We start from the raw sequence: 57,671 nt of genomic DNA on the forward strand, positions 1-57,671 counted from the left end.
GAGTATATCTATAAGGATGTAGTAGAACATATTAATGTATTGACCGAAGTATCCCTTCGTGTCCAGATCCTCCCGATGGTGAAGGAAATGAAAGCCTTCGTCCCCGAGTTCAAGAGCCAGAACTCCCGGTTTGAGGAGCTGGATTGAGAAAGGTACCTTTTGTATGAAAAATCTTTAATAGGTGTTGTGACTATGTTAATATGGTACCCGATAGGATTCATTTGATGACGAGCCAATGTTAAAATCAAATTAAATATTTAACAAAACTCGGTTAGGGCACTGGAAAGGTGCCCTTTAAAAGGGGTGTGCCCTAATTTGAGTGTTTACCGCCATCCGCAGTGTTCCTTGGCTCGAGTCACAATCATAAAGGTAATTTGTTGAAGCGGAATGGCTTCTTAAAATGTGAAATGACGCACGGAAATAATGACTATGCAGACTCTTTTTAAGAGCATACCGTGCATAAAAAGAAGGAAAATCATTTAAGATAAAAACTGATTGTGTGTCCTGCTGGAAATAAGCGGGATAGAAGTACTTGCGCATTTACAAGAAAAAACAATTTTAAAGGATATGAATAAGAGAGAGGATCAAGATGGAATAGTACCATTTGCATCTAAGATATGGCTGAGTTCTCCTACCATGCATGGAGATGAAATCAAATATATAATAGAAGCATACGAGAGTAATTGGATGTCTACCGTGGGCAAGAATATCAATGAGGTAGAACATCTGGCTTGCGAGAAGATCGGTTGCCGATATGCGGTTGCCTTGTCCGCAGGGACAGCCGCTTTGCACATGGCAGTTCGATTAGCCGGGGTAAAGCCCGTTGATAAGATCTTTTGTTCGGATATGACTTTTGACGCTACGGTAAACCCTGTTGTCTACGAGGGAGGGGTACCCGTGTTTATCGACACGGAATATGATACTTGGAATATGGATCCGGTTGCGTTAGAGAAAGCCTTCGAGATGTATCCGGAAGTGAAGGTCGTTGTAGTCGCTCACCTATACGGAACATCGGGTAAAATCGATGAGATCCGAGCTATTTGTCGGGAGCATCACGCGATTATCATAGAGGATGCAGCGGAATCGTTGGGAGCCTCTTATAAAGGGGTACAAATCGGGACTTTCGGTAGTTATAATGCCATTTCATTTAATGGCAATAAAATTATCACGGGCTCTTCCGGGGGAATGTTATTGACGGATGATTTGGAGGCAGCGAACAAAGTACGTAAATGGTCTACCCAATCTCGTGAGAACGCTCCTTGGTATCAACATGAGGAACTGGGATATAATTATCGGATGAATGGGGTCGTGACCCGGGAGGGCGATGGAAGAGGTAAGATGAATGCCTACTACATAGCCGGTGGCGTGAAAGGTAAGGACGGCAAGCCACTGGATGTAGGAATGGACATCTTCCAGAGAGGACTGTGCCTACCGAGCGATAATAAGATGACGGTGGAAGAGCAGGACACGGTGATTGAGATTGTTAGGGCTTGTTTTGAGTGAGAGGTGTGGAGATGTACGTAAAGTTTTTTAAGAGATTCTTTGACTTCATTTTTTCACTGATTGCTGTGGTTGTTCTATCCCCGGTGCTGCTGGCTCTAATTATTGTTGGTGCGGTTGCAATGAGAGGCAACCCGTTCTTCGTTCAACCTCGTCCTGGTAAAAAAGGCAAGGACGGGCAGGAGAAGATCTTCAAGCTCGTCAAATTCCGAACGATGGATAACCGAAAAGATAAGGATGGAAATCTTCTGCCGGATGATGTGAGACTTAATAAGTATGGAAAGATTATGAGAATCACCAGCTTAGATGAATTACCAGAACTATTCAATATACTGAAAGGCGATATGAGTATTGTTGGACCAAGACCATTACTGGTGTCGTACCTACCTTGGTACACAGAAGAAGAACATCACCGTCATGATGTGCGTCCGGGTTTAACAGGTTTGGCACAGGTGAACGGAAGAAACGCAATTAAATTGTGGGAAAGTGTATTTGCATACGATTTGAAATATGTCAGTAACATTACTTGGATTGGAGACCTAAAGATTATCCTTTCGACCATAAGTAAGGTTTTCAAACGGTCTGATGTAGTGGTTCCAACAGGCGAGGGTGGCTCTGGACGGTTGGATGTAGAGAGAAGAAATAGGCAGAATAATGTAACTACTAGATGAGATACATAATAAATGCACAGAACATCTAATTTCAGCAAATAGCGTTTACTGTTGAATATTCAATTTTTCGAAGAATTTGTTCCGATAAATGGGAGGTTATTGATATGAAAAGTGTATATCGTGAAGCACGCTGGGCAAAGCTTCAGGAGAAAAAAGAAGCCGGAGAACTTGTTTCCTATGATTTTATAGGAAAACAAGGAGAGGTCAGTTACCGTTTTATAAAAAAACAAGCAGGCTTTATAGATGATGTTCAATATTATGATATTTCCTCATATAGAGGTACAGGTGGACCTTGTATTGAATGGTGCAATGACGGACAGGAATTGGAATTAATGAAGTCATTTACCCAAGATTTTCAGCAATATTGTAAAAACAATAATATTATCGCTGAATTTGCGAAATTGGATCCATGGGCTGCAAATGCTTCTGTGATTTCAGAGGTTTTAGGTGCGGAGTTTTATGGATATTTTTACTGCAATGATTTGACTGAAAATTTTTATGAGAAAGCGTATAACAGGAGAAGCAAACGCGCTATAAAGAAAGCAATTGACGCAAATGTATCTGTAAAGTTTGATTTTGACGGGGTAACAATCCCTAAGTTTTTGGAACTGTACCAAAATACGGTAGATAAGTTTCAGGTCTCTGCTTACTATAAATTCACAGCAGAAGAGTTAGAGGAATATTTTGAAGTTTTCAAAGGCGTGTGTTTCTTCTCCAATGCGGTTAAGGATGGTGAAATTATTACATCTGTTTTATCTGTTATGAGCGAAGACATAGTGCACTACCTTTATCTTGGATCAAATCCGGAATTTGCTCATTGCCAAGCCAATAGTTTATTAACATATCAGACTTCCTTGTTAGGAAAACAATATGGAAGAAAACTCATTGACATGGGAGGAGGGAAAAAAGGCGGAAATATTGAACAGTTTAAATTGAATTTTGTGGCGGAAAATGGAGTTATACCATATTACGCAATTAAAAAGATTCATAATCAGACGATTTATGACACGATGGTTCAAAAAGCAGGTGCGATTATAAATCCGGTTTTTTTCCCATTATACAGAGGATGATTATGAGGACATATATATGTGAAATAAGAACGGAACAAAATAATATATATATCAAACGTGATGATCTGTTCCCGTTCTCTTTTGGTGGCAACAAGGCAAGAAAAGCAGTGAATTTCTTCAAAGAGATTGACAACGGAGATTTCGACACGGTTGTCACCTATGGTAGCAGTAGTTCCAATCACTGCCGTGTGATTTCCAATATGGCGACAGTGCGGAACATTCCTTGCTATATCATCAGTCCGGAGGAAGCATCTGAACCGACTTATAACAGCAAGATGATGCAGTTGTTCGGTGCGGAGATCACAACCGTACCTGTGGATGAGGTCAGCAGAACAATTGATGAAAAGTTGGCTGAACTTAGAGAGTGTGGTCGAAAGCCGTACTTTATCCCCGGTGGTGGTCATGGCAATCTCGGAACACAGGCCTATGTTGACTGCTATAACGAGATATGTGCATACGAAAAAGAGAACGAACTCCACTTCGATTACATCTTCTTCGCATCAGGGACAGGCACTACACAGGCGGGTCTTGTGTGCGGTCAGATTATGCATGGAGACGAGAGAGAAATCGTGGGTGTCAGCATTGCCAGAAAGAATCCAAGAGGTCGGCAGGTGGTGCTTGACAGCGTGAAAGAATATTTGTGTGGTGATGTAGCCGATGAACTGATAGAATCCGCAACTATTTTCATTGATGATTACATCGGAGATGGCTACGGCAAACAAAATGAAGCTATAAAAACCACCATAAAGAATATGCTCAGTAACCACGGAATCCCGATGGATTCCACATACACGGCCAAAGCATATACCGGCATGATGGACTATATAGAAAAACAAGAGATAAAAAACAAGAACATATTGTTCATCCACACAGGTGGAACACCGTTGTTCTTTGATGATTTTGGGAGACTTTGAAATGACGAACATATTACTTCTAAGCGTGGGAACGCGCAATAAGGTAATTCAATATTTTAAGAAGGAATTCGCTGGCGTGGGCAATGTGGTTGTTACTGATTTAACCGAGATTGCGCCAGCAATCTATGAGGCGGATAAGCATTATCAAGTGCCTCGTATTATAGAGGATGGCTATATAGATCTGATCCTTAATATCTGTAAGAAAGAACAAATTTCCGGTGTGTTGTCACTGATTGACCCGGAGTTAAGTCTAATTGCAAAAAATAAGGAGAGGTTTGCAGAGATTGGCGTGACAATCATCGGCTCGTCCTACGACCTGTGCGAGATGGCACTGGACAAGATGCAGATGTTTACATGGCTTAAGGAGCATGGGTACAATTGCGCCAAGAGCTATGTGGATAAGGAAGCGTTTTATAAGGATTTGGATGCTGGGGAGATCAGCTTTCCGGTATTTGTAAAGCCTGTCCGTGGCAGTGCATCGATTGCTATCAATAAGGTTAAGGATAAAGAGACGATGGATCTTCTTTGGGCGCATGATGACAATCTGATGATTCAGGAATTTTTGAACGGTCAGGAGATAGGCGGAGACTGCTATATTGATATGATTTCCAGCGAACTCGTTTCAGTGTTCACCAAAAAGAAAATCTTGATGAGAGCCGGAGAGACGGACAAAGCTGTGTCATTCAAAGACGAAAAACTGTTTGCGCTGATCGAGAAGTTTGTAAAGGAATGCGGATGGAGCGGTCAGATTGATATTGATATCTTTGATATAGATGGAGAATATTACATCTCGGAAGTGAATCCAAGGTTCGGAGGTGGGTATCCGCATGCCTATGAATGCGGCTGTAACCACATGAAGCTGATAAAGAATAACCTGATAGGTGTAGCAAACGAGAAGAACATAGGAGCCTATGAAGAAGGCATCTATATGATGAAATATAATGAAGTGATGATTCGGAGGAAGGAGTCATGAGGCTGCGGATGCTGTGGTATCAATTTCGGATGCTGACCATACGGGATGGAGTGAAACGTACCGCATATTTAAAAAAACGGAATGTATATGCAGGTATTGGAGAGAATGTGATGATTCAGTCTCGTAAGATTCCGTTATATCCAGAGTTAATCAGAATCGGAAATAATGTACGCATGGCTTCTAATGTTTTGTTCGTGACGCATGATGTAGTACACAATATGTTGAATAGGATATCTCCAAAAACCGAAAAAATTCTGGTGGGGGGAGTATTCCATGAGAAGGTTGGCTGTATAGAAATAGGAAATAATGTATTTATTGGTACCGGAAGTATTATTTTATATGATACAAAGATAGGCTCAAATGTTATTGTGGCAGCAGGCAGTATAATCACAAAGGATGTTCCGGATAACGTGGTTGTCGCTGGTATTCCGGCGAAAGTAATAGGTACATTTGATACATTTTTGGATAAAAGAATCCAAGAAACGTATTTACAGTATGTCGATGTTTCCCCGACATATTATTGTATGGTAGATGCAAATGCTGAGTGGGAGAAATTTTATTTAAAAAGAGGCAATTTAGATGACTAAACATTGGTTTCGCAGACTAACGGTAAGAAGATGGGTGTTATGTTATTAGGATTGACAATTACATGCTTGCTTTTCCCTGCCTTGACTGTTCCCTTTTCTTTACTTGGTTATATTTCGAAAAATAAGGTACAAAGGGTTTTGGGATTGTTTTTTTTAGCTTTGTTTATGGGGTTGATGGCAATGTGTTTCCGAGATCCCAAAACTGATCCGGATATTGTACGATATATTGCCGCAGTAAAAGATTATGCAAACGTATCTTTCTTTCGAGCATTTAATCATGGCTCATATGAAAATTTATATGTCATTGACATTTGGTTCTGGATCATTGCCAAGACGGGGAATTATCAGTTGATTGCAGGTACGTCAGTATTCTTCACTTATTTAATTAGTTTATATGTATTGCAAGATTATGCGCACAGTAAAAGCTTTAATTTGAGGCAAAGAGTATATACTCTATTTCTTCTTATGGGGCTTATGAATTTCTGTTTTTCTGTTAATGCACTGAGAAGTGACTTGGCATTTGCGATGATTTTGTTGGCGGTTTACAGAGAACTGTATCAAAAAAGGAGAAGTGTATGGACATATTTTCTTTATGTTCTTCCGATTTTTATGCATTTTGCGGCGATATTGCTGGTGTTGATACGATTTATTGTTAGTACAAAAAAACGATATGTTAAAATAATCCTAATGATGTTATTGCTCGCACCGTTGGTTGTTGAAACTCTTGTTGGCATAGTGGATATGCTCCTATCACAGTTAGCAGTGATTTCTTATACACAGGCTTTTTTGAAGCGAACACTTATGTATTTTAATTGGGATACTGGTGGTTGGGCTACGGTCGTGAAAGATAGTGGGTATTACTTGCTAAATAAGGTTTTTTCTTACTCTGTGCTCGTGATGATGGCACTTGCCTTTTGGAACATAAAAAGAAGCAAAAAAAAACTTTGGGATGAAAAGCTCGAAAACTATTTTGCAATTTATTTCTTTGTTATAATAGCTTGCTTTTTTATGCAAACGCCATCATATCAAAGGTTTACTTTTGTGTTCTTTCCGTATGGAGCTGCTTTATTCGGTCAATATGTAAGAGAGAATGCTTCACATAAAGTAACTGCATGGGCATTCAATACGGTTGTATGTTGCTTGGCAATGGTTGGATATTTTTTGAGTTTTTATATGCTTAATACGATGATTCCTGTGGAAAAGTTTGTGATTGATGTATTGACATACAGTCCATTGTTTTCATAAAGAGGAAGCGGAAATGAGGAGTTGAAATGGCAAAAGTATCTGTTATTGTACCGGTTTATAATGTAGAGAAGTATTTGAAACAATGCCTTGATAGTATTGTCGATCAAACATTAGAGGATTTAGAGATTGTTCTGGTGGATGATGGTAGTGTGGATTCTAGTGGGACAATTTGTGATGAATATGCAAAAAAAGATACACGAATACGGGTTATTCATAAGGAGAATGGTGGCCTTTCGGATGCGCGAAATGCCGGGCTAAAATATGTAACATCTCCGTATGTGGGATTTATTGATTCGGATGATTATATTGATTTGGATTTTTATTGTGGTTTATTAAAACAGATGGAAGCCGACAACACTTCTATTGGTGTGGCCGCAATAGCCCATGTCTATCCAAACGGGTCGATGCGTGTTCGTAAACTGGAGAAAAATCAACGGCTGGATCGAAAAGCGGCAATGGGGGAATTGATATATTCACAGAACATCTCCAATTCAGTATGTAATAAGCTTTTTGAAACAGCTCTTTTTGAAGGAGTTGAGTTTCCGAAAGGAAAGCTTTATGAAGATGAGTATGTGACATACATATTGTTTCATCGTTGCAAGGCGGTATCTGTAAGAACAGATGTCTTGTATTATTATCGCTCAAATCCAGATAGTATAACACATGCAAAGTTTTCAGACAGAGAGCTGGATCGGATTTATGCCTCTCTGGAAAAAATTGAGTTTTGCAAAACCGAGTACCCTGAATATTGGAATAGTGCGGTTTGTTACTTGGTTTACGATTGCATTTGTGCACTCGAAAAGATGGAGAGCTATGACAAGCGGTATGATGGTGTGATCCGTAGCAATATTAGAAAAAATATTTTGATATATCTCAAAGGAAAAAATTCATTGAAATCTAGGATTTTTGCACTGCTTGCGGCCATTTCTCCAACTATGGCTGTTACGGCGGCAAATATACGGAAAGAGAAAAACAAAGAAGTATGAAACGGATAGGAATCGTAACTTTTTTTCAATCCTATAACTATGGTGTATGGTTTCAAGCCTACGCTACACAAGCTTTTCTGAGGGGTAGAGGATATGATGCCCAAATCGTAAATTATTCTAATTTGCATGACGATGAAAAGCTGAAGATGGCATTCAAAGGTAAGAATTCGTATATGGGATATTTAATTTCATTTGCGAAGAACATACTATTTGGAGGAATGCACTACTATAGAAAAGGATTCAAGAAACATTTGAATACATTTTATTCTTTATCTAGTGAACATTGCACACAAATAGAGAACCTGTCAGATTTACATTATGATGTATTGGTGGCGGGAAGTGACCAGATATGGAATCCGGAGACCACGGGGGGAACCTTGGATCCTGTATTTTTGCTGCAATTTGGCATCGCTGATAAAAGAATATCTTATGCATCGAGTATAGGGAGTACAGAAATAAGAGAGCAGGACAAAGCTTTAATGAAGAAGGCACTGGAAGAATTTTCATATATCAGCGTTAGGGAAACTTTTGCCAAGCAGCAGTTAGAAAAGATTATGAATCGAAATATTAATGTGGTTTGCGACCCTACATTCCTTTTAACAGGAGAAGAGTGGAGGCTTTTTGCCAAGCAGTATTCAGATTATTTGGAGAATGATCAAAAATACATTCTGACCTATTTTGTATCCTTGGAAAAATACAGCGAACATTGTATAAATCTGGTAAAAACATATTCTGAATCTTTAGGTCTGCCGGTTTGGGCTGTTCAATTCACCAGATACTATAGCAAAAACTGCGACAAGAAAATCTTGGGTGCATCTATTGCAGATATGATACGGCTTATAGAACACGCAGAACTGATTATTACGGATTCCTTTCATGGAGTAGCATTGTCTGTTAATTTAGGAAAGAATTTTGTTGCTGTAGAAAATAGAGGTAATCCATACAGAACGAGGAATCTGTTATCACGATTGAACCTGTTGGATAGAATCGATATGGATATTGAAAATTATTCTAAAGTTGATTATTCTAACGTGACAGTTTTACTGAATGACTTTCGGAAGGAATCAGTAGATTGGTTTTGTGAAGCGATAGAAAACTAAGGAGTATTGATCAAAATGAAGAATCAAGCGAATAGAAAGTTGATCAGTAACACCGTTTTCTTATATTTAATGACAACCTCGATACAGATTTTGAATTTGTTGACAGTTCCGTATTTAAGCAGAGTGTTGGGACCAACTGAATATGGACAGATAGGCTTGGCTTTGGGATATATGGCTTATGTCCAGATTATTTTGGATTTTGGATTTACGTTGTATGCAACAAAGAAAATCAGCGAAAATAAAACCGACAAATGTAAAATTGAGTACATTATTACTGCTGTCACTTTCATAAAGGTAATACTGGCTGTCTGCCTCGGTGTGGTATTTTTGCTATTCCTATATATAAATGTCTTTGATGTCACGTTGATGACGATTTTGCAGGTTTACTTGCTGGGATATTTGATTACTGCATTGTTGCCTGATTTTTATTACAGGGGTATGGAAAATATGAAATCTATAGCCCTACGTACATTAATTGTCCGAGTTCTTTTTACGCTCTTGATTTTTCTTTGTGTAAGGAAGAAGGAAGATATTATGTTTGTCCCAGTGTGTTTTCTGGTTGGTAGCATATTGGCTTTCATTATCACCGCGGCTGATATTCGCTGGAAAAAACAGATCACCTTTAGATGGCCGGGGAGAAAATATGTTATGTCAATGGTACGATCTGCATTTCCGTATTTCACATCCCGTTTTGCATCAACCTTTTATCAGGCCTTGAATGTCATAATTATTGGAAAGATATATGGTACAGCACCCGAGGTGGGTTATTATACATCAAGCGATAAGTGTCTTTCGCTGGTCAAAATGGGATCGTCACCAATTGCGGATAGCTTATATCCGTATATGTTAAATCATAAGAACTACAGGCTTATAAAAAGGCTTCTTGGGTTTGTGATGCCAATTATTACGGTTGGTGTAATTATTATAGGAATTTACGCTGAACCGATTTGTGAGTTTGTTTTTGGAGATGGATATGCTGAATCAGGAGCAATTCTTCGCTTACTTCTTCCTGCGGCCTGGGTTATATTGCCCACATATGTTGTTGCATTTCCGGTCATGAGCCCAATGGGCTTGGCAAAATATGCTAATTATTCTAATGTTATAGGTGTATTTATTCAATTACTCGGATTATTGCTGCTTTTTTTGAGCCACAGAATGAATATATATACCATTTGTGGATTGACGAGTTTTACAGAGGTATCCGTGTTTATGTATCGCTTGAGTGTTGTTTTATTATCAGTTTGTCATGAAAGGAATAAAAACCATGTTAAATAATATTGGGGAAGCGTGTACGGCTTGTCGTGCGTGCGAACAGATTTGTCCGAATTCTGCAATTATATTTGAAAAAGACGAGTATGGCAATATTTACCCGCAGGTTCTCGAGGATAAATGTACTTGGTGTGGATTGTGTAATTCTGTTTGCCATGTGCAAAATACAGTTTCATTACATACGATAACAAAATATTATGCTGGATTTTCCAATGATGAGGATCGTAAAAATAGTGCATCCGGCGGAATTTGCGCAGCAATTTATCAGATGGGACTCAAAGAAGGGTATAAGGTCTTTGGAGTTATACAGGAAGAAAATTTTCAAGCAAAATATATTGAAATTCGGAGTAGTTTGGACATAGTAAATTCCCGCAATTCAAAGTACACCTATAGCGATATGAGAGATTGCTTTTATGCGGTGCTAAAATATTTAAAACAGAACGAAAAGGTAATTTTTATCGGATTACCATGTCAGCTGGCAGCACTAAAGTGCCATGTTAATCGCATCCTTTCAAATTCGAAAAAACTGTTCTTGGTTGAGCTCATGTGTCATGGAATTGCATCGCATCAATATCTTTTGGATCATATGAGGCAGATTGAGAAGCGTACACGCAAACAAGCAAAGACAATTTCTTTCCGGGATCCGGCCTATGGAACAGAAAAGCATATAATTTCTTGCAGAGATGAGAGGAAAAAGCTTATTTACCACAGTTCTGAGAAACAGGGTGATGAGTACCAGATAGGCTATCATAACGGAGTTATATATAGAGAAAATTGCTATTCGTGCCGATATACAGGTATGCATAGGAACGGAGATCTTCTGCTGGCAGACTGGTATAGAGATCGAAGCGCTCCGGAGATAAAATTTCAAGATCACAGCGTGAATAGTATTTTTGTATGCTCTGACTCCGGAGAAGCCTTCTTGGAACATTTGGTTAAGAATGGATATATTCAAGTGTTTGAACGTCCTTTAAGTGAGGCTTTAAAAATACAACGAACCTTACATAAGCCAACAGAAAGGAGCCCATTGAGAGATCAGTTCTTAAGCATATACAAGGAAACAAAGGATTTTGATAAAAGCATCAGACGAGCTTGTCGTGGATTGATAAGGAAAAAGAAAATAAATCATTATCTTAAAGTGAGTTATATTAAGTGTATAGCAGTTAAATTGTTTAATCTGGGAGAATAGAAAAGAAAAAGTTTCTTCCAAAAGGAATGTTGATCTTTCTTTCAAAAATGAGAGCTTTTCGATGGTTTTTATTTTATATGACTATAATTGCACTTGCTTGTTGACTATACCAAGCCTCTTTATGATTTGACTTGCAAATTTATGTTCCAAGAGATTTGCGATTTGCCGGAATCAATGGATGCTTTCTTTGAAAATTTCAATCGTGATGAGGATGCGGTATAATAAAGCCTTGATTTTTTATGGGGAGTAATTGATTGTGCCCTCGTCTTTCTTTCCTTTAGGGAGGAAGAGAAACTCGATTAAAAGAAACTCCTGATTTTTATTCTAACATAAAGTCATCTTGCGAAGCCTCGTGAGATGACTCGTTATATCTGTTTTTTTAATTATGGATCAACGTATTTATTTGTGCCTGGCTCACATGAGTGAGACGGGCAAAGAACAAATGTATATCAAAGAGGCCTTTGATACGAACTGGGTCGTGCCTCTAGGTCCGAACGTGAATGGATTTGAGAAAGATCTGGAGGAATTCGTGGGTGAAGGTAAACATGTGGTGGCTCTGTCTGCCGGTACTGCCGCTGTGCATCTGGCGTTGCTTGCCTGTGGCGTGAAGCCGGGGGATGAGGTGCTGGTACAGAGCTTTACCTTCTGTGCTTCCTCGCATCCGATCACTTATTTGGGGGCTACGCCTGTGTTCGTGGACTCGGAGGTGGATACTTGGAATATGGATCCTGTGTTGTTGGAAGAGGCTATTAAAGATCGTATCGAGAAGACGGGAAAAACACCGAAAGCGATTGTACCGGTGGCCTTATATGGGATGCCTTATAAGGTGGATGAGATTATGGCGGTCGCTGATCGGTATGGGATTCCGGTCATAGAGGATGCGGCGGAGGGTTTTGGTTCTCGCTATGATGGACGTATGTTGGGTACGTTTGGAAAATATGGGGTGCTGTCGTTCAATGGGAATAAGATGATTACGACCAGTGGTGGTGGTGCGTTGATTTGTCCGGACGGGGAGGCTAAGCGGGAGATCATGTTCTACGCTACGCAGGCTCGGGAGGCTTATCCGTATTACCAGCATGAGCGGATCGGGTATAATTACCGGATGTCGAATATTTGTGCGGGTATCGGGCGTGGTCAGATGACGGTGGCTGACGCTCATGTGGCTCATCATAAGCATACGTGTGATTTATATCGGGAGCTGTTGAAGGATGTGAGAGGGATCACCTTGCATGAGAATCCTTCCGGTCGTTTTGATAGTAACTATTGGTTGAATACGATTGTCTTGGATCCTTTATTGAGGGTGAAAGGGCAGGAGAATGCTTATCAAGCAACGGTACAAGGTGCTGTTGGTGGTGCGGGCGGTGTGACTCACGCAGCGGTTAACGCACATACGGATTGCGAGCCGAATGCCAATGTTGAGGCGATGCGTGTGGGACTTGATGCGATGGGTATAGAATCCCGCCCTTTGTGGAAGCCGATGCATAAGCAACCTGTCTATAAAGATTGCCCGGCTTACGTGAATGGGGTGAGCGAATCTTTGTTTAAGGTCGGGTTGTGCTTGCCTTCCGGCCCCTATGTGACGGATGAGGATGTGGCTTATATTGTGGATTGTATAAAGAAGAATATTTGTTACAATTGAGAGCAAATGTACTCTAATATTTTTATCGGAAAAGTTAGTGTTAAGATGATAAATGATTATTTTTATTTTCAGTAAAATAATCATTATGGATATATCTCGTAACTATCATCTGGAAGACAAAGTTGAGTACATCATTGCTTTGGTAAATGAAGAGCGTATGATCCGTCTGAGCGGGGTGAAGGGAATCGAGATCCGGTTCACGGGATTGCGAGACGGGGAGAAGTTGTATGAGGAGGTACTCAATGAGGAGGAGACCTCCAAGCCTACTTTTCATCCGAAGATCAAGATCGCCCAAGTCCGTGCGTATGATTATGCGGACGCCAATCTGCGGATTGATGCCTTGGTACATGCTTGTGCCGTGGAGGGGGATATGCAGATCGTGAAGCGGATGAAGGAGATCGTTCCCGAGTTCAAGAGCCAGCATTCTAAATATGAGGTTCTGGATAAATGAATTGTAGAAAAATAAATAAGATGTAGAAAGAAGGTCTCTCATTGCGGGGGGCCTTTTTTTATGAGATAAGCGTTGTCTTTGGGATAGTATTTCGTATTTTTGCTCATACAATTTAATTAGTGTTGTTTGTGATAAGATGAAGGAATGAGTATGGTACGAATAAGAAAGATATTGCTGGTTGTTGTGTCTGTGTTGGTCGGGATCTTTTTCATACTTCCCTTGATCGGGGTTGGTATACTGAAATGGGCGGTCTTACCTCCGGAGAAGCTGACACCGCTGGTCGTAGAAAAAACAAACGAATTCATAGAGGCGCACTTGGAATGTGAGCGGGTGGAGTTGACTTATTTTGAGACGTATCCTTATCTGGGAGTGAAGTTGACGAATGGGCGTTTGATCTCAAATCTGGCTGAGGATTCTATAGGCTATCAGGAGGATTTGATGATTCCTTCGGATTCCTTGTTGTCTTTCAAAAAAGCGATCGTCGTATTTAACCCTACGGATTATCTGTTTAGCGGGAAGGTGACGATTCCTCGGGTTATCATGGATAGTATCCGTTTTTATGGTTATGTGAATGAGGAGGGAAAGGCGAATTGGGAGATTTATCAAAGTGAGATGGATTCGGTAGATGAATCATCGTCATCTCCATTGCCTAAAATAGATTTGCAGCAAGTGCATATTACGAATGGACACTTTGTCTATGATGACCGCCAGCAGGATTTATATACGGCGATCGATGGTTTCTTTTTACATATAGACGGCCTTTTGACCCAACGAGGAAATAAGTTGGATGTGGAGACCGGTTCTTCCTCGATCGTATTCCGTAGCCCGTCTTATTCTTTGGCGAATAAGTTAGCGTTACGCTTCAAGGGACGTTTGTTGTTGGCTGACGGACTTCGCCGGATTGGGTTGAGGGACGCGGAGTTGCTGGTGAATAACCTGCCTTTTACGGCGGATGGCTTTATGGTACCGGCTACCGAGGATAATCCGTCACGGATCGATATGACTTTCGGGTTGAAGGTTTCCGATATGAATGATCTCTTACATTTTATTCCGGATGAATATTTTAAGGATCGGGATAAAACACTTGCTGAGGGACGTATTATTTTGGAAGGGGATATCCGTGGAGAATTAGGGGATAGTATTGTTCCGACCGTGAACTTATGCTGCAAGATAGAGGATGGTTCTTATCATGTAAAAGGTCTTGAACAGGGGATCGATACATTGCGCATGGACGTGGATTTACATTTGAATGGCGCTTACCCGGATTCTTCTTATGTCTCTTTGGAGGAGTTGACATTGATCGGGTTGAATACCTCGTTGACCATGAGTGGCGAGGTTAGGGATATCTGGAGGAATCCCGCGATTCGGGCGGAGATGAAAGGGCAGGTCGATTTTACCCGTTTGGCTAAAGAGTTCTTGAATCCCGACACACTGCTGCTGGAGGGTACCATGATGGCTGATTTATCTACGGTGTTTAAGGTGGATGATATCGTGAATAGCCGCTTCGCCAAGGTCAAATCATCCGGCAATTTGACGGTTGATCGCTTCAAGGCGTTTAGTAAGCCGTTAGGCGTGGATATGTATATCGCTGGGGCGAATCTGTTTGTAGGATCTACGGAAAATGAAAGTAAATATCTGAATGCGAAAGGATTGTTGAGCGCTAATCTATCGGTGGATACCTTGAATATAAAGTATAAGGATGAGATCAGTACGAATATCGGTGGATTGAAGATGGTAGCCAATACGACGCCGGTTATTGATACAACGGCTGTTATCCCTATGACCGCAGGGTTGGAATTTGATCATTTACGCACCAAGTTGCCGGATTCTACCTGGATGGTGGCCGGTAAGACCGTGTTGAAAGGGGGCATCAAGGCTTCTTCTACAGATAAGCGGATCCCTATGGCGGGAGCTACGATCTCGGTGGACACCTTAAAATATATTCTTATCCCTTTACGGACGGGTATGGTTCTGACGGAAAGCCAGTTCTCTTTGGAAGCATTACCTTATCGGCAAGCGATCCGTCAACAACGTGAACGCCGTATTGCCGCCGGTGATACCTTGCGCAGGCGCACGCAGACCACCCGAAGGGCGAATAGACAGCGGTCGCAAGTGGATTCGGTCGCTTCCTCAAACAGTGTCTTACGCCAATGGGAGGCTCGGGGACAAGTGAGGTTTAAGCAATTGAGGGGCTTTAGCCGCTTATTCCCCATTCCGATGTATATTGATGAGACAAGCGTGAAATTCAATACTAACAATATGACGTTGAGTGGTGCCCGCCTGCATTTAGGAAAGAGCGATCTTACTTTGAGCGGAGAGCTTAGCGACATCCGGCGGGCCATGCTACGGGGAGGAAAGCTGAAAGCGAATTTCGAGTTGGAATCCGATCTGATCGATTGTAACCAGTTGATGCTAGCTATAGGTAAAGGTTTGCAGTTTTCTGATCAATTGGCATCCAATTCGGTTGGGGCCTTCTCGGAAGATAGTATCTCCGTACTGGAGACAGATCATCTATTAGCGAATACCGTGGATAGTGTCGCTACGGATTCGATCTCTCAACTATTTGTCGTTCCGAAATTCTTGGATCTGACGCTTCATACAAATGCTAAAAAAATAGATTTTAAGGATCTGAAGTTGGAGGATGTGAAAGGTGAGGTTGTAATCCGGGATCAAAGTATCAATCTGAGCGATTTATGTATGAGTTCGAATATCGGCTCCGGAGATTTGACGATGGTTTATACGACTAAGACGGATCAAGAGGCTACGATGGGATTTGAGTTGTCTTTAGATGATATTTTAGTGGAACGGTTAATCAGTCTATTCCCGGATATCGACACATTGGTCCCTATGCTTCGTTCCTTCGAAGGCATGGTAGATTGCCAGATGACGGCGACTTGCAAGGCGGATTCTACGATGTCCGTGTTGCTGCCGTCTGTAAATGCCTCTTGCTACCTGAGCGGAAAGAATATGGTGCTGCTGGATGGTGAGACATTTACCGAGATATCGAAGACGCTGATGTTTAAGAATAAGAAGCGGAATATGATCGATAGCATAGCGGTAGATTTAGCGATCCATGATAACAAGATCGAGGTATTCCCATTCTTGGTGGAGATGGACCGATATAAAGTAGCCGTAGGAGGAACGCATAATTTGGATATGACGTTCGATTACCACCTCTCGGTTTTAAAATCGCCGGTACCGTTTAAGCTGGGTATCGATATAAAAGGGAATTTGGATGATTTCAAGTTCAAGATAGTGAAATGTAAATATAAAGATTTCTTGAAACCTGCCAAGCAAGCGGAACTGGATAGTACCCGCAGGAATGTGCGTGAGGAGATACGCGAGACGATCCGGAAACAAATAAGAGAGGCCGCTCCCGAATTAGGAAACAGCCTCTCTGAGATTCATCCACATACACACGGTCACGTTGAGGAATCAACGTGATCCATACATTTGCTCGTAATATTTCATGTAATCTCCACCGGTGATATCCTCTACCCATTTTTGGTTCTCAAGATACCAACGGATGGTTTTTACGATACCGACCTCGAAGCAGGTCTCTGGTGTCCAGCCTAATTCGTTGGTAATCTTCGTCGGGTCGATGGCGTATCGTTGATCATGGCCCAGACGGTCTTTTACGAATGTAATCAAGCTGTCGTTGATCCAGTCGATAGAGATTTGTCCATCGGCACCGATCTCTTTTTTCTTTAATACTTGGCGATATTCCGGTTGTTCGGTCATTAGTTGATGGATCGTCCGGATCGTGAGTTTCACGATCTCGATGTTCTGCTTCTCGTTATGACCGCCTACGTTGTAAACCTCTCCCACACGCCCGTGGTGGATTACGGCGTCGATCGCCTTGCAATGATCCTCTACATATAACCAGTCGCGTACGTTTGTGCCGTCACCATATACAGGTAGGGATTTACCTTCCAATATGTTCTTTATGATTAAGGGAATCAATTTTTCCGGGAAATGGTAAGGTCCGTAGTTGTTGGAACAACGGGTAATAGATACCGGCATCTTATACGTCTCGTGATAAGCCTTTACGAATAAGTCTGCGCTTGTCTTGGAGGCGCTGTACGGGCTACGGGGATCTAAAGGCGTGGTCTCGTGGAAATACCCTTCGGCACCAAGGCTTCCATAGACCTCATCGGTAGAGACTTGATGGAAACGTACACCTTCACGCCATACCGGATAACCTGTCTCGGCCTTACCGGTAACCCATGCTTTTCGTGCGGCGTCCAATAGGTTTTGTGTACCAAGGATGTTGGTTTGCAGGAATAGCTGGGGATTTTCGATGCTTCGGTCTACATGACTTTCAGCGGCGAAGTTCACGACATAATCGAAGTTGTATTTCTCGAATAGCTGGTCGGCCAAGGCACGGTCGCAAATATCGCCTTTCACGAACTCGCAACGTACTCCATCGATATTCTCGGCGATGGTGCCTAAATTACCTGCGTAAGTCAGCAAGTCTAGGACAACGATCTTGATATCGTCATATTTCGCCAGCATGTGTTTGATGAAATTGGCACCGATAAAACCGGCGGCGCCGGTAACTAGGTAAGTTTTCATATCTGTACAGTGTTTAGTATTTGAAATTAAGCTCAGCGTCTTTCAGCAATGGAGCCTTGGTGTCTTTCTCGGATAGGTTGATCGATTCCGGATCTGTGATGCTCCAATCTACATGGACCGTGGGATCGTCATAGCGGATTCCCCGTTCATGCGTTGGAGTATATGGATTATCTACTTTATAGGTGAAGATAGCCTCGTCACTTAATACATGGAATCCGTGGGCGAATCCCTGTGGAATAAATAACTGGCGTTTATTCTCGTCCGATAACTCTACAGCTACATATTTGCCGAATGTGGGCGAGCCTTCACGTACGTCTACGGCTACATCCAATACCCGTCCTTTGATCACCCTGACTAATTTAGATTGAGAATAGGGCGCTAGCTGATAGTGTAATCCTCGTAGTACGCCTTTAGAGGAGCAAGATTCGTTGTCTTGCACGAACTGGATTTTTCCGATATGCTCCTCGAATTCCGCTTGCTTAAAAGCTTCCATAAAGTATCCGCGCGCATCTTTCAATACCTTTGGCTCAATGATCCATACGCCCGGTATTACAGTTTCTGTATAAGTCATTTTTTCGTTATTTATCTATTTGATAGGCAAAGGTAAGCTCATTTTCTCTACTTCTATAATATTCGGAGGGAAAAATAAAAAAGAAAGGAAAAGTTTGGTAATTCCAATATTATTCTCTTTCTTTGCACTCGCAAAACAAAAGTAGTTGTTTTGTGTTGAAGTTATGGTTCCTTGGATGAGTGGCTTAGTCAGCGGTCTGCAAAACCGTGTACGGCGGTTCGAATCCGCCAGGAACCTCTTGGTAATTGAAAATTCAGTATTAAGAATTGAAAATTACTTTTATTTTTGATTGATTCGGTTCCTTGGATGAGTGGTTTAGTCAGTGGTCTGCAAAACCATGTACGGCGGTTCGAATCCGCCAGGAACCTCGGAGGAAAGCCTCGAAGTTGTTTGTAATGAACGCTTCGAGGCTTTTTTTGTTTTGTCCGTCCGTAACTCTCGTCGGGTTGTCGGGCGGTTCGCTGTTTTCATGGCTTCCCTTGGCCGGATCCTTAGGGGGATTTGTGGTTTTCCTCTTGAGGTATTCATCTTCTAATGGCTGTTGCATGATCGTCCACCATCCGTTGCATGATCATGCAACAGTTGGTGGACGATCATGCAACAGATGGTGGATAATGAATGTCTCAGGAGGAAAGGCGTAATAGGACAAGGGAAGATCTTTTAAAAGTATCGTGATAAGGAAGAATATTTGCCCAGTGTGTTTATGCTTCCCGAATTTATTACTACCTTTGCGCCACTCAATTAAATAATCATAATTGCATGCACGAGAAACTTATTATTCTTGATTTCGGCTCGCAAACAACCCAGCTTATCGGCCGTAGGGTCAGAGAGTTGAATATGTATTGTGAGATCGTTCCTTATAACAAATTCCCGCATGACGCTACCGACGTGAAAGGTGTGATCCTTTCCGGAAGTCCTTATTCCGTATACGACGAGAATGCCTTTAAGGCTGATTTGACCGAGATACGGGGGAAGTATCCCGTCTTAGGTATTTGTTATGGAGCGCAGTTTCTAGCTTATACATCCGGAGGTAATGTTGAACCGGCTAATTCACGTGAGTATGGACGTGCTAATTTGTCGCACATTGATGGTGAGGATGAATTACTGAAAGGGATCCATGTGGGTTCGCAGATATGGATGTCTCATGGAGATACGATTACCGTATTGCCGGATAAATTCAAGGTGATCGCCAGCACGGACGACGTGAGGGCTGCCGCTTACCATGTGGAAGGTGAGCAAACGTGGGGCGTTCAGTTTCATCCGGAAGTATTCCATTCGACAGACGGTACGAAGTTGCTGGATAACTTCTTGAATATTTGCGGATGCGCCAAGGATTGGACACCGGCTTCCTTTATCGAATCTACCGTAGCTGAGTTGAAGGAGCAATTGGGAGATGACAAGGTGATCTTGGCTCTTTCCGGCGGTGTGGATTCATCTGTTACGGCCGTATTGCTGAATAAGGCGATCGGTAAGAACTTGACTTGCATTTTCGTGGATCATGGTCTGCTGCGCAAGAATGAGTTCGAGAACGTAATGAGGGATTATGAGCATTTAGGATTGAACGTGATCGGCGTAAACGCAAAAGATAAGTTCTATAAAGAACTAGCGGGCGTTACGGAACCGGAGAAGAAACGTAAGATCATCGGCAAAGGATTTATCGATGTCTTCGATGAGGAGGCGCATAAGCTGAAAGATATCAAGTGGCTGGGGCAAGGTACGATTTATCCGGATGTGATCGAGTCGCTTTCTATCACAGGTACGGTTATCAAGAGCCATCATAATGTGGGCGGACTTCCGGATACGATGAACTTGAAACTCGTCGAGCCGCTTCGTCTTCTTTTCAAGGATGAGGTTCGCCGTGTCGGTATGGAGTTGGGTATGCAACCGCATTTGATCAAGCGCCATCCGTTCCCGGGACCGGGATTGGGTATCCGTATCTTGGGTGATATCACGCCGGAAAAGGTACGTATCCTGCAAGACGCTGACGATATCTATATGTCATTGATGCGTGAGTGGGGACTTTACGATAAGATTTGGCAAGCTGGGGTAATCTTACTTCCGATTCAATCCGTAGGTGTAATGGGCGATGAGCGTACCTATGAGAATACGGTAGCTTTACGTGCGGTAACTTCCACGGACGCTATGACCGCCGATTGGGCGCAGCTTCCGTACGAGTTCCTCGCCAAAGTTTCCAACGAGATTATCAATAAGGTGAAAGGCGTAAATAGAGTCGTGTACGACATCAGCTCGAAGCCGCCTGCAACCATCGAGTGGGAGTGACATTTGTCTTAGGTATAACAAAGTGTAAAATCAATAAAATTTAAAAGTCACATGAAGCAAGATATGATTGTTATCTTGGATTTAGGTAGTCATGAGAATACGGTGTTGGCTCGTGCTATTCGTGCGTTAGGCGTTTATAGTGAGATTTATCCGCATGACATCACGGTTGAGGAATTAAAAGCCTTGCCAAACGTGAAAGGTATCATTATCAATGGTGGCCCAAACAATGTTATCGACGGTGTAGCTATCGACGTGAATCCGGGTATTTACGAGATGGGCACTCCTGTAATGGCCGCAGGTCACGATAAGGCGTTGTGCGAGGTTAAATTGCCGGAGTTTACGGATGATGTCGAGGCGATCAAGGGCGCTGTCAAGTCTTTCGTGTTCGATACTTGCAAGGCTGAGGCAAACTGGAATATGACGAATTTTGTCAATGACCAGATTGAATTGGTAAAGCGTCAGGTAGGGGATAAGAAAGTTCTGCTGGCCTTGTCTGGAGGTGTCGATAGCTCTGTAGTAGCCGCTTTACTTTTGAAAGCGATCGGCGATAAATTGGTTTGCGTGCATGTGAACCATGGTTTGATGCGTAAGGGCGAGTCCGAGGATGTCGTTGAGGTCTTCAAGAACCAGTTGAATGCCAATTTGGTGTATGTAGACGCTACAGATCGTTTCTTGAACAAGCTAGCTGACGTGGAAGATCCGGAGCAAAAGCGTAAGATTATCGGTGGTGAGTTTATCCGTGTATTTGAGGAAGAAGCTCGCAAATTAGATGGAATCGATTTCTTGGCTCAAGGAACGATCTATCCGGATATCGTGGAGAGTGGAACGAAGACGGCTAAGATGGTGAAATCCCATCATAACGTAGGCGGTCTGCCGGAAGATTTGCAATTTGAGTTGGTTGAGCCTTTGCGTCAATTATTCAAGGACGAGGTTCGTGCTTGTGGCGTAGAGTTAGGTTTGCCTTATGACATGGTTTATCGCCAGCCGTTCCCCGGACCGGGTTTGGGCGTACGTTGCTTGGGCGCTATCACTCGTGATAGACTGGAAGCGGTACGTGAGTCGGATGCGATCTTACGGGAGGAGTTCAAGAACGCCGGATTGGATAAAAAGGTATGGCAATACTTTACGGTAGTACCCGACTTTAAGTCGGTTGGCGTACGTGATAACGCCCGTTCTTTCGAATGGCCCGTGATTATCCGTGCCGTCAATACGGTAGATGCCATGACCGCTACGATCGAGCCGGTTGATTGGCCTATCTTGATGAAGATTACGGATCGTATTTTGAAAGAGGTGAAGAACGTGAACCGTGTATGCTACGATATGTCTCCGAAACCGAATGCGACAATTGAGTGGGAGTAATTAGGCTTACTTATTAAACAGATATAAAAAGGCCCGGTGATTTATCTGAATCCCGGGCTTTTTATTTATATACGATAGATTCGAAGAACTATTTTAGTTCACGGATCTTGATATTACGGAACCAGATCGGATAGCCATGATCTTGCAGACCGATATAACCTTCTTTAGAAATACCTTCGGTAAAGCCCGGGAAGTTCTTGAATTTACTGTTAGCTACCAAATCATCCCACTCTTTGCTCCATAAAGTATACTCAACAACTTTCTTACCATTTTGGGTATGCGTTACTTTTCCATCTTTTACACGGATTACGATCGTATTCCACTCGCCGGCAGGATTAACTGTTTTCGGATCTGCGGGAAGCATGTCATATAGAGAACCTGCTAAGTGGTTCGCTAATTTGTTGTCGGTTGCGTCCACGTTATCTAGTACCTGTACTTCGGGAGCCGCATAATAAATAGGTTTACCGGGTACTTCGCGTACATAATAGAAGATACCGGAGTTTCCCATCTTGCTCGCTTTCCAGTCTACCGAGAGCTCGAAGTTTTTGAATTTCTTGTTCTGGTAAAGGATATCGCCATTAGCGCCTTGTCCCGGTTTCTTACCTTCGCCGGTAAATACTTTCATGGCATTGTCTTCTATAACCCAGTTTGCGGGCATAGCGGTACCGTTACATTGGCGCCATCCAGAGAAGTCTTTTCCGTTGAATAATAATTCCCAGCCAGCTTTTTTTTCCTTCTTAGTCAATGTATTCGGAGTTTGAGCGAAACAGGGGATAGCCATAGCTATGGCCGAAAGAATCAAGAATGATTTGAACAACTTTTTCATGTTACTTAAATTGTTATTAGATTAGATTTGTTAATATCATTACAAATGTAGCAATTTGCTTAATAACCCTTATGAGGATTAACGTATTTTTAATGGAAATAGGATTATTCTATTGATTTAACACATGAATCGTATGGCAAGCCACTAGCGCAGCCGTTTCCGTACGCAGCCGGCTCTCTCCTAAAGAGATCGGCTCGAAGCCATTCTCTTGAGCCAGCTTGATTTCTTCCGGGCTAAAATCACCTTCCGGTCCGATGAGGATTAAGGCATTCTCTCCCGGCTGATACGTATGTTTTAATAGTGGCTTCTCGCCTTCCTCGCAATGGGCGATAAACTTACGCCCGTCAAAGGGAGTGGCGACAAACTTCTTGAAATCTGTCATTCCTTCTAACGCCGGCAAAGTCGCTTTCTGGGATTGCTTCATGGCACTGACCAATATCTTCTCCAATCGAATCGGCTTGATCTCTTTACGCTCTGAGAAACGACAATTCAAACAGGTGATCGCATTGATCCCTATTTCCGTCGCTTTCTCCACGAACCACTCCATCCGGTCCATGTTTTTGGTAGGAGCTATGGCTATATGGAGATTGAAGTTCCAGAGATCGGGTTGTTTCCAACTCTCTAAGAGGGTCACCTCACAATGTTTGGGATGCGCCCGGCTAATAGCCGCTTTATAAAAAGAGCCTTGCCCATCCGTCAATACTATCTCATCGCCTTCACCTAGACGAAGTACCCGTATACAATGTCCTGCTTCTTCTTCCGGTAATTCCGGCTTGATAGTTATATCTGGTGTATAAAAAATCTGCATGACCATCTAATTTTCAATTCTCAATTCTCAATTACCCAAGGATCATACCAATTATAGTAGCCGATAGCACAGAGACCAGGGCTCCGCCGATCATGGCCGGTAGGCCGATACGTGAAATTAATCCTCGTTTTTCCGGGGCTAATACGCCCAATCCGCCTAATAAGATACCGATAGACGATATATTAGCGAATCCGCAAAGGATATAAGTAGACATCAAGATCGATTTCTCATACATGAATAATCCGGCATCTTTCCATTGCTGCAATTGGAAATAGGCGACAAATTCGTTCAATATGGTCTTTTGTCCCAATAAAGAACCAACTAACATGATGTCTTGGCTGGGAACCCCGATCAACCACATGAAAGGAGAGGTGATTACGCCCAGTATAAATTGGAAGGTCAAGCCCTGCGCCTTACCGTCCGTAATCTTTACAATCCAGTCGTTCAGTCCGGTATAACGTCCTATCACACCTTCCGTAATATAATTCGCTAACGCTACAAGGGATATGAATACCAATAACATCGCGGCAATATTCGTCATCAACTTTACGCCGGTAACCGTACCCGATGAGATGGCATCTAGAATATTCGAGTTCTCTTTTTCCTTACCGGAGATAGCTACATGGTCCGTGGCTTCTTCCGTCTGCGGACAAAGCATTTTCGCTAAAACGATTGAACCCGGTACTGCCATTACGGAAGCCGAGAGCAAGTGAGTGGCGAATAAAACCTTCGCCGCCGGGTCTGTTCCTCCCAACATACCTATGTAAGTACCCATTACGGAACCGGCGATCGTACCCATTCCGGATACCATGACCAAAAATATCTCCGAACGATTCATCGTCGGCAGGTAATTCTTGATCAACACAGGAGATTCTGTCATTCCCATAAAAATATTACCGGCGGCCACTAATCCCTCCGAGCCGGATATATTCATGAATTTACGCAATACCCACGCAAAGGCACCGACTACTTTCTGGATAATCCCCCAATGGTAAAACATGGAAACCAAGGCGGAGAAGAAAATAACAATCGGTAGCGAATGAAGCAAGAAACTGAATCCTGCCGCTTTAGAGGCATACGGGCCTAATAAGAAAGTAAGACCGGCATCCGTGAAGTCCATCAACTTAACAAATATCTTGCCACATCCTTCCAATAGGATTCCGACGAACGGCACATATAAAACCGCCAAGGCGAATACGATCTGCATGAACAAACCTCCACCTACTAATTTCCAATCGATCCGTTTACGGTCATAACTCATCGCATAGGCGATACCTAAAATCGTAATGATTCCAAGCAGACCTCTTAAAAGTGAGACCAGTCCGAATCCTCCTTGTTCTCCAATCATTTGTTTGTGTCCTCCTCTTCTTCTCGACGGCGCAACTCGTCTTTATACATTTTCGCGTATTCGTAATTTTCGTCGGCTATAGCGTCTTCCAATCGCTCGTTTATTTCTTGGATATCCAATAGGCTTAACCATTTCTTTAACTGGGCTTCGTCCTTAATCTCATCCGGTTCTAATTCTAATAAATTGTCATCCTCCTCCGGTTCGTCAGCGGGGATGGACAGGGTGTCTTCCAGTACGACACCGCATTCCTTTACAATCTCCTCGGAAGTAAAGATGTCGCAATTTACGCGAAGCGCTATGGCAATCGCGTCGGAAGTACGAGAGTCCAGCTTTATCGAGCGCTCACCGTCGCTAAACTCTAATTCTGAGTAAAACACACCATCTTCGAATTTGTATATGTAGACTTCCTTAAGAATGACGTTGAAGGCTTGCGCAAAAGTGGCGAATAAGTCGTGTGTTAATGGACGAGGAGGTACGATATGCTCCAAAGCGATCGCTATAGACTGTGCTTCAGCGATGCCTACGATGATTGGAATTCGCCGTGGACCATTTTCCTCTGCCAAAATTAACGCATAGGCCCCGGATTGAATTTGGCTGTTCGCTAATCCTTGAACCCTTAATTTTATTCTTGTACTCACAGATCTGAAATTTAAAATTGTATACAAAAGCAAAAGTAATATTATTTTCGGGATTATCGCGAATAAATGTGATTAATCACTTTCAGTGTGTTTGGGGTTAAGGGGAAGGATAATGGAAAAACGGCTTCCTTTTCCTATTTCGGACTCTACGGCGATATACCCATCGAAACGTTCGGCTATCACTTTGCAAATGGATAGTCCCAAGCCGGTACCTTTGGCGAATTCATCCAGTTTCGTGAAACGATTGAAAACGGCGTCTTGTTTTTCTTTCGGGATACCAATGCCGGTATCTTCTACGAAAATATGTACATGCCGCCCTTCCTCTCGGTATTCATAACCAATCAATATATATCCCTTTTGCGTGAATTTAATAGCGTTGCTAAGAAAGTTGGTAATCACTTGTGTCAACCGAAACTTATCCGTGGGAATGGATATGCTTTTTTCCGGTATTTGCATACGAAGTTCTACGTTCTCCGGCATTAAAACTTGGAAAGTCTGGTAAATCGTGCTTATTAATTCATTTAGAGAATATTGCTGGAAGGAGAATGACATACGGCCCGATTCGATACGGGAAAGATCTAAGATATCATTGATAAGGTTCAATAACAGATCGCTGTTCGTATTGATTAACTCGGTAAAGTTTTCCCGTTCTTCCTTACTAAGCTCGATGTCTGTGTTCATAAGATTCGAGAATCCGACAATAGCGTTCAATGGAGTCCGTATCTCATGGCTCATATTCGCTAAAAATGCCGATTTCATTTGGTCGGACTCTTTAGCCTTCTCTAAGGCTACTTCCAGTTCCTTGTTCTGTTTTACCAAATTGGCTTGCGCTAATTTCTTATATTTCTGTTCTCTGGAATATAGCTTCCATAATCCCGTGGCAACGATATTGATAAAAATGAACGCTACGCAAATGAAAGCGATTAGCTGTTTCTTGTATAGCTCATAAAAAGGGATATTGACTAAACGGGCATAAGAAGGGATCTTCTCGATAGGTATTCCCCATGCTTTTATGGTATGCCATACGAGAATATATTCCTTACTGCTTTCTTTGATCGGAATTTCTACGACAGGGGTCCCTTTCAACACTAACGAAGCCATTTCCGCCTGTTCTCGTGCTTGTATTTCTATGGATGTGAAATAACCTCCGATGTATCGATTCCGTCTTTTAGCCGGATGATATTGAATCGGTTCGTAATGAGCGGAGAAGCTGGGATAATTGACTAATTGATAAAAAGCTTCGGAGGTATGATCGTATTTTATATCTAGATAAGTGCTTTGATCCAGAGTGCCGGACAAATTAAAGAGCAAAGAAGATCCCGGTAAAACTCGGTATGGAAGGGTATTTATTTTTGCGATACAGTTTTTTCCCGGTAGCGACCGCATCTGAGTGCCATTTTGGGTAAGGTCTATGAGCCTCTTTACAAATAGACTGTCATTTGTTCCGATTTTATCTAACTCTAGCCCCCGGATTTTAAGGCGGATTATTTCTATTTCCGGGTGTCCTTGTATTTGTTGCCAAAAGTCATTAAAGGATTTTCTTCCAAGGATTGTCCGGTCGCAAGGAATCTGGATTTGCAATACTCCGAATAATTTATGTATAAATTCTATATTCTTGATGAAGTCTTGTTTGTCGTGTAGTCCGGTAACATTGGGGTACTTCTTTAAAAGCGACCAATTCGGATAATTTACGCCGGCGAAAACAATCGGTATTTCTTTTAGATACGGGTGTCCGCAAGCTAATAAAGAGTAGCAAGCTTGATCATCGTTTACTAATATGATATCGGGTTTAATCTCTTTGATCGAGTCAATATAATTATACATTCGGGCTATTTCGGCACTATCCAGATATTGCTCGCAATCTAGATAGAATGTATGAATCTTCGGGTTTATTTTTTGCTTATTGAATGTTCGTTCCAGCACTTCATTAAAAATCGGGTAGGTATCTTTCTTTTGCTCAAAAGAATGGATAAGCACGACTTTCTTTTCTTCTTTTTCTTGGCAACCTAGGGTTAACAAAGAGACAAGAAATATGGATATAGCAAAAATTAAATATTTATGTGTGTGTTTCATGATTCTTAATAGATAGATCTTTTGCAAAGGTAGAAGTTTTTTTGATTATCAAAGCAAAAAAAAATGGTCATCCGTCACGGACGACCAATCTTCATTGCTAACCTTAAATCTAATACCATGAAAAACACGGTGCAAATATATAGTATTTTATGTTGTACAGCATGATTCCGTGGCGCAAATCCTTGATACGTTAGCTTTATTTTAATAATAGTCCTTCCTGCTAAAGGACCGTTAACAGTTATTGCTTGCTTTTCACGTACTCATCGGCCTTCTCTTTTACCCGATCGGCACGTTTTTGAGTTTCGGGATGGCTTGAGAACATCTGCATAAACTTGGACGATTTAGCTTCTGACTCACTCAGTTGTAACAATTTATTTAATGAGTTAGACATTCCGTACGGATCTCGCCCGTTATCTATACAAAACTGGAAACCGAATTCGTCCGCCTCATACTCTTGTTTCTGGGAATATTGAGCGCCGGCCAAGGCCTGTGCCATGTCTCCCAGTTGAGAGTCGGTCAGTTTGGATACGGTTCCACTTACAGCTCCGGCGGCGTTTTTAGCGGCGGAGGTCAAGTAAGCGTTTTTCATGGCGTCTTTAGAGTCGGAATGAACGACGTGCCCGATCTCATGACCGATAACGGCGAATACCTCGTCATCGTCCATGATTTTCATCAATCCGCCACATACGCGTACACTTCCGTCTCCACAGGCGAAAGCGTTTACATCTACTACATTATATACTTTAAAGTTTAAGTCTAGGCCGGAAACTTTCTTTACATTGGCGGTCAAGCGTTCCAAGCGTTTTCCCATTTCCGTATCCGGACCTGCTACCTCGTTATGAGTGTCCATCCATTGGATGTACTCTTTTGCCATTTTGGCTACATCCTCGTCGGATAGAGTAGCGGCATGCGCTACATCAGTCGCGGCATTAATCACTTTTTTCGTATTAATGGTCTTGCCGCCAATCTTGAATTGGGCGGAAACCGTTAGGCTCACTCCTGCTAAGAAAGCCAAGGACAATAAGATTTTTTTCATGTTTTAAATTAGTTAGTTGTTTGTGATAAATAATTTTCGATCTGTTGAAAAGTAGCGTCTTTCAACAATACTTTTTTCTCTTTGTTTAATAGATATAATGTGGGTATCGCTTTTAAGTCGTAGATCTCGTCGTTTTTAAGCGAAACACTTTTGTCGTATGAGTTGATCCAATCTTTAGGCATGACGGAAACATGCTCTTTCCATGCGTCCAGATCCTCGTCCGGATAAACGGCTAAGATCTTTAGTTTGTTGCTTTTTGAAAATTCATTGATCAAGAAGGACGATTCCATTTGTCTGGTTATTTCTTGACAAGCATGACAGTCCGGATTATAGAAAAATAATAATAGATAATCCGCTTTTATATTGTATAATTTCCCGGTTTTTCCGTTCGCTAATGTGTACGTGAAATCGGTCGCAGGCGTCCCGATTCTGTTTTTTAATGCGAGCTCTAGCAAATGGGCGGGACGTATCTTTTCCACATCGCTTAATGACGAGGATTCGGTAAGATATTCCAATACTGCTATATACATTTCCTCATTCCTTAGGGGGGAGTTCGGGTCGTATAGATATTTCTCCATCATCTCGGAAAAGTACTGAAACATGGCACTGTCTTGTTCTGTTTGTTTCATCATCGCTTTTACGGAAGAAGACATAGCCGCAGGCGAGACATAGTTCATCAAATCTATATAGTTGGATAATGCCTGCTCGGTCACTTGAGGTTCATGGATATAGGTCGTATCCTTGAAGTCGAATTTATCCCAATAATGTTTCACTAAATATTCGGCCCTTTCCACTGGGTCCGTGATTAAGGTGGGGACCGAGACCATTTCAAAGGTGGGTGGCGCTACATTGGATTCCTCCGTTTTTTGATTGCGTTGACCACTGCATGCGTTGACGGTCAACGTCAACAATAAAACATATAGATATTTCATATTCATTCATATATTTATGTTTCAATCCACAAATATATAGTATTTTTTTTATCTTTGTTAAATTAAAACAGCAAAAGGTAGAATATCATGGATTTTCGATTAAAAGTATTTCATAGCGTAGCTTGTAACTTAAGCTTCACGAAAGCGTCCCGGGAATTGTTCATTAGCCAACCCGCTATTAGCAAGCATATCCATGAGTTGGAGGTTCAGTATAAGACGCCTCTCTTTGAACGAACAGGTAGCCAGATCCGTTTAACTCGTGCGGGCGAGTTGTTGTTTTCGCATACCCATTCCTTATTGGCTTCGTATCGTCAATTGGATTTCGAGATGAATCTGTTGACAAATAATTTTCTGGGGGATTTACATTTAGGTGCCAGTACGACAATATCCCAATATGTTCTTCCGCCCGTGCTTGCTTTATTCATTAAGATGTTTCCGGATATACATGTATCTGTATTGAATGGGAATAGCCGGGATATAGAGTTGGCTTTGCGAGATGGAAAAATAACGTTAGGATTGGTGGAAGGGACTACCCGTCAAAATACGATGCATTATATACCTTTTATGAAGGATGAGTTAGTGGTTGTCACTCATGTAGGGTCTAAGTTGGCTGCTTATGACGAACTGACGTTGGAACAACTTTGTGCTTTGCCCGTAGTACTTCGTGAAAACGGCTCCGGTACGCTTGAGGTCTTGGAGGGGACCTTGGCAAAACACCAGATCAAACTGTCGCAATTGAACGTATTATTGCAGCTAGGTAGTACGGAGAGTATCAAATTATTCTTGGAAAATTCCGATGCTTTGGGAATTCTTTCTATTCGGGCGGTGACACGTGAGCTGATGGCAGGACGTTTGAAAGTGATAGAAATTGAGGGCTTTAAGGCCGAACGGACTTTCTCCTTTGTGGAGCCGCAGGGGCAGAACAGCGGTATGGAAGAAAGTTTCATGCGTTTTGCCAGTCAACATTGGCAATAACTTTAGGTTATTCGCTATAAAAACTTGTGAAGTAAGGGATCGGATGAAAATATGTACTTTCGCGAACGAAATCAAATAATGATATGTTGTACTAAATAAATCAATAATTATGTTTAGTGAAAAACGAGGTAACGTATTACATGGTGTCTTGCTGATAGCCCTTTTCTCTTGTTCCGCATTCTATATCGCGGAGTTCCAGTTTATTAAACAATTGTCATTCAGTCCGCTGATTGTCGGCATTATTTTAGGTATGTTGTACGCCAACAGCCTGAGAAACCATTTGCCGGAGACGTGGGTTCCGGGTATCCTGTTTTGTACTAAGCAAGTGCTTCGTGCGGGTATCGTACTATATGGGTTTAAGCTGACCTTCCAGAGCGTGATTGCGATCGGCCTTCCGGCAATCCTGATCGATATGGTGATCGTGGTGCTTACCATCTTGATCGGTGTTTGGGTGGGGCGATTGATGAAAATGGATAAAGACCTTGCTTTACTGACCGCCACGGGTAGCGCTATTTGCGGGGCTGCCGCGGTATTGGGCGCTGAACCGGTCGTGAAGTGCGAGGCTCATAAGACGGCGGTTGCCGTATCGACAGTCGTGATTTTCGGTACGCTTTCTATGTTTATTTATCCGGTGATGTACCGTGCGGGTATTCTTGATTTAGACCCGGAGCAAATGGGACTTTATACGGGTGCGACCTTGCATGAGGTAGCTCATGTGGTAGGAGCCGGTAACGCTATGGGAAAGGAAATTTCGGATGCGGCTATTATCGTGAAAATGATTCGTGTGATGATGTTAGCTCCTGTGCTAGTGGTCATGAGTTTCATGTTGGCTCGAACCGCCGTGAAGTCCGTGGTTAACGGGGGGAGGAATGGCGGAGGCGTTGCCCCTTCTCGTGGTAAGATCACTATTCCTTGGTTTGCGTTTGGTTTCTTGGCCGTGATTGGTTTCAATTCGTTCGACTTGCTTCCTCATGCGGTTGTAGATGGGATCAATCAGGTAGATACATTCATGCTGACAATGGCCATGACTGCTCTTGGTACGGAGACTAGTATCGAGAAATTTAAGAAAGCTGGCGCTAAGCCCTTTGTTTTGGCCACTATTTTATATGTTTGGTTACTAGCTGGTGGTTATTTGTTGGCGAAATATGTGCCTCAACTTGCATAAGATCGTATTTTCCTCTATTTTTGTGATCTTAAATAGGTCGTTGTGGATAAGATGAGTCTCTTATCCATACCGTGAAATATAAAAAGATGGCATCAAAGATTACAAAAGGTATCCTTATTTCTTGTTGGATAGTATACCTCGCTATATTAGGGGCGGTGGTAATGGTGTTTATGGCGATAGCGAATGGTTCAATTGGTTATATGCCTCCGGTGGAACAATTGGAGAACCCGATTGATAAATATGCTTCCCAAGTTATCTCCTCGGACGGAAAGGCGTTGGGAGCCTATGCGCATAGCAAAGACAATCGTATTTACGTGAATTATGAGGATCTTTCGCCGGATTTGGTGAAAGCCTTGATCGCTACCGAGGATATCCGGTTCGCCGAACATAGCGGTATCGATGCGCAGGGTTTGTTTCGTGCCATCGTGAAGCGGGGTATCTTGATGCAAAAAAGCGGTGGTGGCGGTAGTACCATTACCCAGCAATTAGCGAAGCAATTATTCTCGCCGAGTGCCGATAATATGATGGAACGTCTTTTCCAGAAACCGATCGAATGGGTGATCGCGGTTCAATTGGAACGTTATTACACAAAGGAAGAGATTATAAATATGTATCTGAATAAGTTTGACTTCTTGTACAATGCCGTGGGAATCCAATCCGCATCTCGTGTGTATTTCGGGAAGACCCCTAAAACCTTGAAGATCGAGGAAGCCGCCACGTTGGTAGGCATGTGCAAGAACCCTTCTTATTTCAATCCGGTTCGCCATAACAAGCGTACCATCGGCCGTCGTAATACGGTTTTGGAGCAGATGGAAAAGGCCGGGTACATAACCAAGGCGGAATGTGATTCGTTGAAGGCTTTACCCTTGGTCGTACATTTTACCCGTATGGACCATAAAGACGGTTTGGCTCCTTACTTCCGTGAATACCTTCGTCTGACAATGACCGCGAAGAAACCGGAGCGTAAGGATTACGCCTCTTGGCAATCTCAGAAATTCAGTGAGGACTCATTATCTTGGGCGACGAATCCATTATATGGATGGTGTAACAAAAATAAAAAAGCCGACGGAGAATACTATAATCTTTATACGGATGGCTTGAAAATCTATACGAGCATCGATTCCCGTATGCAGAAATATGCGGAAGACGCTGTCCGCGAGCATATGAGTAAAGATCTTCAACCGGCTTTCTTCCGGGAAAAGAAGGGGCGTAGCTATGCTCCGTTCTCAAGAGACGTAAGTGTCGGTCAAGTAGACACGATGTTGATGCGTGCGATGCACCAGACAGATCGCTATCGGGCGATGAAAAAGAGTGGAATGGCTGAGGCCGATATGCGCGAGGAGTTTGAGAAGCCTGTCGATATGCGTGTGTTTAGTTGGGATGGTCCGATCGATACGATCATGTCTCCCTTGGATTCGATTCGTTATCATAAGAGTTTCTTGCGTACGGCGTTTATGTCGATGGACCCTCGCACCGGGCAGGTCAAGGCTTATGTAGGTGGTATTGACTATAATGACTTCCAATATGATATGGTGAATGGCGGTCGCCGTCAGATCGGTTCTACCATGAAACCGTTCCTTTATTCGTTGGCGATGATCGAGGGGATCAGTCCTTGCGACCAGATGCTACATGTGCAGCAGCAGTTGATGGACGAGAACGGCCGTTTGTGGGTTCCCCGTAACGCCAGCGCGAAGCGAATCGGCGAGATGGTTACGATCAAGTGGGGATTACAGAACTCGGATAACTGGGTAACCGCTTATCTGATGAGCCAGCTCTCACCTTATACGTTTGTTCGTTTGCTTCATTCTTTCGGCTTGAAGAATCATATCGATCCGGTTATCTCGGTCTGTCTGGGTACTCCGGATGTATCGGTGGGTGAGATGGTCGGGGCCTATACGGTATTTGCCAACAAGGGCATCCGGGTAGAACCTTTATTCGTGACCCGTATAGAAGATTCATATGGAAATACAATCGCGAACTTTACCCCACAGATGAGTGAGGTGCTGACGGAAGATGCTTCCTATAAGATGCTACATATGTTGAAAAGCGTAATCGACGGTGGTACCGGAGGACGTGTACGTTTCCGCTACGGCATCAAGGCGGAGATGGGTGGTAAGACCGGAACGACCCAGAATAACTCCGACGGTTGGTTCATGGGATTTACGCCTAGCTTGGTTTCCGGCTGCTGGGTAGGCGGCGAGGACCGTTCCATCCATTTCGACCGCTTGGCGGAAGGGCAGGGAGCGAGTATGGCGTTACCGATTTACGCCCTTTATATGCAAAAGGTTTATAAAGATAAAACGTTAGGCTACTCGGAAGACGAGACTTTCGAGATCCCCGAGAAATACGCGAACCCATGTAGCGAAGGAGGGGAGGAAGATAGCCCCACGACCCCACCGGATACGGGAGGTATCGATAAGATGTTTGAGTGATAATAATCAGACTATTACAGTTTTTTTAAATTCCCCGTAAGGAAAACTTTTGTTTCCCTATAGCAAAACAAAAGTTTCTTCAGCAGGAAACTTTTGTTTCTTCCAATAGAAACTGCAGTTATCTTTATGGAAAACAGAAAGCGCTACTGATCCTTTTTCCCAAATCCTTTGTTATACTAAGAATTAATGGTTAGATTTGTAACTGTTAATCTTAAGAAAGGAGGAGCTATATGGACCGTAGTAAAATGATTTCTCAGTTGGAAGACCCGTCTGAAGTCTTTGATTTTCTTGTGATCGGAGGAGGGGCTACCGGCATAGGTATCGCTCTGGATGCTTCGACAAGAGGATATAGAGTCGCCTTATTCGAACAATCGGACTTTACGAAAGGAACTTCCAGCCGTAGTACGAAGTTGGTCCATGGCGGTGTCCGTTATTTGGCGCAAGGAGATATCTCCTTGGTTCTGGAAGCCTTGCGGGAACGAGGCCTGCTACGCCAGAACGCTCCCCATTTGGTAAAAGATCAAACCTTCTTAATCCCTTGTTATCGTTGGTGGGAAGGCCCGTTTTATACGATAGGCCTGATCCTATATGATGTGATGGCCGGAAAATTAGGTCTGGGACGTTCGGTTTGTATCGGCCCGAAACGGGCGCTTCGTACCATTCCGATGCTTCGTCCGAAAGGGATGACCGCCGGGGTGCTTTATCACGACGGCCAGTTCGATGATTCCCGCCTTGCGATTAATATGGTCCGCAGCTCTATCGACGCCGGTGCTTGTATCTTGAACTACGCGAAAGTCATAGGGCTTCTGAAGGACGACGACCGCAAAGTATCCGGCGTTACGGTTCGAGATGAGGAGACCGGTACGGTTTATCAAGTAAGATCCCGTTGCGTGATCAACGCTACCGGTGTCTTCGCCGATGAGATCTTGCAAATGGACGAGCCGGGCAAACGCCCGACCGTTCGCCCCAGCCAAGGAGTCCATTTGGTATTGGATTCCTCTTTCTTGCAAAGTGATTGCGCCATTATGATTCCTAAGACATCGGATGGACGTGTGTTGTTCGCCGTACCTTGGCATGATAAAGTCGTGGTAGGGACAACGGATACCTTGATGGAATCGCCGGAAAAAGAGCCGGTAGCCTTAGAGAAAGAAATCCAATTTATACTCGATACGGCCGCTAACTATTTGACCCGGCCACCCAAGCGAAGCGATGTCTTATCCGTGTTTGCGGGGCTTCGTCCGCTCGCCGCTCCCCGTAGCGAAGGTAAAAAGACAAAAGAGATATCACGTAGCCATAAATTGATCCGGGAGAAATCCGGCTTGATCACCATTATCGGAGGCAAATGGACAACCTACCGGAAAATGGCTCAAGATACCCTAGACCTAGCGATACGTTACATGCATATTCCTACAAAAGACTGTATTACCGAGCGTTACCAAATCCATGGTAGCCGGAAGAATCCGGATTTCTCCGATCCTTTATACGTATATGGTACGGATGCCGACGAAATCCGTAACTTAGTGGCCTCTTCCCCCGCCATGGCGGAGAAGTTGCATCCGGACTATGCCTATACGGTAGGAGAGGTAACTTGGCTGGTCCGTAATGAGATGCCTCGTACTTTGGAGGATGTATTGGCACGCCGTTTGCGTATCTTATTCTTAGACGCACGGGCGGCGATGGCGATGGCTCCTAAAGTAGCGGGGATTCTGGCTACGGAATGGGGGAAGGACGAGACTTGGACCTCTGCTCAGGTAAAGGCGTTTAATGAGGTTGCCTCGAATTATATACTGAATTGACAAATTGATAAACGATACTAATATAGAAGGATATGAATTTTCGAAATAAATATGTGTTGGCGATCGATCAGGGAACCACTAGCTCCCGGGCTATACTGTTTAATCATCAAGGAACTATTATTACGTTGGCTCAGAAGCCATTCCAACAGTATTTCCCGAAACCGGGCTGGGTAGAGCACGACCCGAATGAGATTTGGTACACCCAATCGTCTGTCATCAAGGAGGCGATGGCAAAAGCGGATGTCACGGATAGCCATATCGCCTGTATCGGAATCGCTAACCAACGGGAGACTACCATCATCTGGGACCGGGAGACTGGCTTTCCCGTATACAACGCGATCGTATGGCAGGATCGCCGTACGGCGGATTATTGCGAGGAACTTAAATCCCAAGGCTGGGCGGAACGTATCCAGCAGAAGACCGGATTGGTGATCGACGCTTATTTCTCCGCCACGAAGATAAAATGGATATTGGATAACGTAAAGGGTATCCGGGAGCGTGCGGAGCGGGGAGAGCTATGCTTCGGTACGGTAGATACTTGGCTGGTTTGGAAACTTACCCGGGGCGCTCAATTCATTACGGATGTGACGAACGCTTCCCGTACCATGCTTTTCAATATCCGTACTTTGCAATGGGACCAAGAGTTATTGGACTTGTTTACGATACCTGCCTCGATGTTACCGCAAGTGAAAGCCTGTAGCGAGGTTTACTGCGAGACATCAACTCCTATTTTTAAGAAAGGCATCCCGGTATCCGGTATGGCTGGCGACCAACAGGCGGCTCTGTTCGGCCAGCTCTGCGTAGAGGATGGTATGATCAAGACAACCTACGGAACCGGCTGCTTTATGATCCTGAATACCGGCAAGGAACCCGTTCTTTCCCAGAATAACCTATTGACAACGATCGCGTGGAAATTAGGGGATCAGACGACCTATGCGCTGGAAGGTAGTGTCTTTGTGGGAGGTGCCGTCGTTCAATGGTTGAGGGATGGGATCGGCTTGATTCCGAATGCCTCGATTACGGAGCAAATGGCGAAATCCGTCAGTGATAATGGGGGTGTTTATTTTGTGCCGGCGTTAACGGGTTTGGGTGCGCCGTATTGGGATCAATACGCACGTGGCGCTATTATCGGGATTACCCGCGGAACTACGGCGGCTCATTTAACCCGTGCGGCTTTGGAGGGCATCTGCTATCAAGTATATGATGTATTGATGGCCATGGAAAACGATATTCACGCCAAGCCGAAAGAGATTCGGGTAGATGGCGGTGCTATCGCTAATAACTTCTTGATGCAATTCCAGTCCGATATCTGCCGCTGTCCGGTCGTACGTCCGAATGTATTGGAGACGACTGCTTTGGGAGCCGCTTATTTGGCGGGCTTGGCGATCGGCTATTGGAAGGATATCGATGAACTGAAAGAACAATGGTGCTTAGATAAGGTCTTTAACCCACAAATGAAAGAGGATACCTCCCGTAAATTATTGAACGAATGGCATAAGGCGGTGGGGCGTTCTCAGAATTGGGCTGAATAATGAAAATCATCTTATAGGCAGATTAACAAGTTAACAAATTCTTAAATTATTATCTTATGTCTCCATTTTTAGCGGAATTATTAGGGACTATGCTCTTGATCTTGATGGGAGGAGGAGTTGTAGCGAATGTCTGTTTGTCGAAAACAAAAGGCAATGGAGCGGGCTGGATAGCGATAACGACCGCTTGGGCTTTAGGCGTATTTATCGGTGTTGTGGTAGCCGGCCCTTATAGTGGCGCACATTTGAATCCGGCGGTATCGATTGGCTTGGCGATCGGAGGGACTTTCCCTTGGTGTGATGTATGTACTTATATAGCCGGGCAAATGATAGGTGCCGCTTTGGGCGCTTTATTGGTCTGGCTGGTTTATAAGGATCACTTCAACGCTACGGATGATCCGGATGCGGAATTAGGCGTATTCTGTACGAGTCCTGCTATCAAAGATTATCCAATTAATTTCTTAGGTGAGATGATCGGTACGTTCGCCTTGATGTTTGTCGTATTTTTTATAACGGACGGAGAACTAACCTACGAAAGCAATAGTACCTTGCCGATAGGTTTAGGTTCGGTAGGTGCCATTCCGGTAGCGTTTACGGTCTGGGTAATCGGCCTTTCCCTAGGTGGAACTACCGGTTACGCGATTAACCCTGCCCGTGATTTAGCTCCCCGGTTCATACACTTTATTTTGCCGATCAAGGGAAAAGGCAGCAGCCATTGGGAGTATGCTTGGGTACCTGTTTTAGGGCCGATAGCTGGGGCCGCTATTGCCGGTATGCTCTATTATGTATTGAAATAATCTCTTGTATCATCCGGATCACTTTCGGAACCGCCGCCTTTACCTCGGGTGTCAGGTCCATTCCGACCTCGTTGATATTGAGGGCGGAGATGACAATGAGATGGGTTTCCGGGAGATCGTCGGTTAGGATCATGGCGTCGATCATATCTTTTAGACCGATCTCGTGGGCGCTCATGAGCGGGGGAAAGTCGGTGGCGTAACGAGGTTGGATCAGACGGACGGTGCCCGGAGGGTTATTATCCAGCGTGGCGTCGATCATGATGATACGGTCATATCCTTGCAGCCAACTTAATAAATGAAGCCCTCCCGTGCCCCCGTCCATCAAATGGACGTGAGCCGGGAGCTTCTCGTTTTCTAAAGCCTTGATAACGTGTATGCCTACACCTTCGTCTTTCAGCAATAAATTGCCTACTCCTAATACTAATGTTTCCTTCTCCACTTTCATCCTTTTTTAGCGATCTTAGTGATAGTCTCGGCAGTCTCGGTTACCTCTTCCTTGTCCGCTATGTCTTCCTCGATAAACTTCCAGCCACCGATGATGGACGAAGTCTCACCACGTTGCTCGATATAGTCATGATAAAATACCAGATAAATATGAACGATAGCGAAAAGGATGAAGAACCACATCAGGAAATGATGAATCTGGCGAGCCATCAAATCCCCGCCCATCAACGGGATGGTCCATGCGAACAATTGCGGGAAGAAAGACTGACTCATCTTGGCGTATAGGCCGAATCCTGTGATACTTTGTAACAAAAATGCCCAGAAAGTTCCGAAATAAATCAAGCTAGCCAAGGCGTTATGCCCGATACTGTCTACCGGTTTGTTCTTAATCATCAAGATATCTACCTTGATCACCTCCAATACCTCTTTCCATTGGGATTTCTTTAAAGGGATGAAGTTATTCCATCTGGCATAACGATTCCCGACGAATCCCCAATAAAGCCGGAATACGAAATTGAAGAAGAATACGAACGCTGTCACGAAATGGATAAACCGAACCACGCCGAACCAATAGCTGAAATAAGCCTCCGAAGCGGACATGATCGCGGGAGGATCGGCGATGATAAAGCCTGTCACGCAGAGTATGACGATACAGAGCGCATTCACCCAATGATAGATACGTACGGGTAATTCCCATACATACACTTCTCTTAAACGTTTCTTACGACTCTTCATGGCTCTATTGTTTTTTAGAATGTATCAACTTGGTGCACATATTTTCCTTCCTCGTCATACAGATGCACGGCACAAGCCAGACAAGGATCGAAAGAGTGGATCGTCCGAAGAATCTCTAGGGGTTGCTTCGGATCGTATATCGGCGTACCGATCAAAGCGGACTCGTAGGCGGACAATACGCCGTTCTCATCCCTCGGTGAGGCGTTCCAAGTAGTAGGCACTACCATCTGGTAGTTCTTTACCCGGTTCTTGTCGATCACGATGAAATGGGCTAATGCTCCACGGGGAGCTTCGGCCAATCCTACGCCTTGCTCATGATCGGGCCAGTTCTCCCGTTCCCATTCGGCGCTGTTTGCCATCCGGGAATCCCCGTTCTCGAGGTTCTTGATCAATTGGTTGAAAAACTCAAGGGCCCAGTCCGCTGCCATTCTACATTCCAATCCACGAGCGGCGGTACGTCCTAGGGTAGAGAATAAAGCATCTACCGGCAAGTCGAGCTGACGTAAAGTCTCGTCTACGATACTCTTTTGTGGTTCCTTCCCTGCGGCGTAAGCTACGATCAAACGGGCTAACGGACCCACTTCCATTGGTTCCTGTTTCCACCGTGGCGTCTTGATCCAACTATATTTATCCTCTACGTCCAATAACTTATAGGGGGGACGAGGGCCGGTATATTCCAGATGGGTCTCTCCCTCGTAGGGATGCAAACCGGCTTTGTCTCCTTGCGTGTATTTATACCATGAATGATAAATGTACTCCTTGATTTCCTCCGGGGAGTTAGCGTCTACGGGATGTACCTTACTTAGGTCACGATCCAAAACAATTCCTCTGGGGATCTTATAACTTTCCACTTCCCCGAGATCGAACATCGGATAGTCTCCGTAAGACAAATAGTTTCGTACTCCTCCGCCAATCTTACTCCATTTGTCTTTATAAACGTTGGCGATCATCAATAAATCCGGGATATAAACTTGATTGATGAATGTTTTCGCCTCCTCTAGTTTCTGCTTTACCAGAGCGAGTCGATCTGCGTTGATCGCATTGGCCTCATTTAAGTCGATGCTGCAAGGCATACCGCCTACGATATAGTTTGGATGCGGATTCTTGCCCCCGAACACGGCGTGTACCTTGACGACCTCTTTCTGCCATTCCAATGCGTCCAGATAATGGACGGTAGCGATAAGGTTCTGTTCCGGCGTAAGTTTATAGTCCGGATGTCCCCAATACCCATTGGCGAATATACCAAGCTGCCCGCTGGCAACGAACTTCTTTAGCCGTTGTTGTGTGGCGGTGAAATACCCCTCGGTATTCTTTGCCCATGGAGAAAGTTGCTGGGCAAGTAAAGCGGCGGCTTTCGGATCGGCTTTTAAGGCGGATACCACATCTACCCAATCCAATGCATGCAATTGATAGAAATGCACCGTATGGTCATGCATATACAATACGGCTTGCATGATATTACGAACCATACTGGCATTGGGAGGGATCACGATACCCCGTGCGTTCTCGACCGCCCGTACCGAGGCAAGCGAGTGGATGGAAGTACATACGCCGCAAACACGGCCTACGAAAGCCCATACATCCCGGGGATCCCGGTCTTTTACGATATTCTCGATGCCCCGCACCATGGTACCCGAGCTATAAGCGTTCTTGATCGTGCCACCTTCTATTTCAGCCTCTACCCGCAGGTGGCCTTCTATACGGGTAATGGGGTCTATGACAATTCTTTCTGACATGATAGTAGTGTTTTATTAGATCGTAGATTTACTTTCCGGCTCATCATTGTCGATAAGCTCTTTTTTCCGTATGTTAGTCGCTACGGCATGTACGGCGATACCGGCGGCGGTAGCGGCTCCTAGAGCCAGACCGATCTGATCCGCCGTGGCCTCGATACCGAATCCGTGTATATCGGGCATACGTTTATAGAACGGGCTGTTGTCCCAGAAATTCTCCTCGCTGCAACCTAAACAGGGGTGACCGCTTTGGATTGGGTAACTGGTGCCCTCGTTCCATTTGATGATACCGCACGAGTTATAGGTGCTTGGACCTTTACATCCCACTTTATACAGGCAGTAGCCATGCTTGGCGTTCTCATCGTCGAAGCTCTCCACGAACAAACCGGCGTCGAAATTCGCACGGCGGTAGCACGTATCATGTACCCGGCGTGAGTAGAACATCTTCGGACGGCCCAATCCATCCAATTGTGGCATACGATCGAAGGTCAACATATAGATAATGACACCCGCCATCACGTCGGCGATCGGAGGACAGCCTTGTACATTAATAATAGGTTTACCTTTGATGACCTTATGGATACCTTTAGCGCCGGTAGGATTCGGGTTCGCCGCTTGCACGCAACCGGCGGAAGCGCAGTTGCCCCAAGCGATGATCGCTTTAGCTCCTGCGGCGGCCTCTTCGGTGATCTGCAAGGCACTCTTGCCGCCTACGCAACAATAAGCCTCGTCTTTTGTAGGTAACGATCCCTCGATCATCAGCAGATAATTGCCGTAATACTTTTTCATGGTCTCTTCCTTAGCGGCCTCGGCCTGTTCGCCGGCGGCGGCCATCAGCGTCTCGGTATAGTCTAGGGAAATCTTGTCTAACAACAAGGTAGCCACGATCGGGTGGGCGGCACGGATAAACGATTCGGTACAACAGGTACATTCCTGTAGGTGTAGCCAGATGATCGGAAGGCGGGGTTTCGTCTCCAAGGCATTTACTACCTGTGCCACTCCCGAAGCCTCCAATCCCATCAGGGCGGCCATGGTGGTACAGAACTTCAGGAAGTCCCGGCGGGAGATGCCTTTCTGACGGCACTCTTCGTAAACGGACGGTCTTTTATTTTCCATATCTCAGCAATTAAGTATTCTAACAAATACGGGGGAGTTGCTCCCCGCTTAGCATATCGATGATCCGGTAGTTACCGTATAATGTCTTCATCTTGACCCGGGCTTGCTCTCCGCTTTGCTTGGTGATACGGCCGATAACGGTCGCTTGCCTGCCCTCCTCAAAACGTCTCATAAGGGGTAACGCTTGTTCCGCAAGGCTTTCCGGCAGGATCACAAGAACCAATCCTTCGTTCGCTATATAGAGTGAGTCTAATCCTAGCATCTCGGATGCGGCACGTACCGCTTCCGGAATAGGCAGGGCGTCTTCGTCCAGCAGGATATCCACACCAGCGTCTTGGGCGATCTCGTTGAGGGTTCCGCTTACGCCACCTCGGGTGGGGTCACGTAAGACATGTACCTCTCCTATAGTATGTAACAGCTCAGAAATCATAATGTTTAGCGAAGCGGTATCACTTTTTAGATCCGTCTCGAATCCCAAGCTTTCCCGTGCGGAAAGGATCGTGATACCATGTAGACCAATCGGGCCGCTACAAATGACGACATCGCCGGGAGTCGCTTGGTCTGGGGCGATTCGTATGCCCGGAGGGACGATCCCGATCCCACTGGTGTTGATAAACAATTTATCGCATTTGCCCCGTTCCACCACTTTTGTGTCTCCTGCTACGATCTGTACGCCGGCACGCTCCGCCGCACGTTTCATGGATTGTACGATACGCTGAAGATCTGCTAGAGGCAAGCCCTCTTCCAGTATAAACCCGGCGGTCAGATACAAAGGACGGGCACCACAACAAGCCAAATCGTTAACGGTCCCGTTGATCGCCAGATCACCGATATCTCCTCCGGGGAAAAAGATCGGGTCTACCACGAAGGAGTCGGTAGAGTAGGCCAGTCGCCCTTCTTCCATAGGGAACACGCATCCGTCATGATCCTGTTCCAATAATGGGTTCCGGAAAGCCGGATAAAATACTTGGCTGATCAGTTGGTGTGTCATGCGTCCTCCCCCTCCGTGCGCTAGTAACACACGGTCTGAGTCGGTAAAAGGAATCGGGCAATTCAAGTGTATATCCATATCTTTCTATTTATATCTATAATAAGCGGCACAAACCCCTTCCGAGGAGACCATCGGGGCTCCCAGCGGATGGGTGGGATGGCAGGCCTTCCCGAAATGGGGACAGTCCGAGGGTTGTCTCAAACCTCTCATAATCAGTCCGGCGATACATTCGGATGCGATCCGGTTTTCTTCCGGACGCAATTGAAATCTCATTCGAGAGGAATATCTTTTATATTCGGATCGAAGTTGAAGCCCGCTGGAGGGGATGATTCCGATGCCCCGCCAGTCTTGGTCGCAAGGTTCCAACATCTCGTCCATAAGTTGGCGGGCGGCGGCATTCCCTTGCTCGGGAACGGCCCGTTTGTAAGCGTTCTCTACCTCATAACTTCCGGCTTCCAACTGGGAGACACAGCGATAAATGCCATATAATAGATCTACCGGCTCGAATCCGGTGACGACCATCGGGATTTTATAGTGGGCGGCTAATCGGTGATAGGCCCTGTTGCCTGTGATGGCGCAGACATGTCCGGCTGTCAGGAAGCCATTCACTTTGCTTTCCGGATCTGATAAGATAGTCTCGATAGCGGGTGGTACCGTGAATAAGGAAGTCAATATGGAAAAGTTCGGAAGTCCTCGGCGTATGGCCTCTTTCAAAGCCATGAGGTGGACAGGTGCGGTCGTCTCAAAACCAATCGCGAAGAATACGATTTCCTTATCCGGGTTCTCCTCGGCCAGTGATAGGGCATCCAAGGGCGTATATAGCATACGGATATCCGCTCCTCTCGCTTTTACGCTCAATAAATCCTCCTTACTTCCCGGAACTCGCATCATATCCCCGAAAGAGGCTAAGATCACATTCGGCTGTGTCGCCAACTTCAAGGCGTAGTCGATTGTCTCGACCGGTGTTACACAGACCGGGCAGCCCGGCCCATGGAGTAGTTGAAGATCCGGCGGCAACATCTCTTCCAGCCGATAACGGGCGATAGCATGTGTTTGCCCGCCACAAATCTCCATGATATACCAAGGTCGTGTCACCTTTTTGCGGATGGCCTCCAGAAGAGTTTGTACCTTCTCGTTGCTTCTATATTCGTCTACGAAACGCACTTTTGTAATTCTTTAAGGTCTTTCAGTGTTTCCTCCGCTTCTTTCTCATCTACCACGGATATAGCGATTCCTGCGTGAGCGAGGATATAATCCCCCTGTTTCACATCCACCCATTCAATACATATATTCTTTAGGATGCCTCCGAAATCAACTTTAGCCATGGTCATTTCGGGGATGCTTCGATCGATTGAGATAATCTTTCCGGGTACCGCTAAACACATATCGTTTCAATTTATTTAATAACCTCAAAGATACTTAATATGTTTAAGAGGGAAAGATAAAATTGATAAATATTATTTATAAGATGATAGATAATATCTCTTTAGTAAATACGATAGTCGATTCGTGTCTGATTAGACATTTATTCCTATATTTGTGCTATGGCGAAGAATAAAGTATATGCGTTGATTATTCAAGGCTTGGTTCAAGGGGTTGGTTTTCGCCCTTTTATCTACCGGATCGCTAAAGATCTGGGGATGAAAGGTTGTGTGGAGAATATGAATAATGGAGTACGTATATTGGTTGCCGCTACTCCGGATGATCGGGATTTGCTGATAAGTCGTATACGGACCGAGCATCCTCGTGTCGCTTATATCCATCGGATCTCCTATACATCTACGGAAATGGATGAAGATGATTTTGACGATTTTACGATTACGCCTAGCCATTCAGAATCGGATGAGGTCACGCAGGTCTCCCCGGATATCGCTGTTTGTGCGGATTGTATGCGAGACCGGACTACTCAACCCCATCGAATCGGATATCCTTTTATTAATTGTACGCATTGTGGCCCTCGCTTCTCTATTATCCGGGACCTTCCTTACGACCGTTCGCAGACAACGATGGGCGGTTTCCTTATGTGTCCCGATTGTGAGAAAGAATATACGAATGTTATCGATCGCCGTTTCCATGCCCAACCGGTCGCTTGCAATCATTGTGGCCCGACTTATTACGCGACTTATAACGAGGAGACTTATATCGATTATGAGACCTTATTGAAACTTACCTCTCGCTTATTGCTTGGTGGAGAGGTTATTGCTGCTAAAGGAATCGGAGGCTATCATTTGATTTGTGATGCCTCGAACGAGAGAGCGGTTGCCCGTCTGCGAGAGATAAAGCAGCGGGATACCAAACCATTCGCTGTTATGTTCCGTGATCTGGAACATTTGCAAGTCTATACGGTAACGGAGCCGATGGAGGAGCGATGCTTAGTTTCTTGGCGCCGTCCGATCGTACTGCTGAGGCAACGGAGCCGGTTAGCTTCCGGAATCAATCCGGGCATGCATACGCTAGGATGTATGTTGTCTTATATGCCGATTCATTACGATTGGTTTGCTCGTACAGGGATACCTGCGTTGGTAATGACCAGCGGGAATCTAAGCGATTTGCCGATAGCGATCACCCCGGAGGATGCGGAGGCGCAATTAGCGGGAAAGGTAGCGATCCTCTTGCATCATAATCGCCCGATCCATAACCGGGTAGATGATTCTGTATTGCAGGTCTGCGGAGGACAACCTTGCTTGATCCGTCGTTCCCGGGGCTATGTGCCGGAACCCTTTTTCACGGATACAAATGTGGAGGGGATCATGGCTTTCGGTGCGGAGAAAGTGAACACGTTCGCTTTGGGAAAAGGAGAGACGATCCTGCAAAGTCAATATATTGGCGACTTAAAGAACTGGGAGACTTTCCGGTTCTATACGGAATCTATGGAGCGGTTTCGTCATTTGTTTCGTTTCAATCCCCAGCGATTGGTTTGTGACCTGCATCCGGATTATCTTTCCAGCCAAGAGGCGGAACGTATCTCGAAATCTCTTTCCTTACCTTTATTAAAGGTACAACATCATCATGCTCATGCCGCTGCTTGTATGTTGGAGCATGGATTGAATGAGCCGGTTCTCGCTATCGTGATGGATGGGACAGGTCTGGGTGATGATGGTAAGGTTTGGGGAGGCGAGTTCTTCTTTTGTGACCGAGCGAAATACCGTCGCCTTTCCCATTTTGAGTATGTCCCGTTACCGGGAGGCGACAAGGCGGCTGAGGAGCCATGGCGAATGGTTGTCGCCTATTTGTGGCATTATTTCAAGGACGAACCGTCGGGTATTCCTTATCCGGCCGATTTCGTGGAACGCATAGGCACGGAAAGGATCGCTATGCTTGAACGAATGATGGAGAAAGGTGTGAATACACCCTATACATCCAGCGCTGGCCGGCTGTTTGATGCGGTAGCTTCTTTATTGGGGATTTGCGATGTCTCCAGCCACCAAGCGGAGGCTCCGGTCTTATTGGAGCAGGCGGCGATGGGAGAGAGGAACGCTTATGCGTATCCAGTCTCGGCGGAGGGAGAGGAAATCTCTTTTTATTCTTTGTTTGAGGCATTATTGCATGATAAGACGAACGAGGTCCCGGTGAGCTTGATATCCGCCCGTTTCCATACGACATTGGCTTCCTTGTTTGTGCAGAAAGCCCGCTTGTTGATTAAACGGACGAAAGCGACACAAGTGGTTATCTCGGGAGGATGTTTCCAGAATAAATTATTGACGGAGTCGATGAGGAGACAGTTCATCATGGCTGGGGTCCCCGTCTATATTCCGTCTCGTATACCTTGTAACGATGGGGGGATAGCCGTGGGGCAATTAACGATCGCCTCGGTGACTCCCTTTTAAAAGAGATCAGATATGCATGAGTTGTCTATAGCCCGTAGCATCGTGGAGCTGGTCGAGGAACAAGCGGATAACCGGGGAGCCTCGGTGGTCGAAGAGTTGGAGTTAGAGATAGGACATTTGTCCGGCGTAGAGATCCAAACCTTAGAGTTCGCATTGGATAGCGCCATAAAAGGTAGCAAGCTGGAAAAGGCCCGGATTATCCGTCATTATATTGAGGGGGAAGGACAGTGTAGCGACTGTGAGACCATTTTCCCAATGAACGCCTTGTTTTCCCCTTGTCCCCATTGTGGCTCCTATTTAGTTAAAATCCTTAAAGGGAAGGAACTTCGGGTGAAGTCGATTGTTATTAAAAAGGAATGATATATTAATGAAATAAAAACTTAAATACTATGTGCGGAACTTGCGGATGCGGAGAGCATCATCACCATCACGATCATACGCATGAGCATTCTCATGGCCATGAACATCATCACCATCCTGATGAAGGGATCGTAATCAATCTGGAACAAGATATACTTCAACGTAACAACTTATTGGCGGAGCGAAACCGGGGATATTTCGAGGCTAAGAACCTGTTCTGCCTGAACTTGATGAGTTCGCCCGGATCCGGTAAGACAACCTTGCTGGAAGAGACGATCCGCCGTTTGAAAGCGAAGCGACCGATCTATGTGATAGAAGGCGATCAACAAACCTCAAACGATGCCGACCGTATAGCGGCGTTGGAGATTCCCGTGTTTCAGGTAAATACCGGTACCGGCTGTCATTTGGAAGCCGACATGGTCAATCATGCCGTTAAGCATCTGAATCCGAAGGAGGGAGCGATCCTTTTTATAGAGAATGTCGGCAATCTGGTCTGTCCGGCCATGTTCGATCTCGGAGAGTCCAAGAAAGTCGTTATCGTGAGTACGACGGAGGGAGATGATAAACCGTTGAAATACCCACATATCTTTCAGGAGGCAGATATCTGCGTAATCAACAAGATTGATCTGGCTCCTTATCTGAATACAAAAGTGGAAGTGCTTCGGGAAAACGCCTTGAAGGTAAATCACCATCTCCAGATATTCGAGGTATCCGCCACGAAAGGAGACGGGATGGATGCATGGTGTGACTGGTTGCAGACAGAGAGTGCAAAGTGTAAATAAATACCCCGGGTTTTAATGAATAAATGGAGAAAAAAACTATATTTGCTCCCATTCATTGAATCTAACTAATCAAAATGTTATGATTAACCGAGAATTGATTAATCCTCAAAGCATCGTAGTGGTGGGAGGTTCCAACAACGTACATAAACCGGGCGGTCGTATCGTGCGAAACCTGTTGGATGGAAAATATAAAGGAGAATTATGTGTGGTAAACGCCAAGGAGACAGACGTGCAAGGCGTCAAGTCTTATCCTTCTGTACATGATATCCCGGAGACGGAGTTGGCGATCATCTCGATTCCGAGTAAATCGTGCCCCGAGGTGATGGAAGTGCTGGCCCGGCAAAAGGGGGTAAAAGCTTTTATCGTGATCTCGGCCGGCTTCGGCGAGGAGACACACGAGGGCGGTATCTTGGAACAACAGATGCTGGATGTCGTGAATGAGGCGGGAGCCTCCTTGATCGGCCCGAACTGTATCGGGTTGATGAATATGAATTATCATGGCGTGTTTACGCAACCGATACCAGAATTCCATCCCGATGGCGTGGATTTCATCTCTAGCTCCGGCGGTACGGCCTTGTTCATTATCGAGTCGGCGCTGACAAAAGGGCTGCGTTTCTCTTCTGTTTGGTCGGTTGGGAACTCCAAGCAGAATGGAGTAGAGGATATCCTTGAATATATGGATCGGAACTTTGATCCGGTATTGGATTCCAAGATCAAGATGTTGTATATCGAGCAAATCAAGCAACCGGATAAATTGTTGTATCATGCGTCTTCCTTGATACGTAAGGGATGCAAGATCGCCGCTATCAAGGCGGGAAGTACGGAGTCGGGAAAGCGAGCTGCCTCTTCGCATACGGGCGCTATCGCTAGTTCGGACTCTGCCGTGGAGGCTTTGTTCCGTAAGGCGGGTATCGTGCGTTGTTTTAGCCGTGAGGAATTGACTACCGTGGCGAGTATCTTCACCTTGAAAGACGTGAAAGGGAAGAATTGTGCGATCGTGACACATGCCGGAGGGCCTGCGGTAATGCTGGCGGACGCTTTATCCAAGGGGCGTTTGAATGTTCCTAGTTTGGAAGGCCCTATCGCTGATGAGTTGAAATCCAAGCTGTATCCGGGTGCCGCTGTCGGTAATCCGATTGATATTATCGGTACGGGGACACCGGAACATCTGGCTACAGCCATCGATTTCTGTGAGAATCGTTTCGATAATGTGGATTTGATGATGGTCATCTTCGGTAGTCCCGGTTTGGTAAAACTTTATGATACCTACGAGGTGCTTCATAAAAAGATGGAAGAGTGTAAGAAGCCGATCTTCCCGATATTACCGTCTATCGTGACGGCCGGACCGGAGGTGAAGAGCTTTGTCAAGAAAGGCCATGTGAACTTCTCGGACGAGGTGACATTGGGTACCGCCCTTTCACGGGTGATCAATACGCCGAAACCGATGAGCACGGATATCCAGCTATATGGCGTGGATGTACCGGAAGTTCGTCGTATCATAGACCGGTTGCCGGGTAGCGGTTATTTAAATCCGGAGGAAGTGCGTACATTGTTGCGTGCCGCTAATATCCCGTTAGTGGAGGAATATGCTTCGGATGATAGGGATGCGTTGCTGGCTTTTGCCAAGAAGGTGAAATATCCGGTGGTAGCCAAGGTTGTGGGGCCTGTGCATAAGAGCGATATCGGTGGTGTGGCCTTGAATATCCGTGGAGAAGAGCATTTATTGTTCGAGTATGAACGTATGATGCGTCTGCCGGGTGTTACGGGCATCATGGTACAGCCGATGTTGAAAGGACAGGAATTATTCTTGGGAGCTAAATATGAGGATCGTTTCGGCCATGTGGTACTTTGCGGGTTGGGTGGAATCTTCGTGGAGGTATTGAAGGATGTGTCTTATGGTTTGGCACCGTTATCATATGATGAGACTTATTCAATGATTCGTTCCTTGAGAGGGTATCCGATCATTAAAGGTACGCGTGGGCAAAAGGGCATCGACGAGCAACAATATGCGGACATTATCGTTCGCCTCTCTACCTTATTGCGTTTTGCCAGCGAGATAAAGGAAATGGATATAAATCCGTTGGTGGCTACGGATAGAGGCTTGTTCGCTGTAGACGCCCGTATCCGTATAGAGAAATAATAATGATTCAATGTGCCAATATGCGAATATGCTAATATCTGAATTATCCACTTCTGGTATTTCATTGGCATATTGGCACATTGAATCATTATTTCTTCTTCTTCTTTTTCTTATCGGGAAGATACTCTTTCAGAAAGCGTTTGAAGCTACTTAGCGATACATTGTATTTCTCCGCTATCTGGGCGTAAGTCAAGCTCGGGTCTTTCAAGTCTTTCTCGATTTGTTCCTTATAAGGCTCCAAGCGTCCCATTTGTTGACTACCTTTCGGACGGCCCAGCACCACACCTTTACTTCTGATCAAGGCAAGGGCTTCCTTCGTACGGATAGAGACCAGCTTTCGCTCGATCTCGGAGACCAGACCGAAGGTAAAGGCCAAAGTCTTACTGTCGATATTATCCTCGAACACATATCCGTCGCTTACGCTACGAAGCGTTACCTTTCGCTCTATACAAAGCAAAATGATATGGATGATCTCGATCATCTTACGGCTCACACGGGATATATCGGACACAAGTATCTCATCCTTGGGACTTAAAGATTTGACAATACTTTCCAGTCTGCGGTTCGCACGAGGACTATTTCCCACCTCTTTAGCCCACTTCCCGATCTCTATCTTCTGAGATTCGGCAAATTCCCGGATCACAGCTTCTTGGACCTCGGAGTTTTGCTTATTATTATATGTTCGGATAAAAGCAATTGTCATAATGTATATATTTAATTATCTCCTTTTAATAACAGATCGACTTACGATAAGTTCAAATATGACAAATATATGAAACACTTTAATTCGGTTGGCTTAAAAACAAAAAAACCAACTAATAAATTTATTAGTTGGCTCTTTGCGGAAGCGGGGGGATTCGAACCCCCGGTACCCTTACGAGTACGTCAGTTTAGCAAACTGGTGGTTTCAGCCACTCACCCACACTTCCTTGTGTGTTCTGTGCTTCTTCCTTAGAATTGCGATGCAAAGGTAGAACTATAATTTTAAATAAACAAGGCTTTGCACATCATTTTTTTCGAAAAAAGATACTACTTTTGTGCCTTATTCTGATATTCAATAGATTATTCATGGATTTGAACAAACAAATTTTATCGAGGCGTCCGATAGTTATCGCCTTGATAGCGATTCTCGTTGTTTTGATAGGCGGTGGAGGCTTTTGGGTGTACCGTTTGGCTTGGGCTCCGAATTTTAAGCCGGATAAGACGGTCTATGTCTATATAGATGATAAAAAGGATTTTGATGATCTTTGCCGGCAGTTGAGGGATTCGGCGAACTGTCTCCGTATCGGTAGCTTTAAGCAATTGAGTGGATTGTTGAAGTATCCTGCGTCCATGCGTACCGGTCGATACGCCGTGAAGCCCGGCATGAGTAATTTAACCTTATTGAATGACTTGCGGAGAGGACATCAAGTAGCGGCCCGGGTTACTTTTAATAATGTCCGTTTCAAGGAAGATTTGGCGGAACGTATAAGTGATCAATTGATGTTCGGGAAGGAAAATCTCCTGTGTTTATTGAATGATTCTGTGTATTGCGACTCTTTAGGTTTTACCCCGGAAACGATCAATGCCCTCTTCATTCCTAATACCTATGAGATTTATTGGAATATATCCGCGGATAAATTTATACGTCGCATGAAGCGTGAATATGACGCTTTCTGGACACCGGAACGATTGAAAAAGGCAGAGGAGATCGGGCTTACTCCAGTTGAGGCATCTATCTTGGCTTCTATCGTAGAAGAGGAGACGGCGGCATCGGACGAATATCCAATCGTGGCGGGGCTTTATATCAACCGCCTTCATGCCGGTATTCCTTTACAGGCAGATCCTACCGTAAAGTTCGCGGTGGGGGATTTTTCTTTGCAACGTATCTTATTTGAGCATTTGGAAATAGATTCTCCCTATAATACCTATAAACATGCGGGCCTGCCTCCCGGTCCTCTACGGATTCCTACTATCAAGGGCTTGAATAGCGTATTGAATCATACGAAACATAAATACTTATACATGTGCGCTAAGGAGGATTTCTCGGGACGGCATAATTTCGCCGTGACGTTGGCGGAGCATAACCGCAATGCCAACCGGTATCGGGCGGAGTTGAATAGGCGCCGGATACGGTAATGGATCTAGTATAAATCATAAGTCTCTCATTCTAAATTGAACATTTTTCATTACCTTTGGCGGCTAAATAGTGTGAATAGTCAATATTAAGAAAACAGATACACATGGAAAAACATTTATTTTTGGGGGACGAGGCCATAGCGCAAGCCGCTATAGACGCTGGAATCTCCGGGGTATACGCATACCCGGGAACCCCTTCTACTGAAATCACAGAATATATCCAAGGTTCTCCGGTAACGAAGGAAAGAGGTATCCATTGTCGCTGGAGCGCGAATGAGAAAACCGCCATGGAAGCCGCTTTGGGTATGTGCTATGCCGGTAAACGTGCGCTTTGCTGCATGAAGCACGTGGGTTTGAATGTAGCCGCCGATTGCTTTATGAACGCCGCTATGAGCGGTATCAACGGAGGTATGATCATCCTTACGGCCGACGACCCATCCATGCACTCTTCCCAGAATGAGCAAGACAACCGTGTTTATGGCAATTTCGCCATGATCCCGATGTTTGAGCCATCCAGCCAGCAAGAGGCTTATGATATGGTATATCATGGATTCGAGTTATCCGAGAAATTAGGGTATCCTATCTTGCTGCGTGTAACGACCCGTATGGCGCATTCTCGTGCCGGTGTCGTAACCAGCCCGTTGAAGCCGGAGAACCGGATGAATTGTCCGGAAGACGGTCGTCAACGTTTTATCTTACTCCCGGCATTGGCCCGTAAACGTTTCAAGAGTTTGCTGGCGTCTCAAGAGGCTTTCACGGAAGCTTCCGAGAATTCCGCATATAATAAGTATTTCGATGCCCCGAATAAAGACTTGGGTATCATCACGACGGGTATCGCTTTCAATTATCTTTCCGAGAATTATCCGGACGGTTTCGAGCATCCCGTATTGAAGATCTCCCAGTATCCGCTTCCGAGAAAGCAAGTGGAGAAGATCGTTGGCGAGTGTAAGGAGATCTTGGTGTTGGAAGAGGGATATCCGGTCGTTGAAGAGCAATTAAAAGGTTTCTTGGCGAAAGGCGTGACGGTTCATGGCCGTCTGGACGGTACGCTTCAGCGTGACGGCGAGCTTACGCCAGATGCGGTAGGCAAAGCCTTGGGTAAGGAGATCCAGAGCTATTACGCGATCCCCGAGGTGGTTGAGCAACGTCCGCCCGCATTGTGCCAAGGTTGTGGACACCGGGATATGTATGAGGCCTTGAACGAGGTGATCGCCGAGTATAACGGTACGGCTAAGGTGTTTGGCGATATCGGCTGTTATACCTTGGGAGCTTTGCCTCCTTTCCGTGCGATCGATTCTTGTATCGATATGGGCGCCTCCATCACGATGGCGAAGGGCGCTTCCGATGCGGGTGTATTCCCTGCTATCTCCGTGATCGGCGATTCTACGTTTACCCATTCCGGTATGACTGGTTTGCTGGATTGCGTGAACGAGAACACGAATATCACCATCGTTATCTCCGATAATGAGACGACGGCCATGACCGGAGGGCAGGATTCCGCCGGAACAGGACGTCTGGAGTCTATCTGCGCCGGTATCGGTGTGGATCCGGCTCACATCCGTGTGATGGTTCCTTTAAAAAAGAACTTCGAGGAGATGAAGTCTATCATCCGTGAGGAAATCGAGTACAAGGGCGTATCCGTATTGATCCCCCGCCGTGAGTGTATCCAGACATTAACCAGAAAGAAAAAAGCAAGCAAGAAATGAAAACAGATATTATACTATCAGGTGTAGGAGGACAGGGTATCCTTTCTATCGCCGCCGTTATTGGAGAAGCCGCCTTAAAAGAAGGTCTGTATATGAAGCAAGCGGAAGTACACGGTATGAGTCAACGGGGTGGAGACGTGCAGTCTAACCTGCGTCTTTCCGACGAGCCGATCGCCTCGGACTTGATCCCGAAGGGCCACGCCGATTTGATCATCTCCTTGGAACCGATGGAGAGCTTGCGTTATCTGCCTTACCTGAAGAAAGAGGGTTGGCTGGTGACGAACTCCCGTCCGTTCGTGAACATCCCGAACTATCCGGAGATCGAGAAAGTGAACGCCGAGTTGGACAAGCTCCCTCACAAGGTCGTATTGGACGTGGAGGAGATCGCCAAGGAAGCGGGTTCTGTCCGTGCCGCCAATATCGTGATGCTGGGGGCTGCTACCCCATTTATCGGGATCGAGTATGATAAGATCGAGGCGGGAATCCGTCAGATATTCGGTCGTAAGGGCGAGGATATAGTTAATATGAACCTAAAGGCATTGAAAGCCGGTTATGACTTAGCGCAAAGTCTGCGGTAAATCTTTCTCCGGGTTTGCATGGTATCAGCGTACGTGACATCTCCGGGTTTCACGTACGTTTTTTTTAACATCTAACCCCCTAGAACTTTTAGAAGAGCTGTCGAGGGGTAGGTACAGCATCGTAGAACTTTCGTAAGCCTTAGAATTATGCGGTTTGATGAGAATTTTAATGTATCTTTGTCGCTGAATCCTAAACGAGAAATGATTAAGGTTATGAAGAAGTATTTATTGGCTAGTTTACTAGCGTTATTGGCTTTCGTAGGCAAAGCTCAGGAGGATAATTCCGATATCGTGAAGGTCGGTGATACCATGCCGTCATTTACGATTGTTTCCGACAACGGGAGTAAGTTGCAGTCCGCTTCGTTAAAGGGAAAAGTGATCCTCGTGAATTTCTTCGCCACTTGGTGTCCTCCCTGCCAAAAAGAATTGGCCGCTGTCCAACAAACCCTCTGGCCGAAATACAAGAACAACAAGGACTTCGTTCTCTTGGTGATCGGGCGTGAGCATTCCGATGCCGATCTACAGAAATATAACGAGAAAAAAGGCTTCGATTTTCCTTTGTATCCCGATAAGGACCGGGCTATTTTCGGCGCTTTCGCCAAGAACTTGATCCCTCGTGGCTATTTGGTCGGAAAAGACGGGAAGATCATTTATACGAGCAAAGGCTATACCGATGAGGAATTTGCTGAGTTAATGACTAAAATAGAGGGTGCGTTAAAATAAGAATCATGAAATATAGTAACATACATTTAATTTATTTTTCTCCGACACACACGTCCGCCAAGATCGTTTACGCGATAGCGGAAGGAATGGGTGCCACTTCGATGTCCGAGTCGGATGTCACTTGTGAGAGTCTGGATATGGAAGAGTATATTGATGATGAGCTGACGATTATAGCCGCTCCTGTATACGGTGGCCGTGTGGCGGAGACTGCCATGGAACGTTTTCGCATGTTCCGTTCTGCCCACCATGCGCCGGTAGTCCCCGTGGTACTGTATGGGAACCGGGATTATGAGGATGCCTTGAAAGAGCTCTGTGATTTAGTGTCGGAACAGGGGTTCGTACCTGTGGCTGCCGGAGCGTTTATCGGCGAGCATTCTTTCAGCCGCAAGGGGATGCCCATTGCCGAGGGGCGTCCGGACGAGTCGGATCTTAATCAGGCTACGGAATTCGGGAAAAAGATTATCGAGGAGCTGGAGAAGGTTTCCTGCGTGGAATGCTTGTCCGCCTTGGAGGTGAAAGGTAATTTCCCGTATCGGGTGAAAGGCCCTTCCACTCCTCAAGCTCCTGTTACGGATAACGATTTATGTACGCAATGTGAGTATTGCGTGGATGTGTGTCCTACGCATGCGATATCCTTGGCAGACGAGGGTATGTATAGCGACCCGAACCTATGTATCAAATGTTGCGCCTGCGTGAAAGAGTGTCCCGAGGGCGCACGTACTTTCGATACTCCTTACACGGCGATGCTCCATAAGAACTTTAGCGCGCGCAGGGAGCCGGAGATATTCTTCTAATGGAGGACCGGGCATCCGGTATATTGTGAGGGAAAGCGTCAAAAGGCAAAAGTTCTTTTGGCGCTTTCTCTTTTTTTGTACCTTTGTTCGGATCGTTAATCTCAAATAATACCGTGTTTGTATGAAAACCTATTTATTCCTTTTGCTTTTTGTGTTTCAAGCCTTCTCCCTTTCCTCCCAGATTAGCCTGAAAGGGTATAATCAGGAGAAGATCGATCCTTCTCTTTTCGAGGGACGATGGAAAGCCCGTTGGATCTCCTACCCGGGTGAGGCCCCGAATGTATATGGGGTCTATCATTTTCGTAAATCGTTCGATCTGGAGGTGGTTCCTTCCCGGTTTATCGTCCATGTTTCCGCCGATAACCGTTATAAATTATATGTAAACGGGAAATTGGTATCCTTGGGCCCGGCCCGTGGGGATATCTATAACTGGAGTTTCGAGACGGTGGATCTGGCTCCTTATCTGAGGAAAGGGAAGAATACGCTGGCCTCCGTTGTCTGGAATTATGCCGAGCGGAAACCTGTCGCCCAGATCAGTTACGATCAGACGGGTTTTATCCTGCAAGGCAATACGGGGCATGAGGCGGTGGTAAATACGGATACCACTTGGGTCTGCCTGCGTAATAAGGCGTATGCTCCTTGGACCGAATGGCAGGTATTGGGGTATTACGTGGCTGGCCCGGGTGAGGAACTGGAAGCCTCCGCTTATCCTTGGGGCTGGGAACAACCGGATTACGACGACAGGAAATGGGAGAAGGCCGTACGGGGCATGGAGGGTGCCACAAAAGGATCGAGAGATTACCCGGGACGGTTGCTGGTTCCTAGCCCGATACCTCCGATGGACAGCCGGATCGAGCGTCTGGCCAAGCTCCGCCGGTCGGAAGGGATCG

The 57,671-nt window shown here is 45.0% G+C and carries 49 protein-coding genes and 3 tRNA genes (1 of these 52 running past the window's edge); 34 read left to right on the forward strand and 18 right to left on the reverse strand.

Going from position 1 to position 57,671, the window contains the following annotated elements:
• Nucleotides 1–567: 567 nt before the first annotated feature.
• From DW205_RS18950 to DW205_RS19015, 14 genes are all read left to right on the forward strand, one after another.
• A complete protein-coding gene (locus tag DW205_RS18950; RefSeq protein WP_005864974.1) occupies nucleotides 568–1,503 on the forward strand; it encodes a DegT/DnrJ/EryC1/StrS aminotransferase family protein in 936 nt (311 codons plus the stop codon).
• A gap of 11 nt (nucleotides 1,504–1,514) precedes the next feature.
• The gene (locus DW205_RS18955) at nucleotides 1,515–2,171 is read left to right on the forward strand and encodes a sugar transferase (RefSeq protein WP_005864976.1); all 657 of its coding nucleotides are present in this window, start codon (nucleotides 1,515–1,517) and stop codon (nucleotides 2,169–2,171) included.
• Nucleotides 2,172–2,275: 104 nt separating this feature from the next.
• Nucleotides 2,276–3,241 (forward strand): GNAT family N-acetyltransferase, encoded by a 966-nt coding sequence (locus tag DW205_RS18960; protein ID WP_005864979.1) that lies wholly within the window; start codon nucleotides 2,276–2,278, stop codon nucleotides 3,239–3,241.
• Between the two features lie 2 nt (nucleotides 3,242–3,243).
• Nucleotides 3,244–4,155, forward strand: coding sequence for a 1-aminocyclopropane-1-carboxylate deaminase/D-cysteine desulfhydrase (locus DW205_RS18965; protein ID WP_227154456.1), 912 nt, complete (start codon nucleotides 3,244–3,246; stop codon nucleotides 4,153–4,155).
• Between the two features lies 1 nt (nucleotide 4,156).
• Entirely contained in the window at nucleotides 4,157–5,128 is a 972-nt protein-coding gene (locus DW205_RS18970) for an ATP-grasp domain-containing protein (protein WP_005864983.1), read from the forward strand.
• Nucleotides 5,129–5,178: 50 nt separating this feature from the next.
• Complete coding sequence (locus DW205_RS18975; RefSeq protein WP_233523164.1) at nucleotides 5,179–5,715, forward strand: DapH/DapD/GlmU-related protein; 537 nt, start codon at nucleotides 5,179–5,181, stop codon at nucleotides 5,713–5,715.
• Nucleotides 5,716–5,754: 39 nt separating this feature from the next.
• Nucleotides 5,755–6,960: an EpsG family protein gene (locus DW205_RS18980; protein WP_005864988.1), complete on the forward strand. Its 1,206-nt coding sequence runs from the start codon at nucleotides 5,755–5,757 to the stop codon at nucleotides 6,958–6,960.
• A gap of 26 nt (nucleotides 6,961–6,986) precedes the next feature.
• On the forward strand, nucleotides 6,987–7,946 hold the full coding sequence (locus tag DW205_RS18985) for a glycosyltransferase family 2 protein (RefSeq protein ID WP_005864990.1): 960 nt from the start codon (nucleotides 6,987–6,989) through the stop codon (nucleotides 7,944–7,946).
• Entirely contained in the window at nucleotides 7,943–9,046 is a 1,104-nt protein-coding gene (locus DW205_RS18990) for a polysaccharide pyruvyl transferase family protein (RefSeq protein WP_005864992.1), read from the forward strand. The genes DW205_RS18985 and DW205_RS18990 overlap by 4 nt, the downstream gene beginning before the upstream one ends.
• 15 nt (nucleotides 9,047–9,061) lie before the next feature.
• Nucleotides 9,062–10,321 (forward strand): oligosaccharide flippase family protein, encoded by a 1,260-nt coding sequence (locus DW205_RS18995; RefSeq protein WP_005864995.1) that lies wholly within the window; start codon nucleotides 9,062–9,064, stop codon nucleotides 10,319–10,321.
• Nucleotides 10,293–11,504, forward strand: a complete 1,212-nt coding sequence (locus DW205_RS19000; RefSeq protein ID WP_121963142.1) for a Coenzyme F420 hydrogenase/dehydrogenase, beta subunit C-terminal domain — start codon at nucleotides 10,293–10,295, stop codon at nucleotides 11,502–11,504. Before DW205_RS18995 ends, DW205_RS19000 begins: the two co-directional genes overlap by 29 nt.
• Nucleotides 11,505–11,889: 385 nt before the next feature.
• Nucleotides 11,890–13,143, forward strand: coding sequence for a DegT/DnrJ/EryC1/StrS aminotransferase family protein (locus DW205_RS19005; RefSeq protein WP_008778148.1), 1,254 nt, complete (start codon nucleotides 11,890–11,892; stop codon nucleotides 13,141–13,143).
• Between the two features lie 85 nt (nucleotides 13,144–13,228).
• Nucleotides 13,229–13,594, forward strand: coding sequence for a polysaccharide biosynthesis protein (locus DW205_RS19010; protein WP_121963143.1), 366 nt, complete (start codon nucleotides 13,229–13,231; stop codon nucleotides 13,592–13,594).
• Between the two features lie 144 nt (nucleotides 13,595–13,738).
• The gene (locus DW205_RS19015; protein WP_008778146.1) at nucleotides 13,739–17,038 is read left to right on the forward strand and encodes an AsmA-like C-terminal region-containing protein; all 3,300 of its coding nucleotides are present in this window, start codon (nucleotides 13,739–13,741) and stop codon (nucleotides 17,036–17,038) included.
• Here the strand turns inward: DW205_RS19015 and rfbB are convergent.
• Together rfbB and rfbC are read right to left on the reverse strand one after the other, a co-directional pair.
• Nucleotides 17,030–18,169 carry a dTDP-glucose 4,6-dehydratase gene (rfbB, locus tag DW205_RS19020; protein WP_005865005.1) on the reverse strand — a complete coding sequence of 380 codons (1,140 nt, stop codon included), beginning with the start codon at nucleotides 18,167–18,169 and terminating at the stop codon, nucleotides 17,030–17,032. The genes DW205_RS19015 and rfbB overlap by 9 nt on opposite strands.
• A gap of 13 nt (nucleotides 18,170–18,182) precedes the next feature.
• The gene (gene rfbC, locus DW205_RS19025) at nucleotides 18,183–18,740 is read right to left on the reverse strand and encodes a dTDP-4-dehydrorhamnose 3,5-epimerase (RefSeq protein WP_005865007.1); all 558 of its coding nucleotides are present in this window, start codon (nucleotides 18,738–18,740) and stop codon (nucleotides 18,183–18,185) included.
• Nucleotides 18,741–18,905: 165 nt separating this feature from the next.
• Here rfbC and DW205_RS19030 point away from each other — a divergent pair.
• The 4 genes from DW205_RS19030 to guaA (DW205_RS19050) all read left to right on the forward strand — a co-directional run bounded on the left by DW205_RS19030 (nucleotide 18,906) and on the right by guaA (DW205_RS19050) (nucleotide 22,379).
• Nucleotides 18,906–18,977 (forward strand) — tRNA-Cys (locus DW205_RS19030).
• A gap of 59 nt (nucleotides 18,978–19,036) precedes the next feature.
• Nucleotides 19,037–19,108, forward strand: a tRNA-Cys gene (locus DW205_RS19035).
• Between the two features lie 391 nt (nucleotides 19,109–19,499).
• Complete coding sequence (guaA, locus tag DW205_RS19045) at nucleotides 19,500–21,020, forward strand: glutamine-hydrolyzing GMP synthase (RefSeq protein WP_005865010.1); 1,521 nt, start codon at nucleotides 19,500–19,502, stop codon at nucleotides 21,018–21,020.
• A gap of 51 nt (nucleotides 21,021–21,071) precedes the next feature.
• Nucleotides 21,072–22,379, forward strand: a complete 1,308-nt coding sequence (gene guaA, locus DW205_RS19050; protein WP_005854978.1) for a glutamine-hydrolyzing GMP synthase — start codon at nucleotides 21,072–21,074, stop codon at nucleotides 22,377–22,379.
• Between the two features lie 88 nt (nucleotides 22,380–22,467).
• Here the strand turns inward: guaA (DW205_RS19050) and DW205_RS19055 are convergent, their stop codons facing one another.
• The 7 genes from DW205_RS19055 to DW205_RS19085 all read right to left on the reverse strand — a co-directional run bounded on the left by DW205_RS19055 (nucleotide 22,468) and on the right by DW205_RS19085 (nucleotide 30,046).
• Nucleotides 22,468–23,205 carry a DUF1080 domain-containing protein gene (locus DW205_RS19055; RefSeq protein WP_005854980.1) on the reverse strand — a complete coding sequence of 246 codons (738 nt, stop codon included), beginning with the start codon at nucleotides 23,203–23,205 and terminating at the stop codon, nucleotides 22,468–22,470.
• Nucleotides 23,206–23,314: 109 nt separating this feature from the next.
• Nucleotides 23,315–24,013, reverse strand: a complete 699-nt coding sequence (locus DW205_RS19060) for a 16S rRNA (uracil(1498)-N(3))-methyltransferase (RefSeq protein WP_005865012.1) — start codon at nucleotides 24,011–24,013, stop codon at nucleotides 23,315–23,317.
• Between the two features lie 31 nt (nucleotides 24,014–24,044).
• Entirely contained in the window at nucleotides 24,045–25,361 is a 1,317-nt protein-coding gene (locus DW205_RS19065) for a NupC/NupG family nucleoside CNT transporter (RefSeq protein ID WP_005865014.1), read from the reverse strand.
• On the reverse strand, nucleotides 25,358–25,999 hold the full coding sequence (locus DW205_RS19070; protein WP_005865016.1) for a bifunctional nuclease family protein: 642 nt from the start codon (nucleotides 25,997–25,999) through the stop codon (nucleotides 25,358–25,360). Before DW205_RS19070 ends, DW205_RS19065 begins: the two co-directional genes overlap by 4 nt.
• Before the next feature lie 72 nt (nucleotides 26,000–26,071).
• Nucleotides 26,072–28,072, reverse strand: a complete 2,001-nt coding sequence (locus DW205_RS22635; protein ID WP_008778144.1) for an ATP-binding protein — start codon at nucleotides 28,070–28,072, stop codon at nucleotides 26,072–26,074.
• 238 nt (nucleotides 28,073–28,310) lie between these two features.
• Nucleotides 28,311–29,108 (reverse strand): M48 family metallopeptidase, encoded by a 798-nt coding sequence (locus DW205_RS19080; protein ID WP_005865020.1) that lies wholly within the window; start codon nucleotides 29,106–29,108, stop codon nucleotides 28,311–28,313.
• Between the two features lie 8 nt (nucleotides 29,109–29,116).
• Nucleotides 29,117–30,046 (reverse strand): DUF5106 domain-containing protein, encoded by a 930-nt coding sequence (locus tag DW205_RS19085; RefSeq protein WP_034530440.1) that lies wholly within the window; start codon nucleotides 30,044–30,046, stop codon nucleotides 29,117–29,119.
• Nucleotides 30,047–30,127: 81 nt separating this feature from the next.
• Between DW205_RS19085 and DW205_RS19090 the strand changes: the two genes are divergently transcribed.
• From DW205_RS19090 to DW205_RS19115, 6 genes are all read left to right on the forward strand, one after another.
• On the forward strand, nucleotides 30,128–31,015 hold the full coding sequence (locus DW205_RS19090; RefSeq protein WP_005865024.1) for a LysR family transcriptional regulator: 888 nt from the start codon (nucleotides 30,128–30,130) through the stop codon (nucleotides 31,013–31,015).
• Nucleotides 31,016–31,124: 109 nt separating this feature from the next.
• Nucleotides 31,125–32,180, forward strand: a complete 1,056-nt coding sequence (locus DW205_RS19095) for a YeiH family protein (protein ID WP_005865026.1) — start codon at nucleotides 31,125–31,127, stop codon at nucleotides 32,178–32,180.
• Nucleotides 32,181–32,266: 86 nt separating this feature from the next.
• Nucleotides 32,267–34,612 (forward strand): transglycosylase domain-containing protein, encoded by a 2,346-nt coding sequence (locus tag DW205_RS19100; protein ID WP_005865028.1) that lies wholly within the window; start codon nucleotides 32,267–32,269, stop codon nucleotides 34,610–34,612.
• A 230-nt stretch (nucleotides 34,613–34,842) separates the two neighbouring features.
• Nucleotides 34,843–36,408, forward strand: coding sequence for a glycerol-3-phosphate dehydrogenase/oxidase (locus DW205_RS19105; RefSeq protein WP_005865030.1), 1,566 nt, complete (start codon nucleotides 34,843–34,845; stop codon nucleotides 36,406–36,408).
• A 32-nt stretch (nucleotides 36,409–36,440) separates the two neighbouring features.
• Nucleotides 36,441–37,940 (forward strand): glycerol kinase GlpK, encoded by a 1,500-nt coding sequence (gene glpK, locus DW205_RS19110; RefSeq protein WP_005865033.1) that lies wholly within the window; start codon nucleotides 36,441–36,443, stop codon nucleotides 37,938–37,940.
• A gap of 56 nt (nucleotides 37,941–37,996) precedes the next feature.
• Nucleotides 37,997–38,734 carry an MIP/aquaporin family protein gene (locus DW205_RS19115; RefSeq protein ID WP_005855011.1) on the forward strand — a complete coding sequence of 246 codons (738 nt, stop codon included), beginning with the start codon at nucleotides 37,997–37,999 and terminating at the stop codon, nucleotides 38,732–38,734.
• On the opposite strand, the gene DW205_RS19120 is transcribed toward DW205_RS19115, so the two are convergent.
• From DW205_RS19120 to DW205_RS19150, 7 genes are read right to left on the reverse strand one after another with little or no spacing between them, the layout of a single operon-like run.
• A complete protein-coding gene (locus DW205_RS19120) occupies nucleotides 38,700–39,179 on the reverse strand; it encodes a HyaD/HybD family hydrogenase maturation endopeptidase (RefSeq protein WP_005865036.1) in 480 nt (159 codons plus the stop codon). The genes DW205_RS19115 and DW205_RS19120 overlap by 35 nt on opposite strands.
• Nucleotides 39,176–39,913: a Ni/Fe-hydrogenase, b-type cytochrome subunit gene (gene cybH, locus DW205_RS19125; RefSeq protein ID WP_005865039.1), complete on the reverse strand. Its 738-nt coding sequence runs from the start codon at nucleotides 39,911–39,913 to the stop codon at nucleotides 39,176–39,178. The genes DW205_RS19120 and cybH overlap by 4 nt, the downstream gene beginning before the upstream one ends.
• Before the next feature lie 14 nt (nucleotides 39,914–39,927).
• Nucleotides 39,928–41,649 (reverse strand): nickel-dependent hydrogenase large subunit, encoded by a 1,722-nt coding sequence (locus tag DW205_RS19130; protein WP_005865041.1) that lies wholly within the window; start codon nucleotides 41,647–41,649, stop codon nucleotides 39,928–39,930.
• A gap of 15 nt (nucleotides 41,650–41,664) precedes the next feature.
• Nucleotides 41,665–42,762 carry a hydrogenase small subunit gene (locus DW205_RS19135; RefSeq protein ID WP_005865043.1) on the reverse strand — a complete coding sequence of 366 codons (1,098 nt, stop codon included), beginning with the start codon at nucleotides 42,760–42,762 and terminating at the stop codon, nucleotides 41,665–41,667.
• Between the two features lie 19 nt (nucleotides 42,763–42,781).
• Nucleotides 42,782–43,831: a hydrogenase expression/formation protein HypE gene (gene hypE / locus DW205_RS19140; RefSeq protein WP_005865045.1), complete on the reverse strand. Its 1,050-nt coding sequence runs from the start codon at nucleotides 43,829–43,831 to the stop codon at nucleotides 42,782–42,784.
• A gap of 6 nt (nucleotides 43,832–43,837) precedes the next feature.
• A complete protein-coding gene (gene hypD / locus DW205_RS19145) occupies nucleotides 43,838–44,917 on the reverse strand; it encodes a hydrogenase formation protein HypD (RefSeq protein ID WP_005865047.1) in 1,080 nt (359 codons plus the stop codon).
• Complete coding sequence (locus DW205_RS19150) at nucleotides 44,905–45,138, reverse strand: HypC/HybG/HupF family hydrogenase formation chaperone (protein ID WP_005865048.1); 234 nt, start codon at nucleotides 45,136–45,138, stop codon at nucleotides 44,905–44,907. The genes hypD and DW205_RS19150 overlap by 13 nt, the downstream gene beginning before the upstream one ends.
• Nucleotides 45,139–45,297: 159 nt before the next feature.
• Between DW205_RS19150 and hypF the strand changes: the two genes are divergently transcribed.
• The 4 genes from hypF (at nucleotide 45,298) to DW205_RS19170 (ending at nucleotide 50,862) form a co-directional block, all read left to right on the forward strand.
• Entirely contained in the window at nucleotides 45,298–47,580 is a 2,283-nt protein-coding gene (gene hypF / locus DW205_RS19155; RefSeq protein WP_005865049.1) for a carbamoyltransferase HypF, read from the forward strand.
• Nucleotides 47,581–47,592: 12 nt separating this feature from the next.
• Complete coding sequence (hypA, locus tag DW205_RS19160; protein WP_005855027.1) at nucleotides 47,593–47,940, forward strand: hydrogenase maturation nickel metallochaperone HypA; 348 nt, start codon at nucleotides 47,593–47,595, stop codon at nucleotides 47,938–47,940.
• Nucleotides 47,941–47,969: 29 nt separating this feature from the next.
• The gene (hypB, locus tag DW205_RS19165; RefSeq protein WP_005865052.1) at nucleotides 47,970–48,722 is read left to right on the forward strand and encodes a hydrogenase nickel incorporation protein HypB; all 753 of its coding nucleotides are present in this window, start codon (nucleotides 47,970–47,972) and stop codon (nucleotides 48,720–48,722) included.
• A gap of 79 nt (nucleotides 48,723–48,801) precedes the next feature.
• Nucleotides 48,802–50,862: an acetate--CoA ligase family protein gene (locus DW205_RS19170; RefSeq protein ID WP_005855031.1), complete on the forward strand. Its 2,061-nt coding sequence runs from the start codon at nucleotides 48,802–48,804 to the stop codon at nucleotides 50,860–50,862.
• 88 nt (nucleotides 50,863–50,950) lie between these two features.
• Here the strand turns inward: DW205_RS19170 and DW205_RS19175 are convergent, their stop codons facing one another.
• A complete protein-coding gene (locus DW205_RS19175; protein WP_005865054.1) occupies nucleotides 50,951–51,565 on the reverse strand; it encodes a recombinase family protein in 615 nt (204 codons plus the stop codon).
• A gap of 139 nt (nucleotides 51,566–51,704) precedes the next feature.
• Nucleotides 51,705–51,791 (reverse strand) — tRNA-Ser (locus DW205_RS19180).
• Nucleotides 51,792–51,930: 139 nt separating this feature from the next.
• Here DW205_RS19180 and mltG point away from each other — a divergent pair.
• From mltG to DW205_RS19210, 6 genes are all read left to right on the forward strand, one after another.
• On the forward strand, nucleotides 51,931–52,980 hold the full coding sequence (gene mltG, locus DW205_RS19185; protein ID WP_008778143.1) for an endolytic transglycosylase MltG: 1,050 nt from the start codon (nucleotides 51,931–51,933) through the stop codon (nucleotides 52,978–52,980).
• A gap of 104 nt (nucleotides 52,981–53,084) precedes the next feature.
• On the forward strand, nucleotides 53,085–54,686 hold the full coding sequence (locus DW205_RS19190; protein ID WP_005865058.1) for a thiamine pyrophosphate-dependent enzyme: 1,602 nt from the start codon (nucleotides 53,085–53,087) through the stop codon (nucleotides 54,684–54,686).
• The gene (locus DW205_RS19195) at nucleotides 54,683–55,264 is read left to right on the forward strand and encodes an indolepyruvate oxidoreductase subunit beta (protein ID WP_005865060.1); all 582 of its coding nucleotides are present in this window, start codon (nucleotides 54,683–54,685) and stop codon (nucleotides 55,262–55,264) included. The genes DW205_RS19190 and DW205_RS19195 overlap by 4 nt, the downstream gene beginning before the upstream one ends.
• Nucleotides 55,265–55,477: 213 nt before the next feature.
• A complete protein-coding gene (locus DW205_RS19200; protein WP_008778142.1) occupies nucleotides 55,478–55,987 on the forward strand; it encodes a TlpA disulfide reductase family protein in 510 nt (169 codons plus the stop codon).
• Nucleotides 55,988–55,992: 5 nt separating this feature from the next.
• Complete coding sequence (locus tag DW205_RS19205) at nucleotides 55,993–56,781, forward strand: 4Fe-4S binding protein (protein ID WP_005865064.1); 789 nt, start codon at nucleotides 55,993–55,995, stop codon at nucleotides 56,779–56,781.
• 121 nt (nucleotides 56,782–56,902) lie between these two features.
• Nucleotides 56,903–57,671: the start of an alpha-L-rhamnosidase N-terminal domain-containing protein gene (locus tag DW205_RS19210; RefSeq protein ID WP_005865066.1), read on the forward strand. 1,658 nt of this gene lie beyond the right edge of the window; the window shows 769 of its 2,427 coding nt (coding positions 1–769); the start codon lies at nucleotides 56,903–56,905; its stop codon lies off the right edge, out of view.

The organism is Parabacteroides sp. AM17-47 (assembly GCF_003434625.1).
Taxonomy (GTDB): domain Bacteria; phylum Bacteroidota; class Bacteroidia; order Bacteroidales; family Tannerellaceae; genus Parabacteroides; species Parabacteroides distasonis.

Excerpts from the sequence above, each read along its gene's own strand:
- DW205_RS18950 (WP_005864974.1), top strand. The coding sequence starts at position 568 with ATGAATAAGAGAGAGGATCAAGATGGAATAGTACCATTTGCATCTAAG.
- DW205_RS18955 (WP_005864976.1), top strand. The coding sequence starts at position 1,515 with ATGTACGTAAAGTTTTTTAAGAGATTCTTTGACTTCATTTTTTCACTG.
- DW205_RS18960 (WP_005864979.1), top strand. The coding sequence starts at position 2,276 with ATGAAAAGTGTATATCGTGAAGCACGCTGGGCAAAGCTTCAGGAGAAA.
- DW205_RS18965 (WP_227154456.1), top strand. The coding sequence starts at position 3,244 with ATGAGGACATATATATGTGAAATAAGAACGGAACAAAATAATATATAT.
- DW205_RS18970 (WP_005864983.1), top strand. The coding sequence starts at position 4,157 with ATGACGAACATATTACTTCTAAGCGTGGGAACGCGCAATAAGGTAATT.
- DW205_RS18980 (WP_005864988.1), top strand. The coding sequence starts at position 5,755 with ATGTTATTAGGATTGACAATTACATGCTTGCTTTTCCCTGCCTTGACT.
- DW205_RS18985 (WP_005864990.1), top strand. The coding sequence starts at position 6,987 with ATGGCAAAAGTATCTGTTATTGTACCGGTTTATAATGTAGAGAAGTAT.
- DW205_RS18990 (WP_005864992.1), top strand. The coding sequence starts at position 7,943 with ATGAAACGGATAGGAATCGTAACTTTTTTTCAATCCTATAACTATGGT.
- DW205_RS18995 (WP_005864995.1), top strand. The coding sequence starts at position 9,062 with ATGAAGAATCAAGCGAATAGAAAGTTGATCAGTAACACCGTTTTCTTA.
- DW205_RS19000 (WP_121963142.1), top strand. The coding sequence starts at position 10,293 with ATGAAAGGAATAAAAACCATGTTAAATAATATTGGGGAAGCGTGTACG.
- DW205_RS19005 (WP_008778148.1), top strand. The coding sequence starts at position 11,890 with ATGGATCAACGTATTTATTTGTGCCTGGCTCACATGAGTGAGACGGGC.
- DW205_RS19010 (WP_121963143.1), top strand. The coding sequence starts at position 13,229 with ATGGATATATCTCGTAACTATCATCTGGAAGACAAAGTTGAGTACATC.
- DW205_RS19015 (WP_008778146.1), top strand. The coding sequence starts at position 13,739 with ATGAGTATGGTACGAATAAGAAAGATATTGCTGGTTGTTGTGTCTGTG.
- rfbB (WP_005865005.1), bottom strand. The coding sequence starts at position 18,169 with ATGAAAACTTACCTAGTTACCGGCGCCGCCGGTTTTATCGGTGCCAAT.
- rfbC (WP_005865007.1), bottom strand. The coding sequence starts at position 18,740 with ATGACTTATACAGAAACTGTAATACCGGGCGTATGGATCATTGAGCCA.
- guaA (WP_005865010.1), top strand. The coding sequence starts at position 19,500 with ATGCACGAGAAACTTATTATTCTTGATTTCGGCTCGCAAACAACCCAG.
- guaA (WP_005854978.1), top strand. The coding sequence starts at position 21,072 with ATGAAGCAAGATATGATTGTTATCTTGGATTTAGGTAGTCATGAGAAT.
- DW205_RS19055 (WP_005854980.1), bottom strand. The coding sequence starts at position 23,205 with ATGAAAAAGTTGTTCAAATCATTCTTGATTCTTTCGGCCATAGCTATG.
- DW205_RS19060 (WP_005865012.1), bottom strand. The coding sequence starts at position 24,013 with ATGCAGATTTTTTATACACCAGATATAACTATCAAGCCGGAATTACCG.
- DW205_RS19065 (WP_005865014.1), bottom strand. The coding sequence starts at position 25,361 with ATGATTGGAGAACAAGGAGGATTCGGACTGGTCTCACTTTTAAGAGGT.
- DW205_RS22635 (WP_008778144.1), bottom strand. The coding sequence starts at position 28,072 with ATGAAACACACACATAAATATTTAATTTTTGCTATATCCATATTTCTT.
- DW205_RS19080 (WP_005865020.1), bottom strand. The coding sequence starts at position 29,108 with ATGAAAAAAATCTTATTGTCCTTGGCTTTCTTAGCAGGAGTGAGCCTA.
- DW205_RS19085 (WP_034530440.1), bottom strand. The coding sequence starts at position 30,046 with ATGAATATGAAATATCTATATGTTTTATTGTTGACGTTGACCGTCAAC.
- DW205_RS19090 (WP_005865024.1), top strand. The coding sequence starts at position 30,128 with ATGGATTTTCGATTAAAAGTATTTCATAGCGTAGCTTGTAACTTAAGC.
- DW205_RS19095 (WP_005865026.1), top strand. The coding sequence starts at position 31,125 with ATGTTTAGTGAAAAACGAGGTAACGTATTACATGGTGTCTTGCTGATA.
- DW205_RS19100 (WP_005865028.1), top strand. The coding sequence starts at position 32,267 with ATGGCATCAAAGATTACAAAAGGTATCCTTATTTCTTGTTGGATAGTA.
- DW205_RS19105 (WP_005865030.1), top strand. The coding sequence starts at position 34,843 with ATGGACCGTAGTAAAATGATTTCTCAGTTGGAAGACCCGTCTGAAGTC.
- glpK (WP_005865033.1), top strand. The coding sequence starts at position 36,441 with ATGAATTTTCGAAATAAATATGTGTTGGCGATCGATCAGGGAACCACT.
- DW205_RS19115 (WP_005855011.1), top strand. The coding sequence starts at position 37,997 with ATGTCTCCATTTTTAGCGGAATTATTAGGGACTATGCTCTTGATCTTG.
- DW205_RS19120 (WP_005865036.1), bottom strand. The coding sequence starts at position 39,179 with ATGAAAGTGGAGAAGGAAACATTAGTATTAGGAGTAGGCAATTTATTG.
- cybH (WP_005865039.1), bottom strand. The coding sequence starts at position 39,913 with ATGAAGAGTCGTAAGAAACGTTTAAGAGAAGTGTATGTATGGGAATTA.
- DW205_RS19130 (WP_005865041.1), bottom strand. The coding sequence starts at position 41,649 with ATGTCAGAAAGAATTGTCATAGACCCCATTACCCGTATAGAAGGCCAC.
- DW205_RS19135 (WP_005865043.1), bottom strand. The coding sequence starts at position 42,762 with ATGGAAAATAAAAGACCGTCCGTTTACGAAGAGTGCCGTCAGAAAGGC.
- hypE (WP_005865045.1), bottom strand. The coding sequence starts at position 43,831 with ATGGATATACACTTGAATTGCCCGATTCCTTTTACCGACTCAGACCGT.
- DW205_RS19150 (WP_005865048.1), bottom strand. The coding sequence starts at position 45,138 with ATGTGTTTAGCGGTACCCGGAAAGATTATCTCAATCGATCGAAGCATC.
- hypF (WP_005865049.1), top strand. The coding sequence starts at position 45,298 with ATGGCGAAGAATAAAGTATATGCGTTGATTATTCAAGGCTTGGTTCAA.
- hypA (WP_005855027.1), top strand. The coding sequence starts at position 47,593 with ATGCATGAGTTGTCTATAGCCCGTAGCATCGTGGAGCTGGTCGAGGAA.
- hypB (WP_005865052.1), top strand. The coding sequence starts at position 47,970 with ATGTGCGGAACTTGCGGATGCGGAGAGCATCATCACCATCACGATCAT.
- DW205_RS19170 (WP_005855031.1), top strand. The coding sequence starts at position 48,802 with ATGATTAACCGAGAATTGATTAATCCTCAAAGCATCGTAGTGGTGGGA.
- DW205_RS19175 (WP_005865054.1), bottom strand. The coding sequence starts at position 51,565 with ATGACAATTGCTTTTATCCGAACATATAATAATAAGCAAAACTCCGAG.
- mltG (WP_008778143.1), top strand. The coding sequence starts at position 51,931 with ATGGATTTGAACAAACAAATTTTATCGAGGCGTCCGATAGTTATCGCC.
- DW205_RS19190 (WP_005865058.1), top strand. The coding sequence starts at position 53,085 with ATGGAAAAACATTTATTTTTGGGGGACGAGGCCATAGCGCAAGCCGCT.
- DW205_RS19195 (WP_005865060.1), top strand. The coding sequence starts at position 54,683 with ATGAAAACAGATATTATACTATCAGGTGTAGGAGGACAGGGTATCCTT.
- DW205_RS19200 (WP_008778142.1), top strand. The coding sequence starts at position 55,478 with ATGAAGAAGTATTTATTGGCTAGTTTACTAGCGTTATTGGCTTTCGTA.
- DW205_RS19205 (WP_005865064.1), top strand. The coding sequence starts at position 55,993 with ATGAAATATAGTAACATACATTTAATTTATTTTTCTCCGACACACACG.